The sequence below is a fragment of the Pseudovibrio sp. Ad26 genome (genome assembly GCF_001623285.1).
Classification (GTDB): domain Bacteria; phylum Pseudomonadota; class Alphaproteobacteria; order Rhizobiales; family Stappiaceae; genus Pseudovibrio; species Pseudovibrio ascidiaceicola.
Window position 1 is genome coordinate 171,430 of sequence record NZ_LMCE01000157.1, and the last position, 57,285, is coordinate 228,714.

The 57,285-nt window shown below is 50.6% G+C and carries 55 protein-coding genes, 2 tRNA genes and 1 pseudogene (1 of these 58 only partly in view); 23 read left to right on the top strand and 35 right to left on the bottom strand.

What is annotated here, in order from left to right; all coding sequences use genetic code 11:
* Positions 1-27: 27 nt before the first annotated feature.
* The gene (locus PsAD26_RS27425; protein ID WP_208985902.1) at positions 28-780 is read right to left on the bottom strand and encodes a thermonuclease family protein; all 753 of its coding nucleotides are present in this window, start codon (positions 778-780) and stop codon (positions 28-30) included.
* A gap of 260 nt (positions 781-1,040) precedes the next feature.
* Here PsAD26_RS27425 and PsAD26_RS27430 point away from each other — a divergent pair.
* The 3 genes from PsAD26_RS27430 to PsAD26_RS27440 all read left to right on the top strand — a co-directional run bounded on the left by PsAD26_RS27430 (position 1,041) and on the right by PsAD26_RS27440 (position 4,142).
* Positions 1,041-1,117: transfer RNA gene (locus tag PsAD26_RS27430), tRNA-Arg, on the top strand.
* 200 nt (positions 1,118-1,317) lie between these two features.
* A complete protein-coding gene (locus PsAD26_RS27435; protein ID WP_063312935.1) occupies positions 1,318-2,154 on the top strand; it encodes an RDD family protein in 837 nt (278 codons plus the stop codon).
* 833 nt (positions 2,155-2,987) lie between these two features.
* Complete coding sequence (locus PsAD26_RS27440) at positions 2,988-4,142, top strand: alpha-hydroxy acid oxidase (protein ID WP_063312936.1); 1,155 nt, start codon at positions 2,988-2,990, stop codon at positions 4,140-4,142.
* A 117-nt stretch (positions 4,143-4,259) separates the two neighbouring features.
* On the opposite strand, the gene PsAD26_RS27445 is transcribed toward PsAD26_RS27440, so the two are convergent.
* From PsAD26_RS27445 to hemC, 7 genes are all read right to left on the bottom strand, one after another.
* Positions 4,260-5,264 carry a Gfo/Idh/MocA family oxidoreductase gene (locus PsAD26_RS27445; protein ID WP_063300944.1) on the bottom strand — a complete coding sequence of 335 codons (1,005 nt, stop codon included), beginning with the start codon at positions 5,262-5,264 and terminating at the stop codon, positions 4,260-4,262.
* 32 nt (positions 5,265-5,296) lie between these two features.
* Complete coding sequence (locus tag PsAD26_RS27450) at positions 5,297-6,496, bottom strand: AGE family epimerase/isomerase (RefSeq protein WP_063312937.1); 1,200 nt, start codon at positions 6,494-6,496, stop codon at positions 5,297-5,299.
* 193 nt (positions 6,497-6,689) lie between these two features.
* Positions 6,690-6,765 (bottom strand) — tRNA-Thr (locus tag PsAD26_RS27455).
* Positions 6,766-6,925: 160 nt separating this feature from the next.
* On the bottom strand, positions 6,926-8,734 hold the full coding sequence (locus PsAD26_RS27460; protein ID WP_063312938.1) for a heme biosynthesis HemY N-terminal domain-containing protein: 1,809 nt from the start codon (positions 8,732-8,734) through the stop codon (positions 6,926-6,928).
* Between the two features lie 21 nt (positions 8,735-8,755).
* Positions 8,756-10,660 carry a hypothetical protein gene (locus PsAD26_RS27465; protein WP_063312939.1) on the bottom strand — a complete coding sequence of 635 codons (1,905 nt, stop codon included), beginning with the start codon at positions 10,658-10,660 and terminating at the stop codon, positions 8,756-8,758.
* 202 nt (positions 10,661-10,862) lie between these two features.
* Positions 10,863-11,573 carry a uroporphyrinogen-III synthase gene (locus PsAD26_RS27470; RefSeq protein WP_063312940.1) on the bottom strand — a complete coding sequence of 237 codons (711 nt, stop codon included), beginning with the start codon at positions 11,571-11,573 and terminating at the stop codon, positions 10,863-10,865.
* A complete protein-coding gene (hemC, locus tag PsAD26_RS27475; RefSeq protein ID WP_063291779.1) occupies positions 11,573-12,496 on the bottom strand; it encodes a hydroxymethylbilane synthase in 924 nt (307 codons plus the stop codon). The genes PsAD26_RS27470 and hemC overlap by 1 nt, the downstream gene beginning before the upstream one ends.
* A 127-nt stretch (positions 12,497-12,623) precedes the next feature.
* Between hemC and tsaD the strand changes: the two genes are divergently transcribed.
* The 6 genes from tsaD (at position 12,624) to PsAD26_RS27505 (ending at position 17,435) form a co-directional block, all read left to right on the top strand.
* Positions 12,624-13,736, top strand: a complete 1,113-nt coding sequence (tsaD, locus tag PsAD26_RS27480; protein WP_063308267.1) for a tRNA (adenosine(37)-N6)-threonylcarbamoyltransferase complex transferase subunit TsaD — start codon at positions 12,624-12,626, stop codon at positions 13,734-13,736.
* Between the two features lie 647 nt (positions 13,737-14,383).
* Positions 14,384-14,866: an NUDIX domain-containing protein gene (locus PsAD26_RS27485; protein ID WP_244271790.1), complete on the top strand. Its 483-nt coding sequence runs from the start codon at positions 14,384-14,386 to the stop codon at positions 14,864-14,866.
* A gap of 10 nt (positions 14,867-14,876) precedes the next feature.
* On the top strand, positions 14,877-15,887 hold the full coding sequence (locus tag PsAD26_RS27490; protein WP_063312941.1) for an NAD(P)H-dependent glycerol-3-phosphate dehydrogenase: 1,011 nt from the start codon (positions 14,877-14,879) through the stop codon (positions 15,885-15,887).
* Positions 15,888-15,972: 85 nt separating this feature from the next.
* Positions 15,973-16,263 (top strand): YciI family protein, encoded by a 291-nt coding sequence (locus tag PsAD26_RS27495; protein WP_057461912.1) that lies wholly within the window; start codon positions 15,973-15,975, stop codon positions 16,261-16,263.
* Positions 16,264-16,346: 83 nt separating this feature from the next.
* Complete coding sequence (locus PsAD26_RS27500; RefSeq protein ID WP_057461924.1) at positions 16,347-16,775, top strand: EVE domain-containing protein; 429 nt, start codon at positions 16,347-16,349, stop codon at positions 16,773-16,775.
* Between the two features lie 6 nt (positions 16,776-16,781).
* Positions 16,782-17,435, top strand: coding sequence for a 50S ribosomal protein L11 methyltransferase (locus PsAD26_RS27505; RefSeq protein WP_063312942.1), 654 nt, complete (start codon positions 16,782-16,784; stop codon positions 17,433-17,435).
* A gap of 14 nt (positions 17,436-17,449) precedes the next feature.
* Here PsAD26_RS27505 and PsAD26_RS27510 read toward each other — a convergent pair whose 3' ends face one another.
* Positions 17,450-17,815: a hypothetical protein gene (locus PsAD26_RS27510; protein WP_063312943.1), complete on the bottom strand. Its 366-nt coding sequence runs from the start codon at positions 17,813-17,815 to the stop codon at positions 17,450-17,452.
* 239 nt (positions 17,816-18,054) lie between these two features.
* Here PsAD26_RS27510 and PsAD26_RS27515 point away from each other — a divergent pair, with 239 nt between their 5' ends.
* Together PsAD26_RS27515 and PsAD26_RS27520 are read left to right on the top strand one after the other, a co-directional pair.
* The gene (locus PsAD26_RS27515; protein ID WP_063312944.1) at positions 18,055-19,227 is read left to right on the top strand and encodes a M20 aminoacylase family protein; all 1,173 of its coding nucleotides are present in this window, start codon (positions 18,055-18,057) and stop codon (positions 19,225-19,227) included.
* 74 nt (positions 19,228-19,301) lie between these two features.
* Positions 19,302-20,252, top strand: a complete 951-nt coding sequence (locus PsAD26_RS27520; RefSeq protein ID WP_063312945.1) for a threonine/serine dehydratase — start codon at positions 19,302-19,304, stop codon at positions 20,250-20,252.
* 45 nt (positions 20,253-20,297) lie between these two features.
* Here the strand turns inward: PsAD26_RS27520 and PsAD26_RS27525 are convergent, their stop codons facing one another.
* The 12 genes and pseudogenes from PsAD26_RS27525 to ffh all read right to left on the bottom strand — a co-directional run bounded on the left by PsAD26_RS27525 (position 20,298) and on the right by ffh (position 30,765).
* Complete coding sequence (locus tag PsAD26_RS27525) at positions 20,298-21,029, bottom strand: amino acid ABC transporter ATP-binding protein (RefSeq protein WP_063312946.1); 732 nt, start codon at positions 21,027-21,029, stop codon at positions 20,298-20,300.
* Positions 21,026-21,700: an amino acid ABC transporter permease gene (locus tag PsAD26_RS27530; RefSeq protein ID WP_057465115.1), complete on the bottom strand. Its 675-nt coding sequence runs from the start codon at positions 21,698-21,700 to the stop codon at positions 21,026-21,028. Before PsAD26_RS27530 ends, PsAD26_RS27525 begins: the two co-directional genes overlap by 4 nt.
* A gap of 128 nt (positions 21,701-21,828) precedes the next feature.
* Positions 21,829-22,575, bottom strand: a complete 747-nt coding sequence (locus tag PsAD26_RS27535; protein ID WP_057465114.1) for an amino acid ABC transporter substrate-binding protein — start codon at positions 22,573-22,575, stop codon at positions 21,829-21,831.
* Between the two features lie 370 nt (positions 22,576-22,945).
* Positions 22,946-23,638 (bottom strand): TenA family protein, encoded by a 693-nt coding sequence (locus tag PsAD26_RS27540; protein WP_063312947.1) that lies wholly within the window; start codon positions 23,636-23,638, stop codon positions 22,946-22,948.
* A gap of 274 nt (positions 23,639-23,912) precedes the next feature.
* Entirely contained in the window at positions 23,913-24,362 is a 450-nt protein-coding gene (locus PsAD26_RS27545; RefSeq protein ID WP_063312948.1) for a GNAT family N-acetyltransferase, read from the bottom strand.
* 1,007 nt (positions 24,363-25,369) lie between these two features.
* Positions 25,370-25,692: pseudogene (locus PsAD26_RS30430) on the bottom strand (hypothetical protein).
* Between the two features lie 707 nt (positions 25,693-26,399).
* Positions 26,400-26,861 (bottom strand): 50S ribosomal protein L19, encoded by a 462-nt coding sequence (rplS, locus tag PsAD26_RS27555; protein ID WP_063286463.1) that lies wholly within the window; start codon positions 26,859-26,861, stop codon positions 26,400-26,402.
* A gap of 203 nt (positions 26,862-27,064) precedes the next feature.
* The gene (trmD, locus tag PsAD26_RS27560; protein ID WP_063312950.1) at positions 27,065-27,769 is read right to left on the bottom strand and encodes a tRNA (guanosine(37)-N1)-methyltransferase TrmD; all 705 of its coding nucleotides are present in this window, start codon (positions 27,767-27,769) and stop codon (positions 27,065-27,067) included.
* Between the two features lie 110 nt (positions 27,770-27,879).
* Positions 27,880-28,443: a ribosome maturation factor RimM gene (gene rimM / locus PsAD26_RS27565; protein WP_063294621.1), complete on the bottom strand. Its 564-nt coding sequence runs from the start codon at positions 28,441-28,443 to the stop codon at positions 27,880-27,882.
* A gap of 36 nt (positions 28,444-28,479) precedes the next feature.
* Positions 28,480-28,869, bottom strand: a complete 390-nt coding sequence (gene rpsP, locus PsAD26_RS27570) for a 30S ribosomal protein S16 (protein WP_063291231.1) — start codon at positions 28,867-28,869, stop codon at positions 28,480-28,482.
* A 21-nt stretch (positions 28,870-28,890) separates the two neighbouring features.
* On the bottom strand, positions 28,891-29,208 hold the full coding sequence (locus PsAD26_RS27575) for a chorismate mutase (RefSeq protein WP_063312951.1): 318 nt from the start codon (positions 29,206-29,208) through the stop codon (positions 28,891-28,893).
* Positions 29,209-30,765 (bottom strand): signal recognition particle protein, encoded by a 1,557-nt coding sequence (gene ffh, locus PsAD26_RS27580; RefSeq protein ID WP_063300566.1) that lies wholly within the window; start codon positions 30,763-30,765, stop codon positions 29,209-29,211.
* Positions 30,766-31,151: 386 nt separating this feature from the next.
* On the opposite strand from ffh, the gene PsAD26_RS27585 reads away from it, so the two are divergent.
* Together PsAD26_RS27585 and PsAD26_RS27590 are read left to right on the top strand one after the other, a co-directional pair.
* A complete protein-coding gene (locus PsAD26_RS27585; protein ID WP_063312952.1) occupies positions 31,152-32,150 on the top strand; it encodes an alpha/beta fold hydrolase in 999 nt (332 codons plus the stop codon).
* A 141-nt stretch (positions 32,151-32,291) separates the two neighbouring features.
* A complete protein-coding gene (locus PsAD26_RS27590; protein WP_208985903.1) occupies positions 32,292-33,212 on the top strand; it encodes an alpha/beta fold hydrolase in 921 nt (306 codons plus the stop codon).
* Between the two features lie 63 nt (positions 33,213-33,275).
* On the opposite strand, the gene PsAD26_RS27595 is transcribed toward PsAD26_RS27590, so the two are convergent.
* A complete protein-coding gene (locus tag PsAD26_RS27595) occupies positions 33,276-33,953 on the bottom strand; it encodes a YggS family pyridoxal phosphate-dependent enzyme (RefSeq protein WP_063312954.1) in 678 nt (225 codons plus the stop codon).
* A 212-nt stretch (positions 33,954-34,165) separates the two neighbouring features.
* On the opposite strand from PsAD26_RS27595, the gene leuS reads away from it, so the two are divergent.
* From leuS to PsAD26_RS27615, 4 genes are all read left to right on the top strand, one after another.
* Positions 34,166-36,778, top strand: coding sequence for a leucine--tRNA ligase (gene leuS / locus PsAD26_RS27600; protein WP_063312955.1), 2,613 nt, complete (start codon positions 34,166-34,168; stop codon positions 36,776-36,778).
* Complete coding sequence (gene lptE / locus PsAD26_RS27605; RefSeq protein WP_063312956.1) at positions 36,765-37,385, top strand: LPS assembly lipoprotein LptE; 621 nt, start codon at positions 36,765-36,767, stop codon at positions 37,383-37,385. The genes leuS and lptE overlap by 14 nt, the downstream gene beginning before the upstream one ends.
* A 7-nt stretch (positions 37,386-37,392) precedes the next feature.
* The gene (holA, locus tag PsAD26_RS27610) at positions 37,393-38,433 is read left to right on the top strand and encodes a DNA polymerase III subunit delta (RefSeq protein WP_063312957.1); all 1,041 of its coding nucleotides are present in this window, start codon (positions 37,393-37,395) and stop codon (positions 38,431-38,433) included.
* Between the two features lie 76 nt (positions 38,434-38,509).
* Positions 38,510-38,872, top strand: coding sequence for a hypothetical protein (locus tag PsAD26_RS27615; RefSeq protein WP_063312958.1), 363 nt, complete (start codon positions 38,510-38,512; stop codon positions 38,870-38,872).
* Positions 38,873-38,956: 84 nt separating this feature from the next.
* On the opposite strand, the gene PsAD26_RS27620 is transcribed toward PsAD26_RS27615, so the two are convergent.
* From PsAD26_RS27620 to mnmE, 5 genes are all read right to left on the bottom strand, one after another.
* Positions 38,957-39,856, bottom strand: coding sequence for a ParB/RepB/Spo0J family partition protein (locus PsAD26_RS27620; protein WP_063312959.1), 900 nt, complete (start codon positions 39,854-39,856; stop codon positions 38,957-38,959).
* Between the two features lie 107 nt (positions 39,857-39,963).
* Complete coding sequence (locus PsAD26_RS27625; RefSeq protein WP_063286220.1) at positions 39,964-40,791, bottom strand: ParA family protein; 828 nt, start codon at positions 40,789-40,791, stop codon at positions 39,964-39,966.
* An 11-nt stretch (positions 40,792-40,802) separates the two neighbouring features.
* Positions 40,803-41,423 (bottom strand): 16S rRNA (guanine(527)-N(7))-methyltransferase RsmG, encoded by a 621-nt coding sequence (rsmG, locus tag PsAD26_RS27630; RefSeq protein WP_063300573.1) that lies wholly within the window; start codon positions 41,421-41,423, stop codon positions 40,803-40,805.
* A gap of 46 nt (positions 41,424-41,469) precedes the next feature.
* Positions 41,470-43,353 (bottom strand): tRNA uridine-5-carboxymethylaminomethyl(34) synthesis enzyme MnmG, encoded by a 1,884-nt coding sequence (gene mnmG / locus PsAD26_RS27635; RefSeq protein WP_063312960.1) that lies wholly within the window; start codon positions 43,351-43,353, stop codon positions 41,470-41,472.
* Positions 43,354-43,639: 286 nt separating this feature from the next.
* Entirely contained in the window at positions 43,640-44,989 is a 1,350-nt protein-coding gene (gene mnmE, locus PsAD26_RS27640; protein ID WP_063312961.1) for a tRNA uridine-5-carboxymethylaminomethyl(34) synthesis GTPase MnmE, read from the bottom strand.
* 95 nt (positions 44,990-45,084) lie between these two features.
* Here mnmE and PsAD26_RS27645 point away from each other — a divergent pair, with 95 nt between their 5' ends.
* Positions 45,085-47,091 (top strand): thioredoxin domain-containing protein, encoded by a 2,007-nt coding sequence (locus PsAD26_RS27645; protein ID WP_063312962.1) that lies wholly within the window; start codon positions 45,085-45,087, stop codon positions 47,089-47,091.
* A 135-nt stretch (positions 47,092-47,226) separates the two neighbouring features.
* On the opposite strand, the gene PsAD26_RS27650 is transcribed toward PsAD26_RS27645, so the two are convergent.
* From PsAD26_RS27650 to hemE, 7 genes are all read right to left on the bottom strand, one after another.
* Positions 47,227-47,817: a GNAT family N-acetyltransferase gene (locus PsAD26_RS27650; protein WP_063312963.1), complete on the bottom strand. Its 591-nt coding sequence runs from the start codon at positions 47,815-47,817 to the stop codon at positions 47,227-47,229.
* Positions 47,810-48,400: a GNAT family N-acetyltransferase gene (locus PsAD26_RS27655; protein WP_063312964.1), complete on the bottom strand. Its 591-nt coding sequence runs from the start codon at positions 48,398-48,400 to the stop codon at positions 47,810-47,812. Before PsAD26_RS27655 ends, PsAD26_RS27650 begins: the two co-directional genes overlap by 8 nt.
* Complete coding sequence (locus PsAD26_RS27660) at positions 48,393-48,896, bottom strand: GNAT family N-acetyltransferase (protein WP_208985904.1); 504 nt, start codon at positions 48,894-48,896, stop codon at positions 48,393-48,395. The genes PsAD26_RS27655 and PsAD26_RS27660 overlap by 8 nt, the downstream gene beginning before the upstream one ends.
* Positions 48,877-49,467 carry a GNAT family N-acetyltransferase gene (locus tag PsAD26_RS27665; protein WP_063312965.1) on the bottom strand — a complete coding sequence of 197 codons (591 nt, stop codon included), beginning with the start codon at positions 49,465-49,467 and terminating at the stop codon, positions 48,877-48,879. The genes PsAD26_RS27660 and PsAD26_RS27665 overlap by 20 nt, the downstream gene beginning before the upstream one ends.
* A 124-nt stretch (positions 49,468-49,591) precedes the next feature.
* Entirely contained in the window at positions 49,592-50,857 is a 1,266-nt protein-coding gene (gene rho / locus PsAD26_RS27670) for a transcription termination factor Rho (protein ID WP_063312966.1), read from the bottom strand.
* A 267-nt stretch (positions 50,858-51,124) separates the two neighbouring features.
* Complete coding sequence (hemJ, locus tag PsAD26_RS27675; protein ID WP_063312967.1) at positions 51,125-51,553, bottom strand: protoporphyrinogen oxidase HemJ; 429 nt, start codon at positions 51,551-51,553, stop codon at positions 51,125-51,127.
* A gap of 32 nt (positions 51,554-51,585) precedes the next feature.
* Entirely contained in the window at positions 51,586-52,614 is a 1,029-nt protein-coding gene (gene hemE / locus PsAD26_RS27680; RefSeq protein WP_057463211.1) for a uroporphyrinogen decarboxylase, read from the bottom strand.
* Between the two features lie 427 nt (positions 52,615-53,041).
* Here hemE and PsAD26_RS27685 point away from each other — a divergent pair, with 427 nt between their 5' ends.
* The 5 genes from PsAD26_RS27685 to dnaQ all read left to right on the top strand — a co-directional run bounded on the left by PsAD26_RS27685 (position 53,042) and on the right by dnaQ (position 56,688).
* The gene (locus PsAD26_RS27685; RefSeq protein ID WP_082596851.1) at positions 53,042-53,890 is read left to right on the top strand and encodes a pyruvate, water dikinase regulatory protein; all 849 of its coding nucleotides are present in this window, start codon (positions 53,042-53,044) and stop codon (positions 53,888-53,890) included.
* 61 nt (positions 53,891-53,951) lie between these two features.
* Positions 53,952-54,548: a Maf family protein gene (locus tag PsAD26_RS27690; protein WP_057463210.1), complete on the top strand. Its 597-nt coding sequence runs from the start codon at positions 53,952-53,954 to the stop codon at positions 54,546-54,548.
* Positions 54,545-55,378 carry a shikimate dehydrogenase gene (locus PsAD26_RS27695; protein ID WP_063312968.1) on the top strand — a complete coding sequence of 278 codons (834 nt, stop codon included), beginning with the start codon at positions 54,545-54,547 and terminating at the stop codon, positions 55,376-55,378. The genes PsAD26_RS27690 and PsAD26_RS27695 overlap by 4 nt, the downstream gene beginning before the upstream one ends.
* Positions 55,379-55,978 carry a dephospho-CoA kinase gene (coaE, locus tag PsAD26_RS27700; protein WP_057463208.1) on the top strand — a complete coding sequence of 200 codons (600 nt, stop codon included), beginning with the start codon at positions 55,379-55,381 and terminating at the stop codon, positions 55,976-55,978.
* A gap of 2 nt (positions 55,979-55,980) precedes the next feature.
* On the top strand, positions 55,981-56,688 hold the full coding sequence (dnaQ, locus tag PsAD26_RS27705) for a DNA polymerase III subunit epsilon (protein ID WP_063312969.1): 708 nt from the start codon (positions 55,981-55,983) through the stop codon (positions 56,686-56,688).
* 48 nt (positions 56,689-56,736) lie between these two features.
* On the opposite strand, the gene PsAD26_RS27710 is transcribed toward dnaQ, so the two are convergent.
* Positions 56,737-57,285, bottom strand: the 3' portion of a protein-coding gene (locus tag PsAD26_RS27710) for a D-glycerate dehydrogenase (protein WP_057463206.1). The gene runs 438 nt beyond the window's last position; 549 of the gene's 987 nt are visible here — the last part of the coding sequence; its start codon lies off the right edge, out of view; it ends in the stop codon at positions 56,737-56,739.

Consider the following 57,285-nt stretch of genomic DNA (forward strand, 5'->3'; position numbering starts at 1 on the left):
AGTCATTCGCGTTTCCGGCTCTTTGCCTTAGTCCAGAAGCTCCAACTGCGCTGGGTGCTTTAGCTCTATTAATGGTCCTTGGTTCAGTTGCATAACGCCCCTGAGGCGAACTCGCTTACCTTTCATCACTGAAAGATCATGCCCGAACTCCGAAAAATCCGCCAGCGTTCCCCTTTGAATAATCCCGGTTAAATCCTCTGTCCAGCGCTCACCAAAATTCAAGTATGTTTTGGATCGTGTTTGCCCAAGAGAAATCAGCTCGGCTTCCACAATTCCGTAATGACCGATTTGCTCGTAGCTAATTGACTTATAATCATTAATTACATTTTTAATGACCCATAATCCAACATTTTTCTCGCGAGCCACACTCTCCAAATTAATAAGGAATTTCAAGCAATTGAAAGCTCTTAATTGTGGCCTAACAATGGCCATTCCGGCTTTGACCAGTCTGACTGACAAATCACCCAATTCAGGATCGAGCAGAATCGCAGGGCGGCGTCCCCACCGATCCTTTTGCGCCTTCAACGCTTTTATCCTGACTTCCCGTTCCTCAAAAAAGTCATCAATCAACAACAGGCCCTGCTCTGGCACTGTTAAATCTGCGAGATAATAAAACTCACCATCACTCGCGGCAAACCTCAAAGGATTTGCGAGAACCTCATTCATCCTGATAGTCGGCAAACTCTCATCAAGAAACAAACCCTCATCACACGGCACCGCTAACACGGCTCCCATATGGCCCAACAACAAGTAGAAAAGTGCAACAGATCGCCTAAACACAACAACCCACCCGCAAAGTCATAATTGGGAATTATATCAGGTCAACGCAGCCAGAACGCCCCCGAGAACTCTCAGAGAGCAAACACAGAAGATACCCAGTGAGCAAATTCTCTTGTTTGAACTGATACCTAGCTTGTTCACAGAGAAGCAATCTATCTCGCCTACAGCCAAGTTTCATGATATTTGAGAACCCGCTGCATCTTCAACGGATGACAACATCTTATGCGTATAGATCCGGTTTCCGGATAACACACGCCTAAGGCCCCGTAGCTCAGCTGGATAGAGCGGCCGCCTCCTAAGCGGCAGGTCAGTGGTTCGAATCCACTCGGGGTCACCATTCCTACAAACTATAATAACTCAGCATGACAAACCAATGATACGGGAACAGGCCTCTTTCTCGTTTCTCACGCACGATTAATTCTTTGATTTTCTTGAACCTAAGACTGTATATAGAAACAAAGTTTTAATCAGTCTTTGCGGTATCTGTGATCACTCTTGTTCCTCAGATACTTAGCATTAAACGCCGGCACATATCCAATGACTGCAAAGTACTTCTGGCGAAGAGCATTCGCGTACCTAATAGATCTGTTTATCCTAGGCTTTGTCATCACTGCAATTATCGTCGCATATAACAGTGTATTTTCTACGCGTTTTCTCGCGCCAGAACTTCTCAAGACAACTGCCTGCGCGCCTCAATTTGGTATGATCTCACAGGAGCTTATGGATGAGATCCTTCCACTGGAGCCAGGCCATCAGCACCAACAAGTTCTCTGTAAGCAGACAAACATGTTTGCAAGTAGCTTCCACATAACGGCGCTCCAAAAATTCTGGAAAGAAGGCAATACTACACGTTCTGTGTCGGTCAACTACTATTCTGACGAACACGGCAATCAAAGAACATACCTGCCGTCAGAGCCGTTTTTCTATTTACTCGCCCCTTTTATATTTGCGTTGTTTCTTGCAAAAATGGGTCAAACCCCAGGAAAACGTCTATTTAAGCTGACTGTATATAATGCCTCTCTTCAGAAGCCTGATCTAAAGTCAGCGTTAAAGCGTGAGTATTTTAAAGCAGCAGTTCTCATCATCACAGCCTTGTTTGGGCTTTACTCGCTTTATCAGATCATCACACTAGATTTGGTAGAAGCAGGAAAACAAGCTCAGGAACTACTTCAAAACCTCGAACAAGGAAATTTCTGGCTTTGGATCATAGGCGGCGTTGTATTTAGCCTCGCTGCCTTCTGGTTTGAGTTTGGCTCATTCATACGATGGAGAGGCCGCACTTATTGGGATCAACTCGCACATCTTACGACGAGTAAGACAGAAGATCTGGAAATGAGAAAGGCCGAAGCAGACAAGGTCATCACCGACATGTAAACGGCCAATTGGATGGTGAGTTATCATGACGTCACCATCCAAACTTAAAGCTTGAAGCAGTTCTTTCATTTGCATTTAGCTAATTGAGCTCACCATTGAGGCAGCTAAAACTGCACATGGAGGGTAAGCCATGAACTATATATCCAATGTGCTTAAACGGTGCGGAGATAACCTTCGGAACTGGTTTTACAATTGGATGGCCTGGATCAGTCGGCAGAAGAAATAAGAGCACAAAGCCTCTCTGATCCTCCCATACATATACTAAGAATGGGAAGCTGCACCTCTGCTTCCCACCTTCCCAGCTGCGCAAAATCAGAAGAACTCATCGCCCGGATTGCTCAACGAGACGGCAAGGCCAGCACTCACTGCCAACGCCCCTCTTTTATAGCATCGCCTCTCTTATCTACATTCGCTCTTACATGAAATTTCAGGTCCCCACCCCACCAACACGCATCGACAAGTTACGTATTTTCACTCACTAAATCTATTTTTTAGGCATCGGCAAAGTGAGCCTATGTCGTTTTTTTGAGATATATTTCAGTTACATATCACAAATAGTACCTACGCAAGATGAAGTCTCGACCAGACACTCGCCAAACGTTTATGCAAACAAACAAAACAAGCAAATTCAGATAGTTATTTGACCGTTACGCTTTAGTCAGCACCGACAATTCAAAGATATTTCAGAGTACTTACGGCATTCATAGATGAATGCGAATAACGCTTTTCCCAATACTGGTAGACTGAAGTCGTATACATGTAATGTTGACATATCACCGATACGTGCAATCCCTCTATACATAAAAACTAATGTTTCGGGGGGAGGCCCGTACATGGCACCAATACTAGAAATCAGTGACCTCAAAGAGCGTGCTCGCAGACGCGTTCCAAAGATGTTCTTCGATTATGCCGACTCTGGTTCTTGGACCGAGAGCACCTATCAGGCAAACGAGAGCGACTTCGCGAAGATCAAGCTGCGTCAGCGCATCGCGGTCGACATGACAGACCGCACACTTGCCACCAAGATGGTCGGGCAGGATGTCTCCATGCCGGTCGCGCTGGCACCAACCGGTCTAACCGGAATGCAGCACGCCAATGGCGAAATTCTCGCCGCACAGGCAGCTGAAGAATTCGGCGTACCTTTCACGCTTTCAACCATGAGCATCTGCTCTATTGAAGCTGTTGCGGCAAAAACCACGAAGCCATTCTGGTTCCAGCTTTACGTTATGAAGGATCGAGACTTCATCAACGCCCTGATCGACCGCGCAAAGAACGCAGGCTGTTCTGCACTGGTTCTCACATTCGACCTGCAAATCCTGGGTCAACGCCACAAAGATTTGCGCAACGGCCTGTCTGCCCCGCCAAAGTTTACACCAAAACACATCTGGCAGATGGCAACACGCCCAATGTGGTGCATGAAAATGCTCACAACGCCAAACCGCACCTTCGGCAACATTGTCGGTCATGCAAAAGGTGTTGGCGACCTCTCCTCCCTGTCCTCATGGACAGCAGAGCAGTTTGACCCGCGCCTGAGCTGGGATGATATTGAGTGGATCAAAAAACGGTGGGGTGGCCCGCTGATCCTCAAAGGCATTCTGGACAAGGAAGACGCCCGTCTCGCTGCTGAATCTGGCTGTGACGCGATCATCGTCTCCAACCACGGCGGGCGTCAGCTCGACGGCGCACCATCCTCCATCGAGATCCTGCCGGAAATCGTGGATGCGGTCGGTGATAAGGTGGAGATCCACATCGATGGTGGCATTCGCTCAGGTCAGGATGTGCTGAAAGCCATCTGTCTCGGCGCAAAAGGCACCTACATCGGCAGACCATTCCTGTACGGTTTGGGCGCAGGCGGCAAGCAGGGTGTGACACAGTCACTGGAGATCATCCAGAAGGAATTGGATACCACCATGGCACTGTGTGGCCGTCGCGATCTCAACACGCTCAATCGCGACAACCTGTATTCCATCAGAGGCGAAAAAGTCTAGAGCGCGTGTCGTTTGATTGTGTTCAATCAAACGACACGAATTCGCTCAAAATAAGGAAGTTAGGGCATGAGGCGTGAATGCAAATGAGCGCAACATGCTCTAACACCAGCAAGACATTCAGTCGGGAGACCCAACGGTCTCCCAGCTGTCATTGCGTTCAGAACGAACAATCGCATCGATGATTTCCATGTTCTGGATCGCGTCAGCAACGCCATAAGGCAGCTCTTCTTCACCTTTGACCACACGAGAGAACAGCTCTCCCTGCAGCGTATACTGATCGCAGGCAGCAACGCGCTCCACTTCAATCGCACCATCCCCCGGCAAACTGCCAGAATCGAGACGCAAGATCGTCTCCTCACCAGCAGGTGCATTGAACGGGATAAGGATTTCCAGACGCTTGGCTGTCCCCACAAGATTGATCCGCTGATACGGTGCAGACTGGGTTGAGACCGTAAACTGAGCCTGACGCCCCTCACCAAAATCCATCATCACAGACGTCAGACGGTCCGTGCCAAAGTTCTTGTCACGATCAACAAGGCTCACAACACGCTCTGGTTCAGCATCAAAGAAGTAACGCGACGCCACAATCGGGTAGCAGCCAATATCCATCAGCCCACCACCGCCAAGCTCTGCTTTATTGCGAATGTTCTGCGGATCCTGATTGCTGTAACCAAAGAACGCCTGAATGCTCTGCAGCTTGCCCAGCTCACCGGATTCAACAATCTCAAGCGCTCGCTGCCATTGCGGGTGCGCGCGCACCATAAAGGCTTCCATAACAAAGCGATTGTCCGGCATTTCCAGTAGAAGACGCGCTTCATCTGCATCAAGCGCAATCGGCTTTTCGCAAAGCACGTGCTTTCCAGCCTTCACAGCCTCAATCGTCATTGGCACATGCATGTGGTTTGGCAGCGGATTGTAGATCACATCAATATCAGGATCGGCCAATAAAGCCTCATAAGAGCCATAGGCTTTCTCAATACCTAATTCAGCAGCAACCTTCTTCGCATTCTCCTCATTACGAGAAGCAATCGCGACAACCTCAACGCCCTTGGCTTTTTGAAGCGCAGGAATAACCTTGTCGCGGCCAATCCGTGCAGTCGAGAGCACACCCCATTTAACCATTATAATTCTCCCAATCTATACTGCAGGAACCGCTATTTAGTGCTCTCACAAACAACCACTTTCTGCCCAACCTCAGTTTTTGAAAAACGGTCGAGTTCAGAAATCGCCGAGATGATGTGATAGAGTGAGCTGGCCGGCGCCGCTTCCTTCACAAAGCTACCATCCGGCAAAAACTTGTCTTTCCAGAGACCTGCTGGCACATCCTCAAAGAACAGCTCCAACGCCTTCAGCGCATCCTGCATGGATTGGCGATACCGAGGCCACTCACTTTCAGGAGTACTCTCCAGCATGGCGATAGAGCCTTTAAGCCACTCGGCCTGAGACCACAGACGCGCCAGTGGATCACGCATGGAGAAGTCATCATTGATGCCCATCACCGCAACACCGCGCTCACGATCCACACCGTAGACCTCCGCAATCTCAAAGAGACGTGCAGCAGCAGCTTTGGCACGCCCATCACCACGCAGCTTGTTCCAGCGGCTCAGCAACCAAGCCCACTCAAAGTGGTGCCCCGGCTCAAGCGCCCTGCCCTCATCACCCGGCATCGGAGACCAGTCCAGCGCAAAGAACTCCCGCAAACCGCCCGTTTTCTCGCAGATGAAGTGTTTGAGGCAAAGCTCTCCGAGCTCATCTGCCAGCGCGGACCAGACAGCTTTCTGCTCAGTGCTCAGATTCTCAGAGCGCTCCCACTCAAGGCACATTTCAAACAGATGCATATGCGGGTTGGCACCCAGTGGTGCACGCACAGGCTCAGCTTCCTGAAAGCCAGCAACAGGGTGCTTGAAGCGGCTCTTCAACACATCAAGCAAAGCCCCGGCTTTCGCACAGGCTTCCTTACGCTGTTCACTGTTCACATCAGCAATGCTGGAAAGAGCCAGTAGCGCAAAGGCCTGATTGTAAAGATCAAACGAAGTATCGAGCAGCTCACCATCTGGTGTAGCAAGCGCACCGATATATCCATCAGCAGTGCCGTACACCCGCTCCACATAGGCTTGCGTGCGCAGAGCAACATCCATCCAGGGGCCATCCCAGCCCAGACGTCCGGCTTCACAATACACAAACACCATACGAGGGTTGACGCGACCACGTCTGTTATCCGCACTGCCTTCACAGTCCAGTGTGATGGTCTCAGCAAAACCACCATTTGCGGCGTCTTCGCCAGCTTTCAACCAAAGCGGCAATGCATCTTCAAACAACCACGCGCGCAACTTATTCAGGTGATCGACAATCACTTCCGGTACTCCACACCATCCGCAGCCCGCTCCCACGACCCCCAGATGGCCTCCATATATGCAAATGAAATCATCGTGCTGAAAGGTTCGACTAAAGGACCAAAAAACACAAATCCGAACCTACGACGAGTAGGCGATAAGACAAAGCCAAACGAGCAAGTTTTTGGGGGATTATGAAGTATCAGAGAGTTAGTGGTGCCGCTGAAAGGACTCGAACCTTCGACCCCATCATTACGAATGACGTGCTCTACCATCTGAGCTACAGCGGCGTTCCAACTGGCACAAGGGGTGTGCCGGAAAGTGGAAGTTTGATACCCAAGCTCCCAATAAGATGCAAGTATGATTTGCATTGGTAGAGAATGCATCCACCAACAATCTACATAGGCAAGAGACGCGAAAAGAGACGCCCGCCTTGCCTATGCATTTTTCTTAGCGGAAGAACCTAAAACTCTGATCTTTTGGCGTTTTCGGATCTTCATCGTCTGGTTCAGGCCCAGGATCATCAGGAAGCTGAGAAAGCGGGAACTCCACCAGCTTCTCATCTTTCTTCTCAGGCTTTTCATAGGATGAGTTCGCGCCTTCCTCCTCAGTCTTGGAAGGTTCCTCTACCTTTTCCTCGGCCTTCTCATTAGCTTTGGTCGGCGCCCAGCTAGAAGATTCCACAGGTACGACAGTGGCACGAGGCTCTTCAGCCTTGGCTTTCTCATCCGGCTTTTTCTCAGCAGATGTCTCTTTCGCCGTTTCTGTCACAACAACAGGCTCTGCGGCGTCAGGCATTGCGGCTGGGGCTGCCACAGGCTCGTCCTTCACTGCAGCGGGCTTTTCTGCCTCCTGCGGTTTAGGCACAACGATATCCGCCTCCACCGGTTCCTTCAGAACCTGTACAGGGGCAGTCAGTTCAGGCGGCTCAAACAACTTGTCATCGATAACCTCGATCAACTGTTCCTGATCCACGGCACCTTCCGGTGCTGCCCACTCATAGGCATCCACACGACCTGTCTTTGGAGAAACAGGCGCCCAGTTGGCGGAAACAACACCGTCTGCAGTCCAGACCTTGTCGCTTGGCGCACGCACAGCGCGGGACAACCACTCACGAATGCGGCCCTGATCACCATGCTCACGCTCTTCAAGATCAGCCATCAGCAAGAACGCACGTTGCGTTGGCTCAGAGCGCAGAACCCGCTTGAGCTGATCACGCGCTTCATCAAATTTCTTGGCTTCAATCGCGGCAACAGCTATCGCAATCGCCCCCTCAGAAGAGTAAGCACGCATGCTCGCCAGTGTTCTGACGCGGCTCAGTCGATCAGTGACGGAATCACCAGGACGAACATGGGCGTAAGCATCGGCAAGGTCTGGGTGCGGGCTCAACTTCCACGTCGCCTCAAGGATCTTACTTGCTTTACGAACATCACCTGTCCGCGTCCGCAAACGGGCTGCAACAATCGCAGCAGGCACCAGCGAGGGCGCAAGGCCATGCGCTTCAACAGCAAGCGTGCGCGCACGATCCGGGTTTTCGTTCTCCAGCTCAAGAGCACGTGCAGTCAGCAGAACAGCTTTCTGGCGACGAAGAGTTTTCTTATCCAGCATGCGAGCAGCATAATTGCGCTCAAGCGTTGCAATGGCTTCTTCCCAGTCACCAGAAACGGCCTGATACCCAAGCACGGCATTGCCGGCCCAACGCAAACCCGGAACCAGATTAAAGGCTTCCTCAGCAAAATGGCGTGCAGCTGCAGGCTCACTTTCCCGTTCCGCTTCAATGTAAAGGCCGTGCAAACCCACAGCCATGGAGCGATCATCTTCCAGCATCGCCTCAAACCGGCGACGGCTTTCTGCATGATCGCCATCCAGCTGAGAGGCCTGCGCCAGAAGCAGGCGAGCAGCAGGCTCGTTGCCATCCAGCAGTTTATCCGCCTTCAGACCAAACTTGCGCGCATGCAGCGTATCGCCAGAGCCAAGGGCCAGCAGCCCCTGAGACAGGGCATCGTAGCCTTTGTCTTTCCGGCGGCTCTGCATGAAATGGGAAACCAGAGTTGGCGACTTCCAGATCAACCGGAAGAAGCCCCAAGCCACAATCGACGCCACGATGGAAGCACCAAACGCAACAACAGCTGTCAGCAAGCTTGCCTGAACAACATACCCCTGCCATTCAAGCGTAACGACGCCCGGACGGTCTGCCATCCAGGCTCCGCCAAGAGCCAGTAAAAATACAAACGCGAAAAAGATGAGAACGCGGACCATGTCCTTCGCTCCTTTCCGATACTACTTGTTTTCAGAAACAAGCGACTTCAAAACTTGAGCGGTGATTGTCTTCACCAATTCATCTGCTGCCAAACGGGCTTTCACCTGCTCGGCCCACGCTGCACCAACCTGTTGCATCGGTTCTGGCAAAGCATCATAAGCCTTAATCGCTCCGGCAAGATCACCCGCAGAAACCCGGGATTCCATCGTGCCAAGCAACTCGCTGGAACTCGTGCCGTCACTGTCTGTCGGCGTCCGAACAGAAACCAGTGACTTCGCGCTGGAGAACAGACGATCAACCACATCATCATTCTCACTCGTCAGCGACACCGCACTCATATCACGCGCGACCTTACCAAATCCGGCAATCAACGCGGCAGAGGACGGAATACCACTCGCAGCACTTGCCTTCAGTGGCGCCAATTCAGCAGCATCACCCGGAAGTACAGCTTCAACGGCAGCCAGTTCCGCCTCATAAGTCTCACCAGAATCCACAGCATTGCGCAAAGAGGCAATCGCGATTGCGCGCGCCGCCCGCTCCTGCGCACTTGCAGTGCCAAGAGCCTTCTCTAACCGGTCAACACGTGCAGTAATCTGCTGTGTTGTCTCGGCATTCGCCTGCGTCAGCGCTTCAATCTTGCCTTCAAGAACTTTTTGCTCAGCCGTCACCTCGCCAATCTGCGCAAGCGCTTCATCTACCTTGGAACCTGTCACAGCCAACTGTGAACCAAGATCCTTCAGCTGTGTCGGCGCCTCTTTCAAAGCCTGAAACTGCTTCTGCAAATCAGTCAGACTGCCTTGCATGCCTTTCAGAACCTGCTCAGCATTTTTTCGGGACGCTGCGGTCAGATCAGCCACCTGCTTTGCCAGCTGATCCTGTGTCTTCTTCATGCTCGCAACAGCAGCACCATCACCAGCAGCCCCATTTGAAATGAGCTCGTTCAGTTCCTTAATTTCCGCACCAAGCGTAGAAACCTGTTCTTGCACCTTTGCAGTTACACCAGCAGTCGCATCACTCAACTTAGTGCTGGTTTCCTTCTGGATCGCGTCCAGCTGATCAGTCAGGTTCTGAATGGTTTCCTTGGCAGCGAAACTACCCGCCGCATGATCTTTCAGTGCCGTAATTTCCTGACTCAGCTGCGAATAGCGGTTCTTGGAGCTTTCCAGCAGGGCCTGTACCTCAGTCGCATTCTGACCAGAGCCAGCGCCAATCATCTGAAGCATGCCAACCTGATGCAGACCAACGCCAGCACCGGCAACAATCAGCGCACCAATAACGCCAGCGGCAAGCATCGCACCAAATCCAGCGCCTTGCTTAGGCGGATGCGGAGGCTTATCAGCAGGCCCACCAGGGCCTTTGCCGGAAGGAGGCGGTGGTGGAGGCGTATCCTTACCGCCCGAACCAGCCTTATCGTCTTTACCCTTCACAGGCTCTTTTGCAGCAGAAGCGGTTGAGGTTTTACTGGCAGCTGCCGTCTTCGCAGCAGTAGACTTCGCAGCGCTGGAGGCAGCAGCGGCCTTCTTTTCGTCAGCTGCCGCTTTTGTCGCGTCCGCAGTGGCCTTCTTCTCATCAGCAGCAGCCTTTGCGCTTGCAGCAGCAGTTGGCTTGGCTGGTGTTGAAGAAGACCGAGCACCCGCAGCAGCTTTGGTCGCTTCAGTATTTTCAGGCTTCGCAGAAGATTGTGATTGTTGTTTACCGGTTGGCGGCACAGAGCCTGCCTTGGTAGAAGTCGCTTTGCTCGCAGCAGGCTTGGCCGCAGGACCAGCGCTCGTGGCAGGCTTATCAGTCTTGGAAACGTCTTTCGCGGGCAGGTCAATCGTGACAGGCTTTCGGGATCCACTGGAGAGCGGAGATTTCCGTGATGATGTTCCACCACCCGAGCCTGCCCCGGTGGACGCACCACCCTTTTTGTCATCAGCAGCCATCAAAACCTCCTAGAATGGCGCGTTTCAAGCAGTTTCCAGCCGCGCCAATTTTCATAGTCACGCAATCTCAACAAGGCCTCCTCAGAGGCCTCTTTCTTAACATAAGCATCCCTTTAGCAAACTGCTATCAGGGAGAATTAGCACCTTGCCAAACAAACTACGACTTCTCCATAGGGCCCAGAGAAGTTCAAATCACTTCCTCTCAACTTATCGAACCAGAGAGAAGTTCAAACAAGCTATCCTCACGCGGCGTTTTCGCAGTAAAAACCTCGCCAAACGCTCCGGCCTGCTCTGCAACCCGCTTTGAAACACATAATGCTTTCATAGAGTTAAGAAACACTATGGTTTTTTCAAGATTTGAAAGGCTGAGAAAAACTTGAATTGTTCGTGGAGAATAAAACAACGCACAATCCAACGCTTTTGCTTCTATCAGTCCTCGGGTTTTCTCAGAAAAGCCAGTCGCAGCAGCCATTTGGTAGACCTCCACCATACGGCAGGCAATGCCCCGCTGCTCCAATTGTCCGGCCAGATCACCACTGCGATCAATCGCAGCAGGATAAAAGACAGGCCCCACCTGCTTGCTGTCCGCAATCAGCCCGCCAAGGGAATCAACATCCCCATCCGCACAGATGATGTTTTGGAAACCGGAAGCTTCTGCTGCTTTGGCTGTCGCCTCGCCCACAGAATAGAGAGGAAGGTGCTGTAGCTGTTCAACAAGACCATTGAAGACAAGGGCTTCAATCGCATTCGCGCTGGTCACAGCAATCGCTTTGGCGTCCCCAGCCACATATCCGCGAACGGTCAGCGGCTGGAAACTCAACATCGGCTCAACAATCACCTCGTGTCCCATAGCAATCAGCTTCTGTGCAGTTTTATCCGCTTGAGGCTGAGGACGGGTCACGAGTATTTTCATTAGAGCTCCAGAAAGTTCGGGCCAGACTTCGCTTTCAGTTCTTTGCCAAGCTCGCGGCCAATCTCTTCAGCATCGCTTAGCGGGCCTTCACCTTCAACGGTGTGCGTCTGGCTGCCATCGGGCTTGATCACCTCACCGCGGAAACGGATGCGATCACCTTCCACATGGGAAAGACCGGCAATCGGCGTCCGGCAGGAGCCGTCCATCTCAGCCAGATAAGCACGCTCCAGCAATAGGCGGCTTTCAGTCTCTGCGTGATGGATCGGCGCAAGAATGCGTGCCGTCTCTTCATCACCAAGACGTGCCTCAATACCGATCGCGCCCTGCCCGACAGCAGGAAGGAAGTGCTCTACATCCATCAAAGACGTCACCAGATCACCTTGTCCCAGACGACGCAGCCCAGCGTAAGCAAGGAAGGTTGCGTCAACCACACCTTCACCGAGCTTGCGCAAACGGGTCTGTAGGTTACCGCGGTACATCACCACATCAAGATCAGGCCGCAGACGCTTAATCTGTGCCTGACGACGCAAACTGGAAGACCCGACCACAGCACCCTGTGGAAGATCTGTCAGTTTTTCTACCTTTGGAGAAATGAAGGCATCGCGCACATCTTCACGTGGAAGGTAAGCGGTCATGCCCAGACCATCCGGCAGCACTGTCGGCATATCCTTGGAAGAATGAACTGCCAGATCAATGGACTTATCCAGCAAAGCTTCCTCAATTTCCTTGGTGAACAAGCCCTTGCCGCCTGCTTCGGAAAGAGGCCTATCTTGAATTTGGTCTCCCGTTGTTTTTATAACAACAATCTCGAAGTCATCATCGGTTAACCCGTGTGCCTTCGCGAGACGAGCGCGTGTTTCATACGCCTGGGCCAGTGCCAGGGCGCTTCCACGTGTACCAATTCTTATAGGTTTTGTTTGCAAGGATCACATTCCCAATGCTAGGGGCTCATGTTAGATGAGCGACATAAAATCATCGGCCCGCGAAATCAACCATGCTTTGCGCATGAGAGAACGACAAAAACCAAGCGGCCAAAGGAGACCAAACGTGCTGACCATCCTCGGCATAGAAACGAGTTGTGACGAAACTGCCGCTGCTGTCCTTGAGATTGATCAAGATGGCAAATGCGTAATTTTGTCCAACGTGGTGCATTCTCAAATCGATGAGCACACACCGTTCGGCGGTGTTGTACCAGAGATTGCGGCGCGCGCCCACATTCAGTTGCTGGATGGTATCGTAGATCAGGCGATGAAAACAGCAAATGTGAAGTACTCTAATCTATCCGCAGTTGCTGCAACCGCTGGCCCCGGCCTCATTGGCGGCGTCATCGTGGGCTTGATGACAGCAAAATCCATCGCCATGGCAATCGATAAGCCATTGATTGCAGTGAATCATTTGGAAGGACATGCCCTCACCGCACGCATGACAGATCAGGTTGAATTCCCATTCCTGCTGCTCCTCGTCTCCGGCGGACACACCCAGTATCTCCTCGTAAAAGCTCTTGGGGAATACGAAAGATTGGGCACAACCATTGATGATGCGATTGGTGAAGCGTTTGACAAAACAGCCAAACTGCTCGGCCTGCCTTATCCCGGCGGTCCGGCTGTAGAAAAAGCTGCAAAACTTGGTGATCCAACCGTCTACAAACTGCCACGCCCACTTTTGGACCGCCCCGGCCTCGACATGTCTTTTGCCGGGTTGAAGACCGCAGTGCGCACCGCAGCCTTAAAAGAAGAGCCTGTCAGCGAGCAAACCGTCAACAACCTGTGCGCCTCCTTCCAGGAAGCCGTCGCGGATGTCCTCGGAAAACGCAGTGCACGAGCCTTCGAGTTATTCAAAGAGCGCTATCCGGATACGCCTGTCAAAATGGTTATCGCGGGCGGTGTTGCAGCAAACGAAGCAATTAGGATTCGTCTAAACGAGGTTGCTGCAGAACATAGTGCAGAATTAATCGCACCGCCGCACAAACTGTGCACAGACAACGCCGCAATGATTGCATGGGCTGGCGCAGAGCGTCTGAGAAAACTCGTTGCCGAAGACCCTTCCATTCTGGAGCAAAACGGCAAGGGTGACGACATGAACGAAGCCCCACGCCCACGCTGGCCGCTAGACAAAATCTCCGAAAGCGTCGTTGGTTTCGGTCGCAAAGGCGCGAAGGTCTAATCAACTTACGAAAGCAATCAGCATGCATACCTCTCAGGATCTCGCAGTAACTGCGGGGTTTTTTGGGATTGGAACACTGAAAACTTATCCCCCTACCCTCAACCACGCTTATTCTCAGTTTTGTGCTCACGTATTCGGGCAGCTGGTGGACCGTCCATCAGTGCGGCGTGAGCTGGGCGGGGCTACCGGGTGAAGTAACGCATCACTTGGCGGGTTCGTTGAAACACCCCTTGAAAGTCTTTAGTGCAGGGACCAAGCGGAAGCTGGTCACCCGATGGGCGTCTACACTGGCAGGCGTTTAGCTTTCACCGACAATCACATTTGCCTCTGGCAAGTGTGTGCGTTGCTGACAGTGCCTGCTCCCAATGCCTTTCGGAGGAGATCTTGTTTCATACAAAAACGCCCGGGCAAGGCGAGCAGCCAATGCCGAAGAAACTAATTTACTCACAATGCGCAGGCACTGCCTGCTCGCCTTGCTCACTCCCGAACTTTAGGGAACCCACGCTTCAACACTGCTGGTAAAGCCATGCGGTGCTAAAGCGCGTGTCATGCCGCTATTTATGTGCAAACTGCTATAACGCCTTGCTTGCAACAAACTCCTGCAAATAACATCTGCCAAATTCAAACAACATTGATTTGATTGATTCATGGTGGAAACGACATTGCAGCCTCGGCACAAAGCTTACGTCTATATGACCTGCGGCACACATCTTCTCGTTTTTGACGAACCGGAAACCGACATCGCAGGCACATTGCAGGTGCCAGGTGGAACACTGGACCCGGGTGAAAGTTATCTGCAAGCTGCCAAACGCGAGTTTGAAGAAGAAACAGGCCTCAGTGTTTCCGGCGCACTTGAGCAATTCACTGGCCATGACTTCCTGTATGACGATGCCCTCACTTCAGGTCCGGAGCTACACCGCCGCAAATTTTTCCATCTCAAAATTCAGGAAAAAGCAAAGCAGACTTGGGATCATTACGAAATGAGCCCAAATGACGGTGGAGATCCTATCCTCTTTCGCTTCTTCTGGGTTGATTTGGCAGACAACGAAACTAAGTCCAAGCTAACAATGCACGGAGGGTTCGATATCCCTCTTGAGCAACTGTGTGAACGACTGAACATCACCCAATAAGGAAAACAACATGACCACTGCTCTAAACAAGATCGCTGTAATTGGCGGAGGATCTTGGGGAACTGCGCTCGCCTTGGCAGCCGCAAGAGCAGGTCGGGAAGTCTCCTTATGGGCCCGCGATGCGGAAACCATCGCCGCAATCAACGCCAACAAACAGAACCCGAAATACCTGCCCGGCATTGAGTGGACAGAGCAAATCACCGCTACCGGCATCCTCAAGCATGCTGTCAGCGGTGCCGATGCCCTCTTGCTTGTAACACCAGCACAGACAACGCGGGCGATGACAGAAGCGATCAAGCCGTTTCTAAAGCCAGCGACACCAATCGTTCTCTGCGCAAAAGGCATCGAGCAATCAACCGGCCAGCTCCTTTCTGAGGTGATCAAGTCCGTCGCGCCAGATGCTATTCCCGCAGCACTGTCTGGCCCAAGCTTCGCGCATGACGTGGCAAAGGGCTTGCCAACAGCCGTCACAATTGCAGCTGAAGACGGCGCAGTAGCAGACCAACTTTCCGCAGCACTCGCCTCAAAAAGTTTCCGCCCTTACGCAACTGATGACCTCATCGGCGTACAAATTGGTGGCGCTCTTAAAAACGTGCTCGCAATCGCATGCGGCGCAGCCGTTGGCTACGGCCTCGGCGCCAGCGCACAGGCAGCACTGACAGCCCGTGGCTTCGCAGAACTGAGCCGCCTCGGCATGGCACTCAATGCCAGAAGCGAAACGCTCACAGGTCTGTCTGGTCTCGGGGACTTGGTCCTCACATGTTCCTCAACTCAATCACGAAATTTTGCCTTCGGCTTAAAGATCGGACAGGGTAGAACTCCGCAGGAATTGGTTGCACCGGGACAAAAGCTTGCAGAAGGCGCTCACTCCGCTAATATCGCGGTCGCCTTGGCAGCCGAACATGGTGTCGATATGCCAATTGCAAACACCGTGTCACAAATCGTAGCTGGGAAAATCGACGTCGCACAGGCTTTGAGCGACTTAATGACGCGCCCCCTCAAACGAGAGACACACCCCTAGTAGAATCCTTTTAAGCTAGGAATTGCCTGGTTGTATATCAGGGATCAAATGGTTAGGTTGAAAACCTGCTACTGGAGTATCCAATATGCTGTACGCTCTCATCTGCACTGATAAGGCGCATTCTGAAGACCTTCGCCAAAAAACACGTCAAGACCATCTCGACTTTCTCAAAGGTCTTGGTGATCGCTTGAAGGCAGCTGGACCTTTCATGTGTGATGACCTCGTATCTCCAACGGGTTCGCTGGTCTTGGTAGAAGCTGCGAACAGGGACGAAGCATTGGCAGTAGCTAATGAAGATCCTTATTCACTGGCAGGTCTCTTTGAATCTGTTGAGATCCGTCCTTGGAACTGGGTAATTAAGAACCCAGAAGCCTAATTTTGTTGTAAGTATTACAACACGTCAATTCTGGAGCACCAGTCTCTCATTGTAGGCAGGTGCTCTTTTTAATGGAGGCAAAGTTGCAATACTGGCTGTTCAAATCCGAACCTAACAAGTGGTCTTGGGATCATCAAAAAGCCAAGGGTGAAGAAGGCGAAGAGTGGGACGGCGTACGCAACTATCAGGCCCGCAACTTCATGCGCGACATGAAAATCGGTGACCGTGGCTTCTTCTACCATTCCAACATCGGCAAAGAAGTTGTCGGCATCGTAGAGGTCTGCGCGCTCGCACACCCAGATTCCACGACAGATGATCCACGCTGGGAATGCGTAGACATCAAAGCCGTCAAAGACCTTCCGCAGACAGTAACGCTGGCGCAAGTGAAGGCCGAAGAACGTCTTTCCGACATGGCCCTCGTAACGTCCATGCGCCTTTCTGTTCAGCCGGTAAAGCCGGAAGAATGGGCCGTTGTTCTGGAAATGGCAGGCATGGACCCATCAGAGGTCTAAGCACCGATGACAATTACGGACCGGCGCACTTTCATCCTGGAACAGACACGTCACCATCCCGTTCCTCATGCGCCGTCCATACTTCTTCACCTGGCAGACGAAAGCGTCGATCTCTGGCGCATGGGAGAAGAGGAGCTGGAAGAGCTTGGTGTCCCTTCCCCGTTCTGGGCATTTGCATGGGCGGGTGGACAAGCACTAGCCCGCTACATTCTCGACAATCCCGAGACTGTTAAAGACAAACACATCCTCGATTTCGCCAGCGGCTCAGGCCTCGTCGCCATCGCTGCAATGAAAGCCGGAGCAGCCTCAGCTATCGCAGCAGACATAGATCTCTTCGCTGCAGATGCCGCACTTATCAACGCAGACCTGAATCAGGTTACAATTCAAGTCAGCACTAAAGATCTTCTGGGAAGCTCTCTTGGTAATTACGACCTGATTTGCTGCGGCGATGTCTTTTACGACCCGGATATGACCACAAGGGTTCTTAGTTGGCTAGACACCAGCCCTAAGGAAAAAACAATTCCGGTTTTAGTCGGAGATCCTCAACGCTCCTACTTCCCAACCTCACGTCTCACGCACCTGCAAACCTATGAAATTCCGGTGCAACGAGAGCTCGAAGACAACGAGACAAAGAAGACATCCGTCTACGCATTTGCCTGAAGCAAGAGTGCCAATCACCGACTAGGCCTGCTCATTTCCTCAAAGAACCGTGCAAGCGACTCCACATTCGCATCCGCTTTATAGGGAGATGTCAAAGCACACTCGACAGTCACAGTGCGCTTATCGATCTGAAGCGAGAAATCACTCGTTAATGGCCACATACTCCAACTGTCACGCAAGGAGTTGTAGCGCAAAGAGGTCCCAAACAGGCCGCCATTCACGAGGAGGTTAATAGAGACATTGCGTCGAAAATCAAAAGGACCAGTTTCAAACTCGGCTTTGGCAGGCAAAAGGCTGGTGTATCGATTGGCTTTGTTGAGAAACATCCATTGCTGTTTCTCCTCTGTGACATTCCGAAAAACGCTCCGATAGATCGCCATACTGCCTCACTGCTGCTGAAGTTGAACAAACTGCAATATGTGACCTGACGTCAGCAATAACTTAGCGTGATTAAGCTGTCCTCGGGTTAGTTAAGGAGGCGCATTGGCAGTTCATTTAATTTTACTCAACTGACCCTTTTGCGATTGATTTGCTCTTGCAATATTTCACTGCACTGGGCCAAAGTGAGGTTCATTTTCTAATCTCAATAAGAATCCGAAGTATTTGAGGGAGCACTCCGATGCCAACCATTAATCGTCTTGCAGAAATGCACGATGAAATCACCGCTTGGCGCCGTGATTTTCATGAACATCCTGAAGTTCTTTATGAGACACACCGCACATCAGCAAAAGTAGCCGAAATCCTGAAAGAGATCGGCGTTGATGAAGTCACCACAGGTGTTGGCCGCACAGGCGTCGTTGGTGTTATCAAAGGCCGCAACGGCGGCGCTGGCAAATCCATCGCCCTTCGTGCTGACATGGATGCTCTTCCAATGGCCGAAGAAACCGGCAAGGAATACGCATCCAAAAACGAAGGCGCCATGCACGCATGTGGTCACGACGGCCACACTGCAATGCTGCTGGGTACAGCAAAATACCTTGCTGAAACCCGCAACTTCGACGGCACAGTTATTCTCGTATTCCAGCCAGCTGAAGAAGGCGGCGCTGGCGCAAAAGCAATGATGGACGACGGCTTGTTTACCCGTTGGAATGTGGACGAGATATACGGCCTGCACAACCAGCCAGGCACTCCAATCGACCACTTCGCGACCCGCTCTGGTCCACTGATGGCATCAACCGATGAGTTCACCATCACCGTGAAAGGCGTCGGCGGCCACGCAGCATACCCACACAACACAATTGACCCCGTGGTGGTGGGCTCACAGATCGTATCAGCACTGCAGTCCATCGCATCCCGTAACGTTGGACCACTGCAGTCTATCGTAATTTCCGTGACCTTCTTCCAAGCTGGCACTGCATACAACATCATTCCAGACACAGCAAAACTGGGTGGCACCATCCGTACGCTGGATCAGGATGTTCGCAAGCAGGCTGCCCAACGCGTGAAGCAAGTTGTTGAAGGCGTTTGCGCAGCAAACGGTGCTGGCGTGGACTTTGACTTTGCAGACGGGTACCCATCCACATCAAATCATCCAGACCAAACCAAATTCGCAACACAGATCGCGGCTGAAATCGCAGGCAGCTCAGGCAAGGTCGACGAAAACATCGACCCGACCATGGGCGGCGAGGACTTTGCGTATTACCTGGAAGAAAAGCCCGGTGCTTTCATCTTCCTTGGAAACGGAGAGTCTGCGGGACTGCACCATCCGAAATATGACTTCAATGACGAAGCTATTCCATATGGCTGTTCCTATTTCATTAAACTGGTTGAAACTGCGATGCCTGCAACCTAAAATGCACATTGCAATTTTCGAAGCCTCGGATTTTTCCGGGGCTTCTCTATATTAAAAATATTCAGGCCATTACCGTGCAAATATCTAAGCAAGCTATTGAAGTCGCTCACAAACGAATTCAGAAATACATTCGCAAAACTCCGTCTATTGTGAGCGGTAACGGCACTTTTGGCCTGAAGTACTCCATTTCTTTGAAACTGGAACACCTGCAGCATTCAGGTTCCTTCAAAGCGCGTGGAGCATTCAACTCATTACTAAACAACTCAATTCCAGAAGCTGGTATAGCAGCAGCCTCAGGTGGCAATCACGGTGCCGCCGTTGCCTGTGCAGCTCATGCGCTCGGCAAGAAAGCTAAGATCTTCGTACCTGAGATCTCCAACCCAGCGAAGATCGATAAGATCCGCAGCTTCGGCGCAGACGTCCATGTCGAAGGCGCCGCCTATGCGGATGCTGCAGCTCTGTGCACTGAATACCAGAAGCAAACCGGCGCAATTGATATTCATCCATTCGACGCCATAGATACAATCAACGGTCAGGGCACCGTAGCATTGGAATGGGCGGAACAAAGCCCAGATCTGGATACCATCCTTGTGGCTGTCGGTGGCGGTGGCCTCGCAGCAGGTGTTGCAAGCTACTATGCAAACAGCCCCACCAAAGTCATTGCCATAGAGCCATTTGGCTCCTGCTCCATGAACGCCGCGCTTAAAGCCGGTGAGCCAGTTGATGTCGAACTGGACAGCATCGCGGCCAACGCACTGGGTGCAAAACGATGCGGCACCTTCCCGTTTGAGGTCGCACGAAACCACATCGCGCAATCCATCCTTGTCGAGGACGACGCTATTCTCGCCGCGCAACGCCGCCTCTGGAGAGAAATGCAGCTCGTCGTCGAACCAGGCGGCGCAACAGCCCTGGCAGCTCTGATCTCCGGTGCATACAAGCCAGAAGAAGGCGAGCGCATCGGCGTCCTATTGTGTGGTGGTAACGCTGAACTCATTCAGGTCAACAACACCCTGTCCGGTCGATAAAAGAAAAGCGGTACATCCATAAGAAGGTACCGCTCTCGAAACTCTCTAAAGAACTTTCCGCAAGAAACTGCGCGTTCTTGGATCATCTGGGCTCGTGAAGATCTTCTCAGGTGGGCCTTGCTCAACAATGCGCCCGCCTTCCATAAACAGAACACGATCCGCAATCTCTTTTGCAAATGCCATCTCATGGGTCACGATCAACATCGTCTGATGAGCCTGCGCAACGCGGGTAAGCAGCTGCAGCACTTCATCAACCCACTCAGGATCAAGCGCAGAAGTCGGTTCATCAACCAGCATCAGCTCTGAGTTACTCGCCATCGCACGGCCAATACCAACACGCTGCTGTTGACCACCAGAAAGAGACGCAGGATAGGCATCAATCTTATCTGCCAGACCAATATCCCGTAGAATCTCATCAGCCCGCTCAAACGCAGTCTCTTTGGCTTCACCACGAACGGTGATCAAGCCTTCAGCAATATTCTCACGCGCTGTCTTGTTGGCAAACAAGGCGTAGTTCTGGAACACAAACGCTGTTCTCAGACGCATCTCTTTAATCTGCGCGGCATTTGCTTTGCGAACGTCGATGCTCTTGCCATCAAGAACATACTCGCCCTGTTCTGGCGTCTCAAGAAAGTTGAGACAACGCAGCAAGGTGGATTTACCGGTCCCGGACGGACCAATAATGGCGATACGTTCACCTTTTTTGATATCCAGGTCGATCCCGTTCAACACAGGGACACCATTATAGATTTTTGTGAGCCCGCGGATCTGGATCATCTGGAAACAGCCTTTGAAAGTCGATTTTCAATCTGGGTCTGAACGAAAGCAAGGCTCTCAACCACAGCCCAATAAATAACGGCAACGACAATAAACGTCTCGAAGTACAGGAAGCTTCCTGCTGCTTCTTTCTGCGCAGCACCCATCAATTCAGTCACACCAAGCGTAAAGGCCAGACTGGTGCTTTTGATCAGATCAATGAAGTAGTTAATCAGCGTTGGCGCAGCAACACGCGCTGCTTGCGGTAGAATAATCCGGCGCATCATCTGACCAGTAGACATACCAATCGACTTTGCTGCTTCCCATTGGCTACGGTCAACACCCAGGATCGCCGCACGAATACTCTCTGCCATATAAGCGGAAAAATGCAGAGTCAGACCGATAATCGCAGCTGAAACCCCATCAATCGCTGTGAGGAACGAAAAGAGCTGCGGCAAACCGTAGTAGAACAAAAACAGCTGCACCAGCAGCGGCGTTCCACGAAAGAAGCTGATAAAGAGCCGCGTGATTGCATCCAAGACAGGAAAGCGCACCACGCGGATAATTGCAAACAGCGATGCAAGTATAAGCGCCAAAATCATGGACACACTTGCCATACCCAAAGTTAGGGGTAAGTACTTTAAAAGGATCGGCAAAAGGCCGAGCATGTAGTCCAGATCTAAGGCGCGCATAATCAGTTCTTGTTATTAGAGCATGCCCTCGAACGACGGGAGTAAATTCCCGAAGGCATGAAAAAGGAAAAGCAGTTCCACCAAAGATTCTTAGATGTGAACTGCTTTACTAATTCTGAACGGACAGCTTAGTCAGCTTTGGTGATGTCCGCTCCAAACCACTTGTCGGAGATCTCAGCCAGCTTGCCTGAAGCCTTCAGTTCGTCGATTGCAACATCTACCTTAGCAGCCAAAGCTTTACCATCTTCATCAGTACGGAACGGCATTGCGTTGCGAATTTCAGAGAATGGAGCACCAGCCAGCGCTAGCGGCAGCGGAGTTTCTTTGATCACCTGTGTTGCACTGATGCGGTCATGAATAAACGCATCAACACGACCAAGAGCAGTATCCTGAGCCAGGTTGCTTTCGTAGGTGCGGATGTCGATTTCATCAGCAAATGGCAAACCGCGCAGAAGCTCTTCAAAATTGGAACCGAGGTTTACAGCAACGCTCTTGCCTTTAAGGTCTTCAACGCCACCGATTTCTTCGTTGCCAGCTTTTACAACAACCTGCGCACCGTCATAAACGTATGGCTGGGAGAAGGTGAACTTGGCTTCACGCTCAGGCGTAATGGTGATCTGGTTCGCAATAGTGTCAATGCGGCCAGCTTCCAGAGCGCCAATCAGGCCGGAGAAGCTCATGGTAACGAATTCAACTTCATCACCAGTCTGCTTAGCAATCGCACGAGCAACGTCAACTTCAAAGCCCTGCAGAACGTCCTGCTTGACAAATGTGAATGGGAAATACCCACCAGACATGCCCACACGGATTGTTTCAGCCTGAGCAGGAACAGCCACGAGAAGGGCAAGTGCAGCAACAGTAGAACGAGAGAACATAATCTATTCCTGATTACTATTATTTTGTTGAGCTCGTTCTATCAGAATGAGGAAAATTTTCTACAATTAGCGGAGCTGTGAGCTTATTTAAATCAAATAAACTACCAACACTAGAATTTATTAGAACCAGTTACCACAAAACCTCACATACATAAAAAATACTTCCCATAAGGCGTTTGGAGACAAAATCTCATTTGAGAACATCTTGTCATTTCTTGCAATTTTCCAGTAATATCACGGAGATGTTACAGGTAAAACGTGCAGTTACCCCTAGTTTTTAGCCAATACGTATAACTAGGGACCTACCCCTTTGAAAAAAATGCTCCCCGCAAAACAGAGAGCATTTCTGGTTCAGATTTGAAGCCTTTTGTCAGCTCACCATGTCGAAGAACTCAGCTTCAAGCTCACACATATGAGTAAAACTCTCTGAAATCTCGCTTTGGCGCTTCACACGTTCTTCTTCGCCAATCGAGTTCACCTCCCGCTTGATCCACTCAATGAACTCACCAAACTCATCGGTCGCCAGAAACTCAACCCACTCAGCAAGGTATAACCGCTCAGGTCGTGGCTTAGCAGCTTCCCGATGGCCCCATTCACGATAGATCCACTCAGAAGCCAGCAATGTTGCCATGCCATCAACGTAGTGACCTTTGCCAGCTGTCGACAACAGCGTTGCGCCAATTGCCCGAGTAATCGTATTGGGCTTTGCTGCCTCATAAACCTCAGGCGCGATGCCCAGTTCTTTAAAGGTGCGTTGAAAATATCCCAGTTCATTGGAAGTCAGCTGTTGTGCAAAGCCAGCCAAACGCGTCTTGGCAGCCATTGTCGGCGCTTTGGCAATCAAGAATCCCAACGCGGATGCCAGATCCTGAATGTAGTGGTAATCCTCCAACAAATAACGGGTGAACACCTCGGCACTCACTGTGTCGTTGCCAACAGCACTGATAAACGGGTGATTGATCGCCTTATTCCAAGCAGGTCCTGCAGATTTCACAAGCCAATCCGTAAAGGTCTCATCCGTATGGGTGATCTTGTAGTTGGCATAACTTGCAGTGTTCAGCATTCTCGTGTGCCTCCCAACACATTGTCCTAAAGCGCATCCTCCTAATAGTGGTTCGGATATTCCCAAAAGGACACGCATGGCAAAAACGCTAAGAGCAGGAAGCGTCAATCTTGAACAACGCAAAGTGCTCTGGCTTACATCTACTTCGAACAATGCCACTCAGAGTTACGCTGCACTAGACGGAAATCACCGTATATGCCCCCTGCAATTTTAGGGGTATCATCTCGCGCCCGTCGTACTGCACCACAATTCACCCTCTACTTTGCTGGGAAAACTAAGCCTTCCACTCATACAAAATATCGGGCGCACCTTCTTCATTCTCTGAACCGCTTGTCCGCTTCACTTCCTTAAACCCATGCGCTTCGTAAAATGCTCTCGCATCCACATTCCTGACAAAGCACATAAGCTTCAGATTTCCGGAAGAGTGAGCTTTTGCTTGGTTTAAGAGCCTTGTACCAACGCCCTTCCGCAGGTGCCGCGGATCCAGATAAAGCTGTTCTACCCAGTCATCTTTGGTGGCCATCATACCTATGATTTGCTCATCTCCCATGACTATTGTCAGTTCATTCTCTTTAAAAACAATATTCTGAAAGAACCAAAGATCTTCTTCTGGTGTGTGCAGTCTAGGTATAAATGAAAGGCATCTGTCTCGCGAATACCGGTACATACGAGCGACCTCAGGCAATTCATCATACTGCGCAGCTCTAATTTCAAGTGTCTGCATATTCCCCCCATAATTTGGCAAAACCTAGCATAACCTTAGCGTAAAGTACCCCTGCAAACACCAGTAGCACCACATGGCATCCCATGCAGTGGTAGAGTTAGGTTTCCCGAAGATCGGGATGAGCAAGGCGGCAGGTGGTGCCTGCGCAGTGTGAGTAAGTTAGTTTCTTCGGCATCAGCTATCGCCTTGCCCGGGCTTTCTTGTAATGAACAACGTCGCCTCTTTTGCCTATAAGGCACGATAGCCGGTTTCCCGGAAAGAAAGTGGCTTACCCAGACACGTTTCCATGCCCGAACAGTTCCTCCGTCTTTGACAAACACATCTGCAAAAGTGAGTTACCTCACCGGTACATCTGCACCCGTCGCCGCGTGATACCCTATAGTCCTGGGCCCTTCCCCTCAAACCATGCGGTCACGTTTGAAGTTCGGTTCACCGGACCACTGAAAGGTGCGTTACGTCTTCCAGAAGCCCCGCCCAGCCTACGACAAACTGACGGTCGCTCCGCCAGCAGCCCGTTACGTAGGCATAGGATTAGAATATGGGAGGAATTCAGGAGGGGGATAAGTTTTTCTACAGCTCCCCCACTGGTGTCTTCCCGGCCCCCGAGCCGGGATCTATAACCCCTTGCTTGAATCTTCCACTGAGGCACTCAATCAATCTCTAACACCGGGAGTATAGGTCCCGGGTCTCCGCTACGCTCCGCCCAGGATGACAGTGGGGGAAACCAATTGGCTAAAGAGTAAGCCCACTTATCTGCGGGCAGATGATGAGCATCAGCCGAAAACTACGCCAACCACCTTCTCTTCACGCAATTCACCCATCGCCGTCCTCCCGGACAAGCAATGCGCAGATCCGGGATCCAGAGCCACACCCACAATCGCTTCTACTCAAACACACTAAGATGCTGGCCTGCGGGCACAACTCGCCCGGCCGCAGACCAGCAGGACACTCATGAAGGGCTGTGCAAGGGTAGTTGAGGCAGCCCTTGGAGTGCCGTTCACAGTGATCTAATCAAGAGACACAGTTTTAGTATTGACCAATGTTGGAGAGGCGACGCTGCGTGTCGCGTGACCGGAAAATTAGGGAAGGAGCTGCCAGACAACGCATCAGTTAAAGTTCCGCAGGTCTTATCAAGTGCCTCTAGGCGGTTACTTAAAGCGTAGTACAAAGTGATTAAAACGTCACGTTCGCAACTGTTCTTCATCCGCTCGCTCAGCACCATATGCTGCATATAAGCGAGGTTCTGGAGATCAGAAACAGCAACGTTCACGTCGTCAATTTCATTCTGAAGAGTATTTGTGGCGCCACAGGCGCATGCAGTGTCGTCCATATTCAAAGCCTTCTTTTCTGGCTGTTGAAGATCCGCGACGACAGACGAGCTTTCGACGGCCCGCTGGCGAGCGGGAGGTTCGAAACCTGGAAAAGACAGGCGAGTTTATTCCCTCCCGAAGGAGGTGTTGTATTCACCGCCCTCCCGCTCATAGCAAAGGGTTTGCGCCTTCAGAAAAAAGACACAAAAAATCCGCTAGTTGACGGGAGCGGTTACCGCTTTTCAGAGGTTTCGAAGCCTCACATATGAATGTGGAATGGAACCGCTCACCTGTCAACGAAAAGTTGCAAAAGCAAGAGAGGTGTTGCCGTCGGGATACGCTGGTGAGACCCCACCATCATTATCCCACACAAGCGCCGCGCGATGCGGACACCATCAGCTGTTTAGGTTTGGTAATACATGCGAGACGGCATCTGACCTCATCACGATCGATAGCCCTGCTGGGCTCTGATCTGAGGCCAAACGACCTCGGCCTCGCTACCATTCAAGCAGAAAATGAACACACAGAGATCCAGTTGAATGGCAAAAGCAAAAAGACAAGCAAGCGGCTATAGATTCCGGATCTTCGCTTAGGATAACACCGAGGGCGCTGCTATGCCTGAAGCCAACCAAACCGCAGAACCTGCAAAAAAACCGACTATGAACACAAAAAACCCCGCTGATTTCTCAGCGGGGTTTTAGAAACCATAGAGGCCGAAGAGTAAATCTTACTCTGCAGAACCTTTAGCTTCAGCAGCTTTTTCAGCAGCTTTTGCAGCTTTTGCAGCATTAGCAGCCGCACGAGCTTCTTCGTTAAGGCGCTTTGCGCGTACGTTGGTAGCTTCAACGATACGTGCGGACTTACCGCGACGCTCACGCAGGTAGTAAAGCTTCGCACGACGGACTTTACCGCGGCGAATGATTTCCACGCCTTCAAGCATTGGGCTGAAGATTGGGAATACACGCTCTACACCTTCGCCGTAAGAAATCTTACGAACGGTGAAGCTTTCGTTGATGCCGCCGCCGGAGCGTGCGATGCATACGCCTTCGTAGGCCTGCACACGAGTACGAGTACCTTCGGTAACGCGTACGAGAACACGTAGCGTATCACCTGGAGAGAACTCAGGAAGCGTACGCTTCTCTTCGATGCGAGCCATTTCTTCGGCGTCGAGCTGCTCAATGATATTCATGGCAGTTTCTTCCATTTTAAATATTGGTCAGAGCGTCCCTCAATGGTCGAGCCACCGGGACGTGTTCACCAAACCTTGGCATTATGCCGGGAAGTGAAGTGGAACTAGGACCCTAGCGGCAAACGCCAGACAGAATCCACTCCAGTCGGCGCGGGTTTAGCCGATTTTTGAAGGTTTGTCATGAAAAAAGTGTAGAAAACCCGCTATCCACGGCTATTTTCTAGGTAATCCTTCCAGAGATCAGGCCGTCTTTCTTGAGTAATCTTTTCAGACATCTCAAGGCGCCACTGATCAATCAGTTTATGATTACCACTTTTAAGAATAGATGGGACTTCCTGCCCTTCAAATTCGACAGGCCGCGTATAATGTGGGTGCTCAAGTAAACCATTCTCAAAGCTTTCAGATTCGCCGCTCTCTTTATTTCCCATAACACCGGGAAGAAGGCGGACAATGCTGTCCAAAACCACGTGAGCAGCAACTTCTCCTCCTGAGAGAATGTAGTCGCCAATAGACACTTCCTCGAGCTGGCGCCCTTCTATGACGCGCTCATCAACACCTTCAAAACGACCGCAGACGATAATCACACCCGGTCCATCAGCCAGTTCACGAGCTTTTGCCTGCGTAAACGGCTTTCCGCGCGGGCTCATAAGCAACCGTGGACGCGTATCCTCGTCCTCAGTCACATCATCAATCGCCTTGCCCAGAATATCAGGCCGCAAAACCATACCAGCGCCACCGCCAGCAGGCGTGTCATCAACCGAGCGATGCTTATCAGTCGCGTAATCGCGAATGTTGTTCGCTGTAAGAGACCAATCCCCGCGCTCCAACGCACGTCCAGACATGCTCATTGCCAGATTTCCCGGAAACATCTCAGGATACAGCGTCAAGATGGATGCACGAAAGGTCATAGGATACCCGTTGCTCAAGTTAGGTCAGTCTCTGGAATGTATTTTGATGCACAAACTGCAAAAATCACGCTGATGATCTCAGCAATGTCTGCATCTGATAATGCGAAAAATCAGCCTGCTTCTGGCTTAGAGCCATCTTCGGGTTCTTTTTCACCTTCATCATAAAAGCCTTCGGGAGCATGGACCTCCACATATCCCTCTTTGAGGTCAATGGTAGGAACAACAGCTTTTGTGAATGGGAACATAAGAGAATTGCCGCTCTTCGGGGCAACTTCAATCAAATCACCTGCGCCAAAGTTCAAAAGAGCCAACACAGTTCCAATTGCCTCACCCTTCTCATCAATGGCTTTTAGGCCAATGAGATCAGTGTGATAGAACTCGTCTTCGTCTTCTGTTTCAGGCAGTTTTTCGCGAGCGATATAAAGCTTCATCCCATTGAGGACTTCTGCTTCATTGCGGGTATTCACGCCCTCAAACTTGGTAACCACCACAGTTTTTTGAATGCGAGCCTTCTTAACTTTAAATTTGCGGCTACCGTCAGCACTTTCGAGCTTACCATAATCGCCAAAAGAAAGCGGGTCATCACCAAATGGTTTGACCCGCACTTCTCCACGTATGCCGTGAGCAGCCCCGATCTGAGCCATTAGAATGCGGTCTTCAGGCTTGTTTGCCATTGCCGGCGTCTCCTTCTCAGATCGGGTATGCTTATATTATTCGGAAGCTGGTGCTTCTGCAGCTGCTTCTTCAGCAGCAGCTTTTGCTTCAGCTTCTGCTGCCAGCTTCTCGTCAAGACGCTCTTGAGCTTTCTTGCCGAGTTTCGCTTTATTTGGGTTGTTGCGTGGCTCACGCTTCATCAGGCCAGCAGCGTCCAGGAAACGCAGAACGCGGTCAGTAGGCTGTGCGCCATGACCAAGCCAATGCTTGATGCGCTCTTCATTCAGCTCAACGCGGTTGTCAGCATCTTTAGGAAGCATTGGGTTGTAACGACCAACGATTTCGATGAAACGACCGTCGCGTGGGGAGCGAACGTCTGCAATTACGACACGGTAGAAAGGACGCTTTTTAGTGCCACCGCGTGCGAGGCGAATTTTAGTAGCCATTGTTTATTTACTCCTAGGTATTCAGTCTGTGCTGTGTTCAGCAGCAATAGCTTCATGATGCCGAATGACTTCCTTCACGATGAAGTTCAGGAATTTTTCAGCAAAGTCAGGATCAAGATTGGCCTCAGCCGCGAGACGGCGCAGACGCTCAATCTGAAGTTTTTCACGGGCCGTGTCAGCCGGTGGAAGACCATGGGTAGCTTTCAGCTCCCCAACAGCCTGTGTGCAACGAAATCGTTCAGCCAACATATGCACCAGAGCAGCGTCAATGTTGTCGATGCTGGAGCGAAGTCCACCAAGGATCGCCTTGGCTTCTTCAGTTTTGTCGATCTCGCTCAATTACTTTTTCCCCTTGCCGAGCCCTGGCAAACCAGATGCTCCACCAAGACCGGGCAATTTAGGGCCGCCAGCTCCTGGCAATCCCCCGGGAAGCCCACCACCCGGTAATCCTTTAGGCATTTCCATGCCGCCCGGCAGCTGACCGGATTTGGCCATCTGCTCAAGCGCTTTAGGGTCGATGTTCGGCATTCCGCCGCCCATGCCTGGCATACCGCCACCCATAGCGCCCATCATCTTGCCGAGCATGCCCTTGCCTTTGCCCTTACCCATGGCCTTCATCATATCGGCCATCTGGCGGTGCATTTTCAAAAGCTTATTAACTTCAGCGACCTGCACACCAGAACCTGCAGCAATACGCTTCTTACGGCTTGCTTTAAGCAGTTCAGGCTTGGCACGCTCTTTCTTGGTCATAGAGGAGATGATCGCCATCTGGCGTTTGAACATGTTCTCATCAAGGTTGGCGGAAGCAAGCTGCTTCTTCATTTTGCCAACACCCGGAAGCATGCCCATCATGCCGGACATTCCGCCCATCTTTTCCATCTGCTTCAGCTGTTCAGAAAGATCGTTCAGGTCAAAGTGACCCTTCTGCATCTTCCGAGCCATCTCTGCGGCTTTTTCCGCATCAATCGCTTCAGCAGCCTTTTCAACGAGCGAAACAATGTCGCCCATTCCAAGAATGCGATCAGCAATACGCTTTGGATGGAAATCTTCGAGCTCATCAGATTTTTCACCGGTACCAATCAGTTTGATCGGTTTGCCGGTAACAGCACGCATGGAAAGAGCCGCGCCACCGCGACCATCACCATCCATACGGGTGAGCATGATACCAGTGATAGAGCAGCGCTCATCAAAGCTCTTCGCCAGATTAACGGCATCCTGACCAGTCAGAGCATCGGCAACAAGCAGAATTTCATGTGGGTTGGACGCAGCTTTAATCTGCTCCATCTCCAGCATAAGAGGCTCATCAATATGGCCACGACCCGCTGTATCAAGCATGACCACATCATAACCGCCAAGCTTCGCTGCATTCAGCGCCCGCTTTGCGATATCAACTGGCTGCTGCCCTTCGATGATAGGAAGCGTGTCAACTTGGTTCTGTTCACCCAGAACCTTCAACTGCTCTTGCGCTGCCGGACGGCGCGTATCAAGAGAAGCCATCAGAACTTTGCGCTTATCGCGCTGTGTCAGACGACGTGCAATCTTGCCGGTTGCAGTGGTTTTACCCGCACCCTGCAGACCAACCATCATGATGCAAACCGGAGCCGGGGCATTCAGGTCGATCGGATGAGATTCCTCACCGAGCATCTCAATAAGCTGGTCATGCACGATCTTAACGACCATCTGACCCGGCTTAATGGACTTAACAACCTCAGCGCCAACAGCGCGGTGTTTCACCTTGTCGACAAAAGAACGCACGATCGGCAGCGCCACATCAGCCTCAATGAGCGCGCGGCGAACTTCGCGCAGCGCTTCATTAACATCGGATTCAGAAAGCGCACCGCGTTTTGTGAGCTTATCTAGAATGCCGCCTAGGCGATCTGACAGATTATCGAACATGTCGTTCCTTTAAAATCTCGTTTCTGCACAAACACCTGAAGAAAACCAACTGGTGTCGTACACTCGTTCCTAGTGAATTTGGTGTCACTAAGCCAAAATTGCCACGGCAAATCAAATGCACATAGCAAAAAATCACCCGAGGGCGCAACGCGCTGTCGGGTGTTGACTTCTGGGATCTCTTTATACCTTTTCGGGTCCCAGTCAGTGGCTCCAGTATTCACATAGAAGGAGTTAGGTCGGGTATCTACGAGAATACAGGTGCCGAGTCAAGCAAAACCGCCATTTGTTGGAGATTGTATAAGCTTGGATAAAAAGGAAAACTCACAGATGCACCAGGTTTCCTGCCAAGCTGGCTCACAATCAGCCAAAAAAGAGGCGATTTAACGATGCTGTTCCGAAAGAACTATCTGTTTTTGCTGTCTCTTATTGTTTTGATCATCGGCTTCCTGCTCTATTGGGCCAACACCTATGTGTCCCCCTCTATCACGTTCAATCCAAGCGATATTGGCGAAGACCCTGAAGCATACATTGCACGGGTCGAAAGCCGCTTTACAGATATTAAGCCCGGTCTCGAAAAGCAAATCATCTGGCAAAATCCAGACACCAAAGCCAAAACGGATTATGCCGTTGTCTACATACACGGCTTTTCTGCCAGCAAAGATGAGATCAGACCCGTTCCCGATCTCGTTGCCAGCTCCATTCAGGCCAACCTCTATTACACACGGCTTCCCGGTCACGCCCGTACACCTGCTGCTATGGGAGAACCGAAGGTCGATGACTACTTCAATGCTTTGGCAGAAGCGCTCACAATTGGGAAAGCCATTGGCAACAAAGTCATAGTTATCAGCACCTCATTCGGAGGTTCTCTAACAGCATGGATGGATCTGACTGATCATTCTCTAAAGGAGGACGTAGAAGCAATCGTCCTCATCTCTCCCGTTTTTGAACTGGCCGCAGCAGGAACCTCCCTGCTCACATATCCGCTTGCAGAGTACTACACCCCAATCATCGTGGGCCGTTACCGGGTCGCTGATCCGAATGCCAACTTTGAGGAGATCTACGCGTGGACCAACGCCTATCCGGCAACCGCCTTGCTTCCTCTTGCTGAAACGGTCAAACTCGTGGGCAGTCTGGATGCAGCGAACGCAACCATCCCAACCATGTTCATCTACGATATCCGTGACGAAACCTCAGATGAGCACACCACAGCGAAGTTCTTCGAAAACTGGGGCGCACCAAAGCACCGCCTCCTCATAACCGAGTCCGCAGGCAACCATCACGTCATCGCAGGCGACATCATCAATCCGGAAAACAACCTCCTCGTCTCCAACGGTATCATCGAGTGGCTTGGCTCCAGAGGCGTACCCACTGTCTACTCTCAATAAAACTTCCTGATGCTCTGATTTGATATTTCAACCCAAGCTGGAATAAGCTGGTGCCGCTAAGGAACAAAGGCACCCCATATGCTCTTTCGATATTTTATTTTTGTAGTACTGATTTTACTCGTAGGAGGCACAATTGCCTTCATGACAGGCCCAAGAGAACCACGCGATACAGAGATCACCTTCAAACCCGAAATTATGGGTAATGATCTCGAAGTGTATCTTTCAGAGAGTGAGGCCAAGTTTCAGGATATTCGTTCTGACACGGCCAAAGAGATCATCTGGCTCAATGGTAAGAAGAACAGCAAAACACCTCTTTCAATCATTTACGTTCACGGCTTTTCCGCCAGCAAACATGAGATCCGCCCTGTACCCGACCGCGTTGCAAATGAGATGGGCGCCAATCTTTTCTTCACCCGCCTGACTGGCCATGGCCGCTCGGGTGAAGCGATGGCAGAAGCCTCATTGAACGACTGGGTCAACGATCTCGCTGAAGCGGTCGAAATTGGCCGGCGCATTGGTGAAAAGACAATCATAATGTCCACCTCAACCGGTGGCTCACTTGCAGCCTGGCTCGCCATGCAGGACCATCCGCTGAAAGATGATGTGGCCGCGATGGTGTTTGTCTCACCAAACTTCGGTGTCAAAGCAGCAGGCGGCTTCTTGCTAGATATGCCGTTAGCAAGGCACTATGTGCCTCTGATCATTGGCAAAACCCGTTCTTCATCGAAGGCTCCGTCTAAAGAAGAGCAGATGGGCTGGACGATCAGTTATCCAAGTGTAGCCCTCCTCCCAATGGCAACAGCAATCTCTGTGTTGCAAGAGCAAGACCCGGCGAAAGCAAGCGTACCTGCCCTGTTCATCTACAGCGAAAAAGATGAAACCATCGACGCAGCACTCACCAATATCGCCTATGAAAAATGGGGTGCACCAAAACAGCGTCTGCTTATCGAAAGCTCAGGTGACGACAACAACCACGTCATCGCAGGCGACATCATCAGCCCACAAAACAACGATCTCGTGGTCTCCACCACAGTCCAATGGCTGAGCGATCAACTACTTTAATACAAACAAAAAACGGGCGAGAAATCCCTCGCCCGTTCAAAAACTCAATATTTTCAGTGATGCTTACTGCGAATAATCGCGTGCACCAAATACCGCAGAACCGACACGAACATGTGTTGCGCCATGTTGAACAGCAATCGGATAATCAGAAGACATGCCCATGGAGAGCTTTTCCAGGCCGTTCCGCTTTGCGATTTTCTCTAGCAACGCGAAATGCATGCCCGGCGCTTCGTCAACAGGCGGAATACACATCAGGCCTTCAATCTCCAGCCCATATTCATCACGACACTTCGCGATAAACGCATCCGCTTCCTTTGGAGGAATACCAGCCTTCTGGTCTTCTTCCCCGGTATTAACTTGAATAAACAGCTTTGGCGCTTTGCTTTGCTTGTCCATCTCAACTTTCAGCGCTTTTGCAATCTTGTCGCGGTCCACAGTGTGGATCACGTCAAAGGTCTGAATAGCTTCTTTCGCTTTGTTAGACTGAAGCGGGCCGATCAGATGCAACTCAACACCTTCAAACTCCTCACGAAGCCCAGGCCATTTGCCCATCGCTTCCTGAACCCGGTTTTCACCAAACACACGCTGTCCAGCTTCTAAAACCGGCTTAATATCTGAAGATTCGAATGTTTTTGAGACTGCAATCAACGTTACAGAGCCGTTCGGACGTTCAACATCCGCCTCAGCTTTTCCGATGTTTTCCTTAACCTCTTTAAGGCGAAGTGCAGCAGCGTCACTCATTCCTAACTCCAGCGAAAAATCCATATTGGAGACATGAAATGCGCTCCCTAAGGTCTAAAAGCAAGAGTAGTTACACATCATTGAGAAATTTCTGACAAATCTTCTTGGTTTTTCCTCTGTCTACCGCTTGACCAAGCTGGCAATTTCTGGTGACAGTCCGAGCAAACCTAATTTGCTTGATCAGGGCAAAAATCAAACACACGGCGGAATAAATGGCTACGGATAGGTATAATGCACGCGCAACGGAAGCGCGCTGGCAAAAAGTATGGGACGAAAAGAACGTCTTCGAGACGGACAACGATGATCCGCGCGAAAAATACTACGTACTAGAGATGTTCCCTTACCCATCCGGTCGACTACACATGGGGCACGTGCGCAACTACTCCATGGGTGACGTGGTTGCGCGCTTCAAACGCGCACGCGGCTACAACGTTTTGCACCCTATGGGTTGGGATGCATTCGGCATGCCTGCAGAAAACGCAGCGGCTGAAAAGAAGGTTCACCCAAAGGGCTGGACCTACGACAACATTGCAGCAATGCGCGGTCAGCTGAAAACAATCGGCCTGTCGTTTGACTGGAGCCGCGAATTCGCAACCTGCGATGAAAGTTACTACGCACAGCAGCAGGCGCTGTTCCTGGACTTCTTGGAAGCTGGCTTGGTTTACCGCAAAAACGCAAAGGTAAACTGGGATCCGGTCGACATGACCGTTCTGGCAAACGAACAGGTGATCGACGGCAAAGGCTGGCGCTCTGGCGCAGAAGTTGAACAGAAAGACCTGACCCAGTGGTTCTTCAAGATCTCTGATCATTCCGAAGAGCTGTTGGAAGCAATCGACACTCTGACTGAATGGCCTGAAAAAGTTCGTCTCATGCAGAAGAACTGGATCGGTAAATCTGTTGGTCTGAAAGTCAATTTCGAGTTCACCGAAACCGCTCCAACCGGTGATGAGACTCTGGAGATCTTCACGACCCGTCCAGACACGCTGTACGGCGCGTCCTTCATGGGCCTGTCACCAGATCATCCAATTACGCAGAAACTGGCTGAATACAACGCAGAACTGCAGGAGTTCATTGCTGAATGTCGCCGTATTGGCACGACAGCTGAAGCAATTGAAACCGCAGAAAAGCTTGGCTTCGACACTGGCCTGCGCGTCAAACATCCGCTGGATCCATCTTGGGAGCTGCCAGTCTACGTGGCAAACTTCATCCTGATGGACTATGGCACAGGCGCGATCTTCGCATGTCCTGCACACGACCAGCGCGATTTGGACTTCGCCCACAAGTACAAGCTGCCAGTCAAAGCAGTTGTGCTGCCAGAAGGTGAAGACCCATCCACATTCGACGTTGGTACCGAAGCTTATACCGGCGAAGGCTCCATCTTTAATTCCGAGTTCATGGACGGCATGTCCATCGAGGATGCGAAGAATGCTGTTTCTGACAAGTTGGAAGCGCAAAAAGCCAAAGGCAAACAGCAGGCACACCGCGAGACCAACTACCGTCTGCGTGACTGGGGTATCTCCCGTCAGCGCTACTGGGGTTGTCCGATCCCTGTCATCCACTGTGATGACTGTGGTGTTCAGCCAGCGCCAAAAGAAAGCCTGCCAATCGTTCTGCCGGAAGACGTCACGTTCGACCGTCCGGGTAACCCGCTGGATCGCCACCCAACATGGCGCAATGTGAAATGCCCATGCTGTGGCAAGGATGCTCAGCGTGAAACCGACACCATGGATACCTTCGTAGATTCCTCATGGTACTTCGCGCGCTTCACCGATCCAAAGAACAGCAATCCGACCGATCCAAAGGTTGCTTCTGAGTGGCTGCCAGTTGATCAGTACATCGGTGGCATCGAGCACGCGATCCTGCACCTGCTCTATTCCCGCTTCTTTGCACGCGCCATGCAGATCACCAAGCATCTGGATGTGAAAGAGCCATTCAAGGGCCTCTTCACACAGGGCATGGTGAACCATGAGACTTACAAAGACCCTGATGGAAAATGGGTAACACCAGCTGAGATCAACATCATCAGCACCGAAGGAGACAGAAAGGCCGTTCACGCAGAAACCGGCGCTCCTGTCACCATTGGTTCCATCGAAAAGATGTCCAAGTCGAAGAAGAACGTTGTTGACCCAACCGATATCATCGACACTTACGGCGCTGATACAGCACGCCTCTTCGTGCTGTCTGACAGCCCGCCAGAGCGTGACATCATCTGGACAGAAGACGGCGTAATCGGCGCATGGCGTCACGTACAGCGCGTATGGCGTATCATTGGTGAAGTCTCTGAAAAGACCGAAGCCAACATCGCAAAGCCTGCTGAGTTCAGTGATGAAGCAACAGCCCTGCGCCGTGCTTCTCATAAAACTCTGGCTGCCATCACAAAAGACTTTGATGGCCTTGGCTTCAACCGTGCTGTTGCGCGTCTTTATGAGTTCACCAACGCGATCAGCAAGGCGCTTCAGTCAGACCTGTCCAAACCGGATATGGCATATGCTCTGCGCGAAGCAACTGGTTTCCTCCTGCAACTCATGGAACCAATCACACCTCACCTTTCTGAGGAATGCTGGTCCATGCTTGGCAACGAAGGACTGGTATCCACATCAAACTGGCCAGCTATCGAAGAAGATCTACTGGTAGAAAGCACCATTACGCTTCCGATTCAAATCAATGGGAAGAAAAAAGGTGAACTTTCTGTAGCAAGAGACTCTTCCAAAGAGCAGGTAGAAGAAGCTACTCTGGCACATGAGGCTGTTCAAAAAGCTTTGGATGGCAAGGCCCCACGTAAAATCATCGTGGTACCTCAGAGGATTGTAAATGTCGTTGTTTGATCGCCCTGCTAAATCAGGTCGCCCTTCCCGCCGGGTTCTACTCGGCGGGGCAACAATTGTTGCGGGTGCACTTCTTCTTTCTGGCTGCCAGTTCCGTCCACTCTATGGCGTTAGTCCAACGCTGCTAGCAGATGGTACAGAGCAGACCCAGACCGTCCAGGCTCAAATGGCGGCAATCTCCATGAAGTTCCCAGGTTATGGGGATTCTGGATCTATCAAGCATATCAATCAGGTCTTGCGCAATCAGCTGATTTTCGCGTTCACCCGTGGTGGTGATGCTCTACCGCCGAAGTATCGTTTGGAAATCCTGACAGACAAACGCCGTGCTGAAGTGGGTGTTGAACAGCTGGCCGACGTGCCAACCGCATACAACATCACCGTCAACACCAGCTTCGTTCTGGCAGATATCCAGACGGATCGTACGCTCTACACTGGTCGCTCTTTTGCCTCTGCATCCTTTGACTTTTCCAGTCAGCGCTTTGCAAACCTGAGAGCAGAACGAGACGCAGAAGACCGCGCTGCCAAAGTTGTCGCTGCAGACATCAACACCCGCATCGCAAGCTTCTTTGCAACACATCCCGTAGAGCCAGCAGAGCCTGTAGAATAGGACCACTATGGTAGCCCTCAAAGCTGCTGAAATTGACCGGTACATCGCCAACCCGCCAGATTCCGTAAACCTCATTCTTGTTTATGGACCAGACACCGGGTTGGTGAATGAGCGGGCACAAGCACTCATCTCCAAAGCAGCCTCCGAGAATGATGATCCATTCTCCCAAGTCAAACTGGATGCTGCTGATATCGCTGCAGACCCAAGTCGGCTGATAGATGAGGCGCTGACAATCCCTCTCTTTGGTGGTCGCCGCACAATCTGGGTTCGCGAAAACGGCACCAAGAGCGTGCTGCCTGCAGTTGACCCACTCCTCAAAAACAACGACTTTTCTGCTTTCATCGTGATTGAAGCCGGTGATCTGAAAAAGACAGCAGGTCTGCGCAAGAAGATTGAAGCCAGCAAAACCGCTGTCGCCATCCCCTGCTTTGCAGATACGGCCCGCGATGTAGATCATCTGATTGATGAAGAAACCCAATCAGCAAACCTGCAAATCAGCAAAGAAGCCCGTATGGCGCTTCACACTCTGCTCGGTGCTGACCGCATTGCTAGCCGCGGAGAACTCAAGAAGCTATGCCTCTACGCGATGAATGACAATCGCATCGAGGTTCATCATGTCGAAGAAATCATCGGCGATGCCTCTGCCTTCGCCATGGATGAACTAATCGACGCTGCAGCATTGGGTGACACGATCACATTGGACCACGGCCTGGAGCGCCTCTCAGCCTCAGGGACGGATGTTGGCGTGATAGCCTCTCAAGCTCTCAGACATTTCCAAATGCTCCACCTGTGCCGCTTAAAAGCCAACCAACGCATTGCTGTAGAAGATGTTATTGGCGGCGTGCGTCCTCCGATCTTCTGGAAACGCCGTTCGAAGATTGTCAGACAGGTTGAGATCTGGAATGAGGACTTTCTGGAACGCGCTCTGACCCGCCTAAATGATGCTGTTAAAGAAGCCCGCTTCAACGCCAATCTCTCAACTGCGATTGTGTCTCATACCCTTTTGGCCATTGCTCAGGTAGCTAAAGCCTCAAACAGACGCCGATAAACACGCGGAAGGTGGGACGCCACCTTCCCAGCCTATTTCTGTATTTTTTCAAAACTAAATCTCAGGCCAAACTAATATGTTCCAGACACTTTTACATTGGATAAAACTGAAATTTTCTAGACACGAACTGTGGGCAATAAATTTTGGATTAGGCCTTCCCTTTCTTTCACTTTTTGGAGTTGTATCCTTGTGGGTCTGGCTATTCATTCCAATGATCCCAATTGGTGTTTTCCTCGCATTACTGATGAAAAACTTCCCATTAGTAGGCTCACTGCTGAACCTCCTCATTGCCGTTCCAGTCATGTTAGTTTTCGCTTACTGGTTTTTTAGATGGTACTTCATCTGCCTAACCTTGATGTTCGGTCGCCGAAAAATGGCAGAAAAGAAAAAAGAGGAAGTCGTTGCCAGAATTGAGAAACTTCTTTCAACGCAGAGATGAGTTCGTTTCTTATCCGAATCTAAAAAAAGGCCGCGCCTCAGTTAAGAGACGCGGCCTTTTCTATAATTCCTAAAGCAGAAACAATCAGTTCTGAATGCCCAGCAAACGACAGACTTCGTCCAATTGCTCCACATTCTTGTACTTGATCTTAAGCTCACCAGTGCCCTTTTCAGTCTTGTGAGCAATAGCCACCTTAAGACCCAGACCATCAGCCAGACGCTTTTCTAACGCGCGTGTATCCGCATCCTTCTCAGGCTTCGGAGCGGCCTCTTTTTTCTGGAACAAGTCAGGGTTCTGAGCCAGACGCTCTGCATCACGAACTGTAAGCCCCTTCTCCACGATCAGCTCAGCCAAAGCCGCAGGATCTTCTGCAGTGATCAATGCACGTGCATGACCAGCAGTGAGAAGCCCTTCTGCAAGATAGTCCTTCACTGAATTTGGCAGTTTCAGCAAACGCAGTGTATTGGCCACATGGCTCCGGCTCTTACCGATAACCTTGGAGAGCTCAACCTGGCTGTAAGAAAATTCTTCGATCAGCTGATCATAACCCAACGCTTCTTCGATAGGATTCAGGTCTGCACGCTGAACATTCTCGATGATCGCAAGTTCCAGCGCTTCCTGATCAGTCACCTCACGGATAACAACAGGCGCATCATGCAAACCAGCCTTTTGAGCTGCACGCCAACGACGCTCACCAGCAATGATCTCGAAATGACCCGGCTTATTCGGACGAGGACGCACCAGAATTGGCTGCACAATCCCCTTCTGACGAACGGATTCGGTCAGGTTGTTCAGATCATCTTCTACAAATGATTTGCGTGGGTTACGTGGGTTCGGCTGAAGGTACTCAATCGGCACCTTCCGCACATCACGGTTACGTTCTGGAGTGGAGACAGCTGGCTCTGAGTTTACGTCACCCAACAGCGTTGCAAGGCCGCGCCCTAGTCGCTTATTGGTACGCCCTGCTTCCTCAGTTTTCGCCATTTCAATTCCACCTATCTACATTCTAGGAGCTCGGGAGTCGGTAGCCCCTTCCCGCACGCTCTGCGGGTCAAATAACAAATCTCTTTAAAGTAGAAGCGGCAACCAGATCAGGCAGCCGCCATCCGCATGTCACGCTCTCGCTGAATAATTTCGGAAGCGAGTCGTAAATAAGCCTGCGAACCGGAACACTTCAAATCATAAAGCAAAGCAGGCTTGCCATAAGATGGAGCCTCGGAAACACGTACGTTCCGTGGAATCACAGTCTCATAGACTGCATCACCCATCGTCTCACGCACATCCTGTACAACCTGACTGGAGAGATTGTTACGGCTGTCATACATGGTCAACACAATGCCATGGATGCTCAGCTCTGAATTGAGAGACTGCTTCACCTGCTCAACGGTGCTAAGCAGCTGGCTTAGACCTTCCAGAGCAAAAAACTCGCACTGCAACGGTACAAGAATGCTATGAGATGCCGATAAGGCATTGATAGTCAAGAGGTTTAACGACGGCGGACAGTCCACTAGAATATATGAATACCCTTGTGCCCTACCCATCTCAGCTGCCTGCGCCATACCTGAAATTGCATTCCGTAATCGGAACGTCCGGTCAGGTGCAGAAGAAATCTCCAACTCAACACCCAGCAAATCCATCGTTGATGGAGCAATCCATAAACGCGGAACAGCAGTTTCCAGAACAGTTTGCTCTAGCGTCGAATCTCCGCTCAAAACATCATAGGTAGAATATTCACGATCGACGCGATCAATCCCTAACCCCGTCGACGCATTGCCTTGCGGATCCAGGTCAATAATCAGGACGCGTTCGCCAATTGCGGCAAGCGCTGTGCCAAGATTAATGGCTGTTGTCGTCTTGCCTACGCCACCCTTCTGGTTGGCGATAGTCAATACACGTGGAGATTGCGGCAGTAAGCTCATCCGACAGCACCCTAGTTAGCGGTTTTCGGGTCAATTTTAGATAGAACCAAAACGCGACTTAGCGGATCTACTAGACTTACTTTTTCTACCAGATCAATTGACCAATCGGCAGATGCTTCTTCAATTTCGCGGCGAAAATCTTGACCTTTGTGGAAAACAGCAGTCGCGCCACGCTGTACAAATTGCGAAGAAAACCCGCAGAGAACCTGTAAAGAAGCTAGTGCACGCGCCGAAACGCCCTCAATCGGAGCCTGCCAGTCTTTCGTAACGGCTTCGATTCTACCCGCATGAACTTTGACGTTACAGCCAGTCTCGCGTGCCACAGTTCGAAGGAAAGCTGCTTTGCGCTGGTTGCTTTCAACCATATGCACAATGCCCTCTTCCCCTTCCTGCCTCAGCAACATCGCAGTCACCAATCCAGGGAAACCTGCACCGCTTCCGAAATCAATCCAGGAATGTGCATCCGGCAAACTACGCTGAATCTGAATAGAATCGGCCACATGCCGCATCCAGATATCATTCATCGTAGATGGTGCAATCAGATTCTGTGCAGGTTGCCACTTGAGAACGAGGTCCACGTAGATACTTAGACGCTCAAACGTTTCACGTGAAACATCCTCATACATACGCATGACAGGTGTAATCTGGCTGTAATCAGCCCTTTTTTCGAATGACATACTAAACAGCACCAGCAATGTTTTTGCCTGAGCGGCGAATATACGCAAGCAGCAAAGTCAGCGCCGCTGGGGTAATCCCATCCATGCGCGATGCTTGCCCGATGGTTGAAGGGCGCAAAGCTTCAAGCTTCTGACGCACCTCGTTGGAAAGTCCGGTCAGTGAGGTATAGTCAATCCGCTCAGGAATAACCAAGTCCTCATCCCGTTTCAAAGCAGCGATATCAGCGGCCTGACGTTCCAGATAGACGGCATACATCGCATCTATAGAAACTTGTTCGGCACATTTGATATCGACATCTTTCATCTCATCAAAGATCTCAATGAGGTCTTCAAGAGTGATATTTGGATAGGCCAACAAATCAAAGACAGAGCGCTTCACACCATCTTGATTGATCGGCAAGCCATGCTTACGCCCCTCGTTGGGTGTAATTTTGACGGACTGCATCAAATCCTTGGTTTTCCGCAGTTTTTCCATCTTCGTTTCGAAAGCGACTCGACGCGTATCACCAATACATCCCCACTCAAGACCAAGTGGTGTGAGGCGCTGGTCCGCATTGTCTGCACGTAGTGTGAGACGATACTCAGCGCGGGATGTGAACATGCGATACGGCTCAGAAACGCCCCGTGTGATGAGATCATCCACCATCACGCCAATGTACCCGTCAGCACGTCCGACCGTCACTGCAGCGCCGTCTTGAGACGTTCTGGCAGCATTCAAGCCTGCCAACAGACCTTGAGCACCAGCCTCTTCATAACCGGTCGTACCGTTGATCTGACCCGCGAGGTAAAGGCCCTTCTGCTTCTTCACCTCAAGCGTGTTTGTCAGTTCAGTCGGGTCGATGTGATCGTACTCAATCGCATAAGCCGGTTTGAAGTACTCAACCTTCTCCAAACCAGGAATGGTGCGCAGAAACTGGATCTGAACATCCTCAGGCAGCGAGGTCGAAATGCCATTCGGATAGACCGTCGGGTCATCCAGTCCTTCTGGCTCAAGGAAGATCTGATGACCATCACGATCACCAAAGCGAACGATCTTATCTTCAATAGACGGACAATACCGAGGACCCCTGCCCTGGATTTCGCCAGAATACATCGCTGAACGTTTGATGTTGTCGCGAATAATCTGATGCGTCTCTGGTGTCGTGCGTGTGATGTAACACGGCACCTGACGGATCTGAATCTCATCTGTCAGGGTAGAGAATGGAACAGGCTCTTCATCACCTGGCTGCTGCTGAAGGATATCCCAATTGATCGTGCGACCATCCAGACGAGCTGGAGTGCCTGTCTTCAAACGACCAAGGCGCAGCCCAATCTCTTCCAGAGACACAGACAAACCAAGCGCCGGTGCTTCTCCATCACGACCCGCAGGAATCTGCTTATCGCCAATATGGATCAGACCGCGTAGGAACGTACCGGTCGTGATAACAACAGCCTTTGCCGAAACCCGACGACCATCCCCAAGCACAACGCCTTTAAGGATATCTCCTTCACGGATCAGCGTGTCAGCTTCGCCTTCAACCACATCAAGATTATCAATCGCTTTGATCTCAGCCTGCATCGCTTCACGATAAAGCTTGCGGTCAGCCTGAGAGCGCGGCCCTTGCACAGCTGGCCCTTTGCGGCGATTGAGCATACGGAACTGAATACCGGAAGCATCCGCCACCCGGCCCATCAATCCATCCAGCGCATCGATCTCCCGAACCAGATGCCCCTTCCCCAAACCACCAATAGCTGGGTTACATGACATCACACCAATGGTGTCAAAGCGATGAGTTATAAGCGCTGTATGGGCACCCATGCGCGCAGCTGCGGCCGCGGCTTCACAGCCTGCATGGCCGCCGCCAATCACGACAACGTCAAACTCAAGATCAAAATTATCAGACATTTCGGTCCTGCATTTCGCCCATCTAAAAACAGAGAAAGGACAAGCCAAACTCTCTGCGAGCCTCTGGACCATATGAAGGCCGCAGATAAAACTTGGGGGAACTAGAAGGGCAACTACCTATTTTCTTGAAGACTTGATACAACAGGTCACGCGCTGGGTCAAAGAAAACAGCGCAGTGAGTCGCCAATGCCGCAGCATTAGTTATCCACGAGACTCACCAGTTTTTCCCCACTGACTCACGATTCCCAAAAAATGTTTCACGTGAAACATGGCACTTCTACATCTTTTATTTACCAACGCAGAAGTCGCGGAAGATGACATCGAGCAAATCTTCAACATCGATTCGACCTGTGATACGCCCCAGTTGATCAGCTGCTCGTCTCAAATCCTCACCTCTCAATTCAATCGGAAAGCCCTCCGCTTGAATACCGTGGTTCAGATCTTCCACACATTGGGTCAGATGAGAACGATGACGTTCACGAGTGATAAGTGGGTTTTCTATCAATCCGATATTTCGTTCCGCAAACGACTCGAGGCTTGATAGCAGCGTGTTCATACCGCCCTCTTCACGAACGGAGACATTGATCTCTTCTGTCGTTTCGAAGGAGTTATGATCAGCATAAGAACCCAGATCACTCTTGGTATTGAGACGCCAGATCTCTGCACCATTCTTCAGCAAGCTCTCCGGCAACTCCTCAGCAGTCACATTCGGCGCATGTGTCCAGAGAATGAGATCCGCTTTTTCAGCATGAACAAGAGCACGGCGAATGCCCTCTTTCTCGATCATGCCAGCACTCTCACGAATGCCCGCTGTGTCAATCAGCGTGACTGGATAACCGCCAAGGTCCAGATGCACCTCGAGCACATCGCGGGTCGTTCCAGCTTCCGGCGTCACGATCGCCACATCACGCTGAGCCAGTTTATTCATCAAGCTGGACTTACCCGCATTCGGTGGACCAAGCAGAACAACCTGCAGGCCAGAGCGCAGACGCTCCCCTCTCCGTGCATCAGAAAGGTGGGCGACAATCTGGTCCCGAAGCTTCGCCAGCTCCACCCATATTTCATCGGCCACAGAATCTGGAATGTCGTCTTCATCGGAGAAGTCGAGCTCAGCCTCAATCATCGCACGGCTGCGGATCAGTGTTTCGCGCCACTGCGAATAGAGGTCACCAAGCGCCCCATCCATCTGACGCTGAGCCTGCCGACGCTGCGCATCGGTCTCTGCATCAATCAGATCAGCAAGACCCTCAACCTCAGTCAGGTCGAGTTTGTTATTGTGAAATGCCCGGCGCGTGAACTCGCCCTGCTCTGCTGGTCGTGTCTTTTCAAAGGTAGAAAGTGCACGCAGCACCGAAGCAACAACAGCTCGCCCGCCATGGCAATGTAGCTCGACTGTGTCTTCGCCAGTGAAACTTCCAGGGCCTTCGAACCACAAAATCAGCGCGTGATCCAGAACAGAACCATCTACAGGGTCCCATAATTTCTTAAGGCATGATTCACGTGAAACGGGGAATTTACCCTTAATCAGCTTTCTCAGGATTGGCCCGGACTGTGGACCTGATAAACGGATAACAGCAACGCCTGAAGGAAGTGCGCCGCTAGAAACTGCGTAGATGGTTTCCTGTTGTGTATTCATTCCACGTCCGGTTCTTTAACTGTATGATCTCGTATGAACTGCGTTAAACCTAGCCTTTACGCCAAGCAATACCTTGAACTCAGGATCACCTCTTTATGAGCAGAAATCGCTTAACGAACGCTTCAAGCCCTTACCTTCTTCAACACCAAAATAACCCTGTCCACTGGTGGGAATGGAGCAAGGAAGCACTGGAAGAAGCGCAAAAAACAAACAAGCCAATTCTGCTGTCTGTTGGCTACTCCGCCTGCCATTGGTGCCATGTCATGGCCCATGAAAGTTTTGAGGATGAAGCAACAGCCGCTCTCATGAATGAGCATTTCGTCAACATCAAGGTAGATCGCGAAGAGCGTCCTGACATTGACCAGATCTATATGCAGGCACTCCATATGCTTGGTCAACAGGGTGGTTGGCCGCTGACCATGTTCCTCACGCCAGAGGGTGATCCATTCTGGGGTGGTACTTATTTCCCGAATGAAACACGACACGGCTCTCCTGCCTTCAAGGATATTCTGACCGCAATTTCACAAAGCTTCATTGCTGATCGCGACACCATTGAAGAGAACCGGCAAGCCATCAGCCAGGCTCTCAACAAGCCGCCATCAGAGGCCTCCCCTCTTTCTGGCTTCCTGATCACCGCTGCCGGCAAGCAACTCTTCAACATGCAGGATGAGGAAGAAGGCGGCATGAAGGGTGCACCAAAGTTCCCTCAGGCCTCCGTTCAGGAGCTTATTTTCAGAACCGCCAAGGCGCAAAAAAACACCTTCATGCGTGAGCAGTTTTTGAAAACCACGCGAGCAATTTCACAAGGTGGTATCTACGATCATGTGGGAGGTGGCCTGGCTCGTTACGCAGTCGACTCTATTTGGCTGGTCCCTCATTTCGAAAAGATGCTCTACGACAACGCACAGTTTATCGAACACCTGTGCTGGGCCTATCAGGAAACGGGTGATGAACTGTTTCACATCCGAATCCAGGAAGTCGTTGATTGGGTTGAGCGCGACATGAAGCTTCCTGAAGGTGGCTTTGCATCTTCCATGGATGCAGACAGTGAAGGTGTCGAAGGCAAGTTCTATGTCTGGACCTATGATGAATTGAAGAGCCTCATCCCAACAGAACACTTCGAGCTGTTCTCTAATGTCTACGACGTCACCCCGGATGGAAACTGGGAAGGCAACATCATCCTCAACCGACGCCACTCCCCTACTCTTCTGGAAGCTGCTGAAGAAGAAGCTCTGGCAACCTGCAAAACAATCCTGCTGGATCACAGAAGCAAACGCATTCCACCTCACAAAGACGACAAGGTGCTGGCCGACTGGAACAGCATGCTCATCTGTGCGCTGGTGAAAGCAAGTGCCCTTACCTCACGTGAAACTATGCGCACTTCCGCTAAGGCTGCTTTCGCCTTCATCACAGAGCATATGTTTGTTGACGGAAAGCTCAGTCATTCCTGGCGCCAGGGCCAACGACTGGAAGTAGGTTTTGCCGCTGACTATGCATGGGCTGCAAGAGCAGCTCTCGCCTTGTACAGATCGGAACCGAATCCATCCGAAAAGCAGAACTACCTGCAACAGGCAGAAGAGTTCCTGAATATTCTGAAAGAGCGCTTCACCCATTCCAACGGTGCGTTCTACATGACAGATAAGGACGCCGACGATCTCATCCTCCGCCCCTACCACGCCTATGATGAAGCAACACCAAACTACAACGCCGTAGCCGCTCTCGCCTTCTCAGAACATTGGATCCTGACAGGTGACACATCTTCTCGTGATGTCGCCGATGGAACCTTGAATGCATTTGCAGCCGATGTTCCAAACAACATCTTCGGCACAGCATCGCTGCTTACAGCACTTGATGCACGTACCCGATTCAAGAAAGCGCTTGTGGTTCTGGGAACTGGTTCGGATGCGAATCCAATAATGCAGGCTCTACATTCTCAAGCTGATCCTGCCCTCTATGTAGATGTTATTCCTGCTGGTGTGGCTAAGCCGGTGGAGTTGGAAAACTCATCCTGGAACACGGATGAAACCACTGTCTTCCTCTGCTCCGAAAAAGGATGCTCTCTGCCAGCGACAACACCTGAACAGGTGAAAGAGCAGATCTGATCTGCAAATAAATTAAACGCTGACTCACAGTTTCACGTGGGTCAGCGCTCATAAATATACTTTTGAAAACATGGGTGATTCACGTGAAACATCACATAATTCACAGATCACCCATACACGAGTATTCAATTACGTTCAGCTCTTAGATACGCTTTCAAAACGATCCTTCGTCAATCGGTAAAGCACATGACGCACCAACGGGTGGTCATCCTCCAACATTTGATGATTGAAATCATCAGCTGGGTTCCTCGTCATCCCCAGCCGTTGCATCAGCTTTTGCGAACGCAAGTTTGTCTCCGTCGTGAAGCTGACGATCTCATCAACCTCAAGAGTTTCGAAACCGAATCCAAGCCAGATACGAGCTGCTTCCTGCGCTATCCCCTTCCCCCATGCATCTGGGATAAACCGCCAACCAATCTCCACACACGGATCAAACGGAAGTGGTTTTGGATAGGTCGGAATGTTCAAACCACAAAAACCCAGAAACCTACCAGAAGCCCGATCCTCAACAACAGGACATGCAAAACCCAGATCAGTCTGCTTAGCCATCATACGCTCAAGCATATGGCCACTCTCATCGCGAGACATCACATCTGGGAAAAACTCCATGACGCGCGGATCTGAGTTCATCGCATCCATACCGTCCAGATCACGCTCTTCCCACTTCCGCAACACGAGACGCTCGGTCTCAATACGTGGGCACTTATCAATTAATGTCTCAACCATTTTTCCGTTCCAAATATTTCTCTTTAGAAAGGCGGTACAAAACATGCCGCCTCAATGGATGCCCCTCTTCAATCAAAGGGTGATCAAAGTCTGCCGAAGCATCCCTCACCATTCCCAGCCTCTGCATAACTTTCTCAGAACGCTGATTGATAGCAGAAGTGAAACTTACAATCTCGTCCAAACGAAGAGTTTCGAATCCGAATCTAAGCCAGATACGCGAGGCTTCCTGAGCAATCCCCCTCCCCCATGCACCGGGTATAAAACGCCATCCGATCTCCACACACGGGTCGAAGGGCAGCGGTTCTGGATAGGTCGGCACACCAAGCCCACAAAGCCCTAAGAACCTCCCTGACGCCCGTTCCTCAACAACTGGCGTACCAAACCCATACTTCACCTGCTTTGCCATGAGCCGCTCAAACATCCGCTCACTGTTCTGCCGGGACATCACCGCCGGAAAGAACTCCATCACCAGCGGATCTGCGTTCATCTGAACAAGTCCCTCCAGATCCCGCTCTTCCCACTTCCGCAACACCAAGCGTTCAGTCTCAATACGTGGACATTTGTCGATGACATCTTCAATCATAGCCCTGCCCCAAATACCGTTGTCGTGTCATCTTGTAGAGCACTTGCCGTTTGAGCCGATGGCTATCCTCAAGCATAGGGTGCTCAAACTCTTCAACGCAAACCATACCCAGACGCTGCATCAATTTCTCTGAGCGAGAATTCTGCACGGGCGTAAAGCTGACGATCTCATTGAGTTGTAGAGTTTCGAGTCCGAATCTAAGCCACATTTGTGCAGCTTCCGTGGCAATTCCTTTTCCCCACTCACAGTGTAAGAGCCGCCAGCCGATCTCAACACAGGGCCCAAATGAAAGATGCTGCTGCTGCGCATCCATATAACGCGCCAACATCTTCTCACTCTCAGCACGTGACAACACCGATGGATAAAATTCCATCACCTGCTGATCAACATTCATCTCAGCAAGCCCATCCAGATCCCGCTCTTCCCATTTCCGCAGAACCAATCGTTCTGTCTCAATGCGTAGACACCGATCAATCTCAGTCACTGGCTTGCTCATGGAACTTATCTGCAGAGAGCCTATACAAAACATGCCGGCATAAGGGGTGATCTTGATCTACGTTTGGAAAATCGAAATCCTCAGCAGGATCATGTGTCATGCCAAGCTTCTCCATCACTCTCCGGGACTTGTGATTTTGCACGACCGTGATGGCAACAATTTCGTCCAGTTGAAGTGTTTCGAATCCGAATCTAAGCCAGAACTTAGCCGCTTCGACAGCAATCCCCTTTCCCCATGTCTCTGGGGTAAGCCGCCAACCGATTTCAACGCACGGCTCACATGGCAACGGCCCGCTGTAACCAGGAACGTTGAGACCACAAAATCCAAGAAAAACACCAGTCTCTTTGTCTTCCACCACAGGAAAACAAAAGCCGTGCTTTTCCTCCTGTCTCATCATGATCTCAAGAAACTGCCTTGATTCATCTGGCGTATTCAGAGAGCGAAAAAACTCCATCACTCTCGGATCACCATTCATGCGAATGACACCATCCAGATCCCGCTCCTCCCACCTACGAAGAACAAGCCTCTCGGTTTCAACACGCGGGCATTTATCCAGTAGCACCTCTTCCATATTCCCCTCCCCTCATTTCGTAATCGAATCCAACTATTAAAAGCGCCAAAATTGGCTTAAAAAATAAAAAAGCCCCGCTCACCGAATTGGCGAGCAGGGCCGAAAAATTCGGTAGGCAGTAAACCTAGGTATTCATAGAGTCGAAGAAGTCATCATTGGACTTGGTCTGACGCAGCTTGTCGAGCAGGAACTCAACAGCATCAACAGTACCCATCTGGCTGAGAATACGGCGCAGAACGAAAGTCTTCTTGAGCTTATCAGCAGGAACAAGAAGCTCTTCCTTACGAGTGCCAGAGCGTTGAATATCAACTGCTGGGAAGACGCGCTTATCAGAGATCTTACGATCAAGGATGATTTCGGAGTTACCCGTACCCTTGAATTCTTCGAAGATAACTTCATCCATACGGCTGCCGGTATCGATCAGCGCCGTTGCGATGATGGTCAAAGAACCACCCTCTTCAATGTTACGAGCAGCACCGAAGAAGCGCTTAGGGCGCTGCAGGGCGTTCGCATCAACACCACCTGTCAGAACCTTACCAGAGGAAGGAACAACAGTGTTGTAGGCACGACCAAGGCGAGTAATGGAATCCAGAAGGATAACAACGTCACGACCATGTTCGGTCAAACGCTTTGCCTTCTCAATAACCATCTCAGCAACCTGAACGTGGCGAGTAGCTGGCTCATCAAAGGTTGAAGAAACAACCTCACCATCAACTGTACGTTGCATGTCCGTTACTTCTTCCGGACGTTCATCGATCAACAGAACGATGAGGTAACATTCAGGATGATTGGTGGTAATAGATTTCGCAATATTCTGAAGGAATACCGTTTTACCTGTCCGAGGAGGCGCAGTGATCAAAGCACGCTGGCCTTTGCCGAGCGGAGCTACAAGATCAATAATGCGAGAAGAAATATCCTTGGAGGTAGAATTCTCGATTTCAAGATTGAAGCGCTCATCTGGATAAAGCGGAGTCAGGTTATCAAAGTGAACCTTGTGTCTCGCCTTTTCAGGGTCTTCAAAGTTGATTTTGTTGACTTTCAGAAGGGCGAAATAACGCTCACCTTCTTTAGGACTACGGATCTGACCTTCAACAGTATCACCGGTGCGCAGAGAAAAGCGACGGATCTGTGAAGGTGAAACGTAAATATCGTCTGGGCCTGGCAAGTAGTTCGCATCAGGAGAGCGGAGGAATCCAAATCCATCTTGGAGGACCTCTACGACACCTTCGCCGATGATCTCAATATCTTGCTCTGCAAGTCTCTTCAAAATCGCAAACATAAGTTCCTGTTTGCGCATGGTGCTTGCATTTTCAACTTCATGTTCCTCAGCAAAAGCGAGGAGTTCAGTTGCGCTCTTAGTTTTCAGGTCTCTGAGTTTCATTTCCCGCATCAATAGGGATCGTCTTTACTATGGGTTCTGGACTTGACTTAGCTTTAGAAGGATCAAGAACTTTCGAACACAAAACGTTAGGGGGGAATAGTAGCTCATCTAGATACGAAATTTATCGACCTTTGAAAATCGCTAGGAGATCAGCGATCGCATAAGCTACATCGTGAAGTTGCGGGGACAATAACTAATCGAATTGAATTCGGCAAGTGCTTATTGCCCACTAATTCTCCTAATTTTCCAATATTAAAATTCGAATGTTCGGATCACCTAGGGTTTAAAGATCACTAGGAACACAATTGCAACCATTAATAGTGTCGGTAGTTCATTAATAATTCTAAAGTAGCGCTCACTATTCTTATTTTGATCCTGCGCAAACTTGGTGACATGACCTGAAAGCATCACGTGATATATCGTCATCAGTATAACCAGTGAAAACTTCAGCATAAACCAAAGATCAAAATAAGCATCAAGCAGATAAACCAGCCACAAGCCAAAAATCCAGGTGGCCATCATGGATGGAGCCATAATCGCTTTAAGCAATCGGCGCTCCATGATCTTGAAGGTTTCGCTTTTGTCAGAACCGATTTCAGCGTTCGTATGATAAACGAAAAGGCGCGGCAAGTAGAACAATCCCGCCATCCAGGCAATCACAGAGATTATGTGGAGGGACTTCGCCCAGGAATATGCATCATCCATGATCCGCGCCTTATCTAATTCGCAGTGTCTGCTTACAGGCCTTTAACCCGCTTCACCATCTCAGCAACATGTTCTGGCGGAGTTTGCGGAACAACGCCATGACCAAGGTTAAAGATGTGCGGACCATTACCCAAAACTTCGAGAGCGTGATCTATTCCAGTTTCCAGCGCACGTCCACCAGCAACAAGGCGCATTGGATCCATATTGCCCTGTACAGGAACAATTTTCTGAATTTCCTGCGCCACTTCTGCCGGAACAGTCCAGTCCAGACCAACTGCATCAACACCAGTGGCTTCAACATAGCGCTTCAAGCGAGCAGCTGATGCTTTCGGGAAACCGATGATCTTTGCGTTTGGACGCTGAGCTTTCACACCATCAACGATCTTGCGGGTCGGACCAACGGACCACTGCTCAAAACCGATGTCATCGAGAACACCTGCCCAGGTGTCAAAGATCTGCAGTGCATCTGCACCACCATCAAACTGAGCCACCAGGTACGTGATTGAAGCTTCAACCAGCTGATCAATGAAAGCAGTCAGAAGCTCAGGATCCTGATAGGAGCCGATACGAGCGGCAAACTGGTCCTGGGTGGTATGACCAGCCACAGAATAGCAAGCGACCGTCCACGGGGCTCCGCAGAAGCCCAGAAGGGTGGTTTCAGTCGGCAACTCCGCTCTCAAACGCTCGACTGTGGCGATAACAGGAGCCAAGTGCTCCATCGTCCTAGCTTGATCAAGCTTATCAACGAGTTCTGTCGAAAGTGGTTCAAGAACTGGTCCTCGACCCTCCTCAAAATTTACAGGGTAGCCAAGCGCATCTGGAACAACGAAGATGTCAGAAAATAGGATGGCAGCATCAAAGCCATACCGGCGAATGGGTTGGAGAGTAACTTCTGTCGCAAGATCAGTATTGTAGCAGAAGTCGAGAAAATTCGGTGCTTGAGCTCGTACAGCTCTGTACTCAGGCAAATACCGTCCTGCCTGGCGCATCATCCAGATTGGTGGGCGCTCTAGTTTCTCGCCTGCCAAAACGCGCATTACCGCTCTTTCATGAGATTCCATAAATCGCCTCTTTTTCCCAAGCCTGCTTAAAAAGAATCTTCTTATTTGGAAGTTTCTATTTCTATTAGTGAGTGAATAGCAGGGATCAATTTAATTCCACAATTCCTAACTGAGAAAACCCTAATAGGAAAAGTCACAGATCAAAAACAAGCAAGACTCTCAACAGGAGTCGAAAACAAATTGTTTTTTCTAAAGATTCAATAGGTTACAATCTGGAAAATAACCACAGATCACAGTTTATCCCGTATGCTGTGCTGTGAATCTTTTGCGTGGGCAATGTGAAATCCCGTTTATCCAAGTCGTTTCGAAATCAGTATTCTCAAAATATGGAATTGTTGACGGATTAGGGTCAGCGGGCATTAATTTGAAAGCACAGTGAGATTTGGCTAGTTTTTCCAAGTCTCTTAGGAATGTTGAGGATGATACCTTGGGTAACCACTCTAACTACTTCCATTTACACATGGTTTCGGACTCAACAGGCGAAACTTTGATGACAATTGTGCGTGCTGCGACCGCGCAATATGAGAATATTCAGCCCATCGAGCATGTTTACCCGCTGATCCGGCATGACAAGCAGTTGAGTAGAGTCCTGGAAGAGATTGAATCTGCACCAGGAATTGTTCTCTACACCCTTGTGGAACAATCCTATGCCCGCCGTCTGGAGCGTAAATGTCAGGATTTGGGTCTTCCATGCGTTAATGTTCTCAAGCCCGTTTATCAGGTCTTCCATAGCTATCTGAACGTCACAGAAACGTGGCGTGTGGGCGGACAGCACGTGATGGATGAGGAATACTTCCAGCGCATGGAAGCGATGAACTACACCATGCTGCATGATGATGGCCAAATCGCTGGAGCTTTGGACGAAGCAGACGTTATTCTCGTCGGCATTAGCCGAACCTCTAAGACGCCAACCTCTATCTATCTGGCAAATAGAGGTATTAAGGCGGCTAACATCCCGCTCATTCCCAATATGCGCCCTCCCCGTCAGCTCCTGAAAGCCAAAAGACCTCTCGTGGTTGGTCTGATGGCCACGGCCGAACGTATTCGGGATATCCGCCAGAACCGCATTTTGTCGCTGGATGCCAAAACAGACAACGACACCTACGTTGATCGCAAATCAATTGCTCAGGAGATTGCGATGTCGAAACGGTTGTGTGCTGAAAATGGTTGGCCGCTCATCGATGTAACGCGTCGCTCTATCGAAGAAACAGCAGCCGAGATCATGGATTTGCTCCGAAAACATAAAAATGAGCAAAAAGAGACAGAAGAATATTGAGAAGCATCGCGCTTTATCCCAATAAACAGCACAAGAAATCCTCAGATTGAGAAAGCAGAGTATGACTCGACTGATTTTAGCGAGCGGAAGTAAAATTCGCGCGACTCTCTTAGAAAATGCAGGCTTAATTTTTGATCGTATTCCAGCAAATGTTGATGAGCGACAGATAGAAGAGCCATTGCTTTCCACTGGTGTGGATCCAGAAGTGATTGCAGCAAAATTATCCGTTGCGAAAGCGAAAGAAGTTTCCGCCCGAAATCATGGTGCTTATGTCGTTGGCGCTGATCAGATCCTGGCATTCGAAGGAAAGCGTCTCGTTAAGCCAGAAGATCTGAACGCAGCCCGCAAGCAACTCATGAGCTTTTCCGGCAAAAGCCACGCGCTTCATTCTGCAGCATGTGTTGTTAAAGATGGTGAAGTTGTCTGGGAAGGTATTTCGACGGCAATTCTGAATGTGCGTGAGTTATCTGAAGATTTTCTGGATTGGTACATTGAGCGAACCGGATCCGAAATTCTCTCCAGCGTTGGTGCGTATCAGTTGGAAGCTGAAGGCGTGCAGCTCTTTGATAAGATTGAGGGCGATTACTTCACAGTGTTGGGCCTGCCTCTCCTGAGCCTCCTCTCTTTCTTGCGCGAGATTGAGGTTTTGAAAAAATGAGGAACGCAGCTGTCACAGGACATCCTATTGGTCACTCAAAATCCCCTCTGATACATGGTTATTGGCTCAAACAGCACGGCATAGAAGGCAGCTACATCGCACAGGATGTGCCTCCTGAGACTGCCGAAAGCTTTTACAGCGCATTGGCTGAGCATGGGTTTGTTGGCTGTAACGTGACAATTCCAAACAAAGAGCATGCGTATAAATCTGCTGAGAAGTTGGATGATGCAGCCAAAATGATTGGGGCTGTAAACACGCTTTGGTTGGATGACGCAGGTGTTTTGAATGGCTCAAACACCGACGGTCTTGGCTTTCTGGGAAATCTCGACCAGATGCTGCCAAACTGGGATAACAACGGGAATAAAGCCGTTGTTCTGGGGGCTGGCGGCGCCTCCCGGGCGATTATTTGGGCGTTGCTGTCCAGAGAATACACAGAAGTGTATATCGCCAACAGAACACTAGAAAAAGCGCAGAAACTTGCAGATCATTTTGGCCCAAATACCATCGCAATTGAATGGGATAGTCTGGGGGAAAAGCTTGGAGAAGCGGATTTTCTGGTGAACACGACCTCTCTAGGTATGTCTGGACAACCAGAATTAAATATTGATCTTGATAACCTGTCGAAATCGGCAGTTGTGACGGATATAGTTTACTCTCCGTTACAAACCAAACTGCTTCGCGATGCTGCTCAGCGTGGCAATCCGACGGTTGATGGTCTGGGAATGTTACTTCACCAAGCTGTGCCGGGTTTTGAAAAATGGTTTGGAGTTCGTCCGGAAGTCACCGACGAGCTTCGTGAGATGATCCTGAGAGAAATGGGACTTACCTGAATGGTTATTCTCGGTCTGACTGGCTCGATTGGAATGGGGAAATCAACCACCTCAAAGCTTTTTGCAGAGGCTGGAGCCGCTGTTTATGACGCAGATGCTGCTGTCCATGCGCTTTACACCGGCAAAGCTGTTGAACCTGTTGGCAGCGCCTTTCCCGGTACTGCTAAAGATGGACGGATTGACCGCGAAGCCCTCGGTAAAATCGTCCTTCACGACAAAGCAAAGATGATGCTTCTGGAAAGCCTCATCCACCCGCTCGTTCAGGAAGTTGAAACTGAGTTTCTGCACCAAGCAAAACTAGACCGTCGTAAGGTCGTTGTTCTCGATGTCCCTCTCCTCTTCGAGGTCGGCAAACACAAGGCCGTTGATGCGGTCGTCGTGGTTTCTGCACCATATGATGTGCAGCGTCAGCGTGTTCTTGAAAGACCAGGCATGACAGAAGAGAAATTTGAGGCTATCTACGCAAAACAGTTAAACGACGCAGAAAAACGCAAAAAAGCGCATTTTATTGTCGACACTGGCCGAGGCGTTGAGCCGGCCCGTCGTGCAGTGGGTGCCATTATGCGCGCTGTGTCTTCTATCGCTTCTAGAACGGTGTAATTATGCGCGAAATCTCCTTCGATACTGAAACCACAGGCCTGAATCCGCTTGATGGGGATAGGCTGGTTGAAATCGGCGGAGTGGAACTCATAAATTTCATTCCAACGGGCCGTACCTGCCATCTCTACGTCAACCCGCAACGGGACATGCCAGAAGAAGCCTTCCGCATTCATGGCCTCTCTGCTGAGTTCCTTTCAGACAAACCGCTGTTTGTCGATGTAGCTGACGAATTTCTTGATTTTGTTGGAGATTCTCGTCTGGTCATTCACAACGCTCCGTTCGATATGGGCTTCATCAACATGGAGCTTGGGCGTTGTAATAAACCAAAAATCCCAAATACGCAGGTGCTGGATACTCTAAAGCTCGCCCGCAGAAAGTTCCCGACCGGATCAGTATCGCTGGATGCTTTGTGTTCGCGCTACAGCGTGGATAACACAAAGCGCGTATACCACGGCGCGCTGCTCGATGCGGAACTGCTGGCTGAAGTTTATCTGGAGATGAACGGCGGTAAGCAGAAAAATCTTGGTCTGGTGCCAGACGATGAAGCGATCGATCTGGATAAACTCAATGATGAGCCCAAAAAGCGCGTCGCAGCCAAGCAACGCCCAAAGCCTCTCTCCCCTTCCCTGTCAGAGGAAGAAATTGAGGCACACGCCAAATTCCTTGCTGGAATGAAATCTGACCCTGCTTGGAACAAATATCTGAAGTAGGTTCCAAATAAAAAGCGCTCCAGATTTCTGAAGCGCTTCAAACTGTTATCAGAGCATGGATGGCAAAACGCGATCTGGTGGACGATGCCCGTCCATAAAGGCTTTGATATTGATGATGACCTTTTCGCCCATATCAATACGCCCTTCGATTGTTGCCGAACCCATGTGAGGCAACACAACCACCTTGTCGGATGCCACAAGTTTCGGGTTGATCGCAGGCTCGTGCTCAAACACGTCCAGCGCCGCTCCTGCAAGTTCACCTGACTCAATCTGACGGATCAGCGCGTTTTCATCCACGATCTCACCTCGAGCGGTGTTCACGATATACGCATCAGGCTTCATCAGCTTCAATCGGCGTGCGGAAAGCAAGTGGTAGGTACCTGGCGTATGCGGACAATGGATGGAGACGACATCCATGCGTGCAAGCATCTGATCCAGGCTCTCCCAGAAAGTAGCTTCCAGCTGCTCTTCAAGCTCCAGGGGCTCGCGAATTCGATTGTGGTAATGGATAGACATACCAAACGCTTTTGCGCGTCTGGCGACCGCCTGACCGATCCTGCCCATGCCGATGATACCGAGACGTTTGCCCCAGATACG

What these genes read in the sequence shown, in the direction of transcription:
- PsAD26_RS27435 (WP_063312935.1), top strand. Translation starts at nt 1,318, where the DNA reads ATGACTGCAAAGTACTTCTGGCGAAGAGCATTCGCGTACCTAATAGAT.
- PsAD26_RS27440 (WP_063312936.1), top strand. Translation starts at nt 2,988, where the DNA reads ATGGCACCAATACTAGAAATCAGTGACCTCAAAGAGCGTGCTCGCAGA.
- PsAD26_RS27445 (WP_063300944.1), bottom strand. Translation starts at nt 5,264, where the DNA reads ATGGTTAAATGGGGTGTGCTCTCGACTGCACGGATTGGCCGCGACAAG.
- PsAD26_RS27460 (WP_063312938.1), bottom strand. Translation starts at nt 8,734, where the DNA reads ATGGTCCGCGTTCTCATCTTTTTCGCGTTTGTATTTTTACTGGCTCTT.
- PsAD26_RS27465 (WP_063312939.1), bottom strand. Translation starts at nt 10,660, where the DNA reads ATGGCTGCTGATGACAAAAAGGGTGGTGCGTCCACCGGGGCAGGCTCG.
- PsAD26_RS27470 (WP_063312940.1), bottom strand. Translation starts at nt 11,573, where the DNA reads ATGAAAATACTCGTGACCCGTCCTCAGCCTCAAGCGGATAAAACTGCA.
- PsAD26_RS27485 (WP_244271790.1), top strand. Translation starts at nt 14,384, where the DNA reads ATGGTGGAAACGACATTGCAGCCTCGGCACAAAGCTTACGTCTATATG.
- PsAD26_RS27490 (WP_063312941.1), top strand. Translation starts at nt 14,877, where the DNA reads ATGACCACTGCTCTAAACAAGATCGCTGTAATTGGCGGAGGATCTTGG.
- PsAD26_RS27495 (WP_057461912.1), top strand. Translation starts at nt 15,973, where the DNA reads ATGCTGTACGCTCTCATCTGCACTGATAAGGCGCATTCTGAAGACCTT.
- PsAD26_RS27505 (WP_063312942.1), top strand. Translation starts at nt 16,782, where the DNA reads ATGACAATTACGGACCGGCGCACTTTCATCCTGGAACAGACACGTCAC.
- PsAD26_RS27510 (WP_063312943.1), bottom strand. Translation starts at nt 17,815, where the DNA reads ATGGCGATCTATCGGAGCGTTTTTCGGAATGTCACAGAGGAGAAACAG.
- PsAD26_RS27515 (WP_063312944.1), top strand. Translation starts at nt 18,055, where the DNA reads ATGCCAACCATTAATCGTCTTGCAGAAATGCACGATGAAATCACCGCT.
- PsAD26_RS27525 (WP_063312946.1), bottom strand. Translation starts at nt 21,029, where the DNA reads ATGATCCAGATCCGCGGGCTCACAAAAATCTATAATGGTGTCCCTGTG.
- PsAD26_RS27530 (WP_057465115.1), bottom strand. Translation starts at nt 21,700, where the DNA reads ATGCGCGCCTTAGATCTGGACTACATGCTCGGCCTTTTGCCGATCCTT.
- PsAD26_RS27535 (WP_057465114.1), bottom strand. Translation starts at nt 22,575, where the DNA reads ATGTTCTCTCGTTCTACTGTTGCTGCACTTGCCCTTCTCGTGGCTGTT.
- PsAD26_RS27540 (WP_063312947.1), bottom strand. Translation starts at nt 23,638, where the DNA reads ATGCTGAACACTGCAAGTTATGCCAACTACAAGATCACCCATACGGAT.
- PsAD26_RS27545 (WP_063312948.1), bottom strand. Translation starts at nt 24,362, where the DNA reads ATGCAGACACTTGAAATTAGAGCTGCGCAGTATGATGAATTGCCTGAG.
- rplS (WP_063286463.1), bottom strand. Translation starts at nt 26,861, where the DNA reads ATGAATATCATTGAGCAGCTCGACGCCGAAGAAATGGCTCGCATCGAA.
- trmD (WP_063312950.1), bottom strand. Translation starts at nt 27,769, where the DNA reads ATGACCTTTCGTGCATCCATCTTGACGCTGTATCCTGAGATGTTTCCG.
- rimM (WP_063294621.1), bottom strand. Translation starts at nt 28,443, where the DNA reads ATGGCAAACAAGCCTGAAGACCGCATTCTAATGGCTCAGATCGGGGCT.
- rpsP (WP_063291231.1), bottom strand. Translation starts at nt 28,869, where the DNA reads ATGGCTACTAAAATTCGCCTCGCACGCGGTGGCACTAAAAAGCGTCCT.
- ffh (WP_063300566.1), bottom strand. Translation starts at nt 30,765, where the DNA reads ATGTTCGATAATCTGTCAGATCGCCTAGGCGGCATTCTAGATAAGCTC.
- PsAD26_RS27585 (WP_063312952.1), top strand. Translation starts at nt 31,152, where the DNA reads ATGCTGTTCCGAAAGAACTATCTGTTTTTGCTGTCTCTTATTGTTTTG.
- PsAD26_RS27590 (WP_208985903.1), top strand. Translation starts at nt 32,292, where the DNA reads ATGACAGGCCCAAGAGAACCACGCGATACAGAGATCACCTTCAAACCC.
- PsAD26_RS27595 (WP_063312954.1), bottom strand. Translation starts at nt 33,953, where the DNA reads ATGAGTGACGCTGCTGCACTTCGCCTTAAAGAGGTTAAGGAAAACATC.
- leuS (WP_063312955.1), top strand. Translation starts at nt 34,166, where the DNA reads ATGGCTACGGATAGGTATAATGCACGCGCAACGGAAGCGCGCTGGCAA.
- lptE (WP_063312956.1), top strand. Translation starts at nt 36,765, where the DNA reads ATGTCGTTGTTTGATCGCCCTGCTAAATCAGGTCGCCCTTCCCGCCGG.
- holA (WP_063312957.1), top strand. Translation starts at nt 37,393, where the DNA reads ATGGTAGCCCTCAAAGCTGCTGAAATTGACCGGTACATCGCCAACCCG.
- PsAD26_RS27615 (WP_063312958.1), top strand. Translation starts at nt 38,510, where the DNA reads ATGTTCCAGACACTTTTACATTGGATAAAACTGAAATTTTCTAGACAC.
- PsAD26_RS27620 (WP_063312959.1), bottom strand. Translation starts at nt 39,856, where the DNA reads ATGGCGAAAACTGAGGAAGCAGGGCGTACCAATAAGCGACTAGGGCGC.
- PsAD26_RS27625 (WP_063286220.1), bottom strand. Translation starts at nt 40,791, where the DNA reads ATGAGCTTACTGCCGCAATCTCCACGTGTATTGACTATCGCCAACCAG.
- rsmG (WP_063300573.1), bottom strand. Translation starts at nt 41,423, where the DNA reads ATGCGTATGTATGAGGATGTTTCACGTGAAACGTTTGAGCGTCTAAGT.
- mnmG (WP_063312960.1), bottom strand. Translation starts at nt 43,353, where the DNA reads ATGTCTGATAATTTTGATCTTGAGTTTGACGTTGTCGTGATTGGCGGC.
- mnmE (WP_063312961.1), bottom strand. Translation starts at nt 44,989, where the DNA reads ATGAATACACAACAGGAAACCATCTACGCAGTTTCTAGCGGCGCACTT.
- PsAD26_RS27645 (WP_063312962.1), top strand. Translation starts at nt 45,085, where the DNA reads ATGAGCAGAAATCGCTTAACGAACGCTTCAAGCCCTTACCTTCTTCAA.
- PsAD26_RS27650 (WP_063312963.1), bottom strand. Translation starts at nt 47,817, where the DNA reads ATGGTTGAGACATTAATTGATAAGTGCCCACGTATTGAGACCGAGCGT.
- PsAD26_RS27655 (WP_063312964.1), bottom strand. Translation starts at nt 48,400, where the DNA reads ATGATTGAAGATGTCATCGACAAATGTCCACGTATTGAGACTGAACGC.
- PsAD26_RS27660 (WP_208985904.1), bottom strand. Translation starts at nt 48,896, where the DNA reads ATGAGCAAGCCAGTGACTGAGATTGATCGGTGTCTACGCATTGAGACA.
- PsAD26_RS27665 (WP_063312965.1), bottom strand. Translation starts at nt 49,467, where the DNA reads ATGGAAGAGGTGCTACTGGATAAATGCCCGCGTGTTGAAACCGAGAGG.
- rho (WP_063312966.1), bottom strand. Translation starts at nt 50,857, where the DNA reads ATGCGGGAAATGAAACTCAGAGACCTGAAAACTAAGAGCGCAACTGAA.
- hemJ (WP_063312967.1), bottom strand. Translation starts at nt 51,553, where the DNA reads ATGGATGATGCATATTCCTGGGCGAAGTCCCTCCACATAATCTCTGTG.
- hemE (WP_057463211.1), bottom strand. Translation starts at nt 52,614, where the DNA reads ATGGAATCTCATGAAAGAGCGGTAATGCGCGTTTTGGCAGGCGAGAAA.
- PsAD26_RS27690 (WP_057463210.1), top strand. Translation starts at nt 53,952, where the DNA reads ATGACTCGACTGATTTTAGCGAGCGGAAGTAAAATTCGCGCGACTCTC.
- PsAD26_RS27695 (WP_063312968.1), top strand. Translation starts at nt 54,545, where the DNA reads ATGAGGAACGCAGCTGTCACAGGACATCCTATTGGTCACTCAAAATCC.
- coaE (WP_057463208.1), top strand. Translation starts at nt 55,379, where the DNA reads ATGGTTATTCTCGGTCTGACTGGCTCGATTGGAATGGGGAAATCAACC.
- dnaQ (WP_063312969.1), top strand. Translation starts at nt 55,981, where the DNA reads ATGCGCGAAATCTCCTTCGATACTGAAACCACAGGCCTGAATCCGCTT.